Here is a 49,818-nt window from a genome sequence, read left to right as displayed (position 1 = left end):
CTCCAAGAGATTCTCGAGGCGGCCGAGGACGACTCCTCCAAGCTGGGCGAGATTGGCGTCAGGAACCCAGATGCCCTGGCAAACAGCCTGCATCGCATGTGGGGGCAGAGCGAATGAGCGCACCAGAGGCATGCGCCTCGCCCTCCGCTGCCCGCGTGGGCGAGAGTGGCTCAAAGCCAGATGCGGTGGCGATCATCGTTGCGGGTGGCGCGGGCGAGCGCTTTGGAGACCCACGCGGCAAGCAGTTCGTGGACCTCTGCGGGCTGCCGCTCATGTGCTGGCCGCTTCTCGCCTTTGACCACGCGCCCTCGGTTGGCCACATCGTGGTGGTGTGTGCGCCGGACCGTGCGGATACGGTGCGCGACGAGGTCCTTTCTCGCGTGACGCTGCTCACGCCCGTCACGCTGGCGGCCTCTGGGGACACCCGCCAGCAGTCCGTTGCGCACGGGCTGGCGGCCATGCCGCGCGGCTACGGCTTTGTGGCCGTCCACGACGCGGCCCGCCCCCTTATCGAGGCCAAGGTCATCGAGGGCGTCATCGCGTGCGTGCGAGAGGACCCCAAGCTTGCGGGTGCTATCTGCGCCGCGCGCTCGGTGGACACCTTGAAGCTCGTCGAGGACGGCATTGTCATCGCCACGCCGGACCGCTCCTTCTACTGGTCGGCCCAGACGCCGCAGGTCTTTCGCACCCGCGCGCTGACCTCGGCCTACAAGTCCGCCGCGTGGGAGGGCTACCAGGGCACCGACGACGCCTCTCTCGTCGAGCGCCACGGCGGAAAGGTCCGCTGCTTTGACTCTCCGCGCGACAACATCAAGGTCACCGTCCCCGAGGACTTGGCCATCGCTTGCACCGCGCTCGAGCAGCGGCTGCTCATGTAGGGGGTAGGGCATGTTGCGCATTGGGCATGGTTTTGACGTTCACGCCTTCACGGAGGGACGGCCGCTCATCCTAGGCGGCGTCAAACTGCCCAGCGAGCGTGGCCTTGCGGGCCACTCGGACGCAGACGTGCTGGCCCACGCCCTCATGGATGCCATCCTGGGTGCCATGCGCGCCGGCGACATCGGCCAGCTCTTCCCCGATACCGACCCCGCCTTCGAGGGCGCAGACTCCATGGCCCTGCTCTCACGCGTGGCGTCGCTTGCCCGCGAGCAGGGCTTCTCGCTTGTCGATGCAGACTGTACCGTAGCCGCCCAGGCACCAAGGCTCGCGCCCCACCGCGACCGGATGCGGCGGGCCATGGCCCAGGCCATGGGTGTGGACGTGTCACGGGTTGGCGTCAAGGCAACCACCACCGAGCACCTTGGCTTTGTGGGTCGAAAGGAGGGCATTGCCGCCTGGGCCGTGGTCCTTCTCGACAAGGCCGATGCCCCATGGGCCTGCGGCGGGTAGGGCCTCCGAAGCCCCACGCGACGCCCAAAGCCTGTGTCTAGGAGCCTTCCCAAGGATTGCCTTGCGGGGTGCTGCTACAATGCCTGTACCTCTGTGCACACACCCCAAGGAGCAAGCCATGCTGATCTACAACACTCAGACGCACCGAAAGCAGGGGCTCGAGCCCATCGAGCCGGGCAAGATTCGCATGTACGTCTGTGGCCCCACGGTCTACGACCAGATCCACATCGGCAATGCGCGCACGTTCCTCTCGTTTGACGTGATTCGCCGCTACCTCGTGTACAGGGGCTACGAGGTCACCTTTGCCCAGAACCTCACCGATGTGGACGACAAGATCATCAGTCGCGCCAACGAGCAGGGTCGCAGCGCCGCCGACGTCGCCGAGGAGTTCTCGGGCGCTTTTGTCGAGCAGATGCACCGCTTTGGGATTCTCGACCCCGACATCCGCCCGCGTGCCACGCACGAGATTCAGGCCATGCAGGCCATGATCGAGTCCCTCATCGAGCAGGGCAACGCCTACGTGGCCGACAACGGCGACGTGTACTTCTCGGTGCGCTCGGACAACGCCTACGGCATCCTCTCCGGCCGCGACCTTGACCAGATGCGCGCCGGCGAGCGCGTGGAGGTCAACGACCAGAAGCGCGATCCCTTCGACTTTGCCCTCTGGAAGGCCGCCAAGCCCGGCGAACCCAGCTGGCCAAGCCCCTGGGGCGACGGCCGTCCCGGCTGGCACACCGAGTGCTGCGCCATGATCCATCGCTACCTGGGCACCCCCATCGACATCCACGGCGGTGGAGCAGATCTGGTCTTCCCGCACCACGAGAACGAGACCGCCCAGGCGATGTGCGCCTGGCACGAGCCGCTGGCCAATCTCTGGATGCACACGGGGATGCTGCGCGTGAACGGCGAGAAGATGTCCAAGAGCCTGGGCAACTTCTACACGCTCAAGGAGGTCCTCGACAGGTATCCCGCCGACGCGGTGCGCCTGCTCATGCTGCAGACCCACTACCGCGCTCCGCTCGACTTCTCCTTCGACCGCCTCGAGGGCGCCGTGGGCACCCTCGAACGCCTGCGCACGTGCGAGAAGAACCTACTCTGGGCCTCCAAGAACGGCTCGGGCGGCGAGGGATGCGACGACGAGCTCCTCTCGGCCGTCCGCGAGGCGCACGAGGAGTTCACGCGCCAGATGGACGACGACTTCAACACCGCCGGTGGCCTGGCGGCGATCTTCTCGCTTGTGACCTCGGCAAACACCTACCTTGCCGACGCCGGCACCGCTGCTGGCGGCGAAGCCGCGAGCGCCGCGGCCAACGTCCTTGCCGAGCTTGCGGGCGTCCTTGGCATCACGCTTGCGGCAGAGGAGGACGAGCTTCCCGCTGAGCTTGTGGGCCTTGCCGAGCAGTACGCCGGCTATCGGGGAAGCTCTGCCACCGAGGCCGCCGATGCGCTTATCGCCGCACGTCAGGCAGCCCGCAAGGCGAAGGACTGGGGTAGCGCGGACGGCATCCGCGATGCCATCGCAGGCTTGGGCCTGGTTCTCGAGGACACCGCCGCAGGCTCTCGCCTGCGCAGGGCGTAGGTGATGAGAATGGCACGAGGTGATGCGCGAAGGGGCTCGTCCCGCAGGGGGGCGGGTTCGGCGCAGGCCGGTCGTGGCGGCCAGCACCACGGCCGCAGCCAGCGCTCGGGCTCGCGCCCGGGAAACGGGGCGCCGAGGGGGCGCCAGGGCAGGGGCGGACGCGACCAACGCGACCGGCACGGCCGACGCGACCAGGGTCGCTCTGCGGTGCCTGGCTCAGATGTCATCGAGGGGCGCCGCGCCGTCGCCGAGGCGCTCGACGCGGGGATTCCCATATGCACTGCCTTCGTGCAGGACGGAGCTGGCTCGCCCGATGGCACCGACAAGACGCTTGGCTCTCTGGTGCGCAGGCTCGTCGACGCGGGCGTGGAGTGCGAGTCCGTACCGCGCTCGCGCCTTGACCGGCTCTCGAGCCACGGCGCCCACCAGGGCATCGTCGTGAGGACCAAGCCCTTCTCATACGCAACGATCGAGGACGTCATCGCTGCGGCGGGGGAGGGGGACGCCCTGGTGGTTGTGCTCGACCATGTGACCGACGAGGGCAACTTTGGCGCCATCGTACGCTCTGCGGAGGTCGTGGGCGCTGCCGGCGTGGTTGTGGCAAACGCGCGCGCCGCCACCGTTGGGCCCGGTGCCTACAAGACCTCTGCCGGCGCCGTGCTGCACCTTCCCATCGCGCAGGTTCCCAACCTGGCCCGTGCGATCGACCAGCTCAAGGATGCTGGGTTCTGGGCCTGCGCCGCAACCGAGCACGCCGAGCAGAGCGTGTGGCACGCGCCCGTCTATGGGCGGCTTGCGCTGGTCATGGGCTCTGAGGGGGTGGGCATCTCTCGCCTCGTGCTTGACCACTGCGACTTTGGTGCCAGGCTTCCGCAGCGCGGTCGTGTCGAGTCGCTCAACGTTGCCCAGGCCACGACGGTCATGTGCTACGAGTGGCTCCGCCGCGTGAGCGAGGGGGCGCAGGCGGATGCCTAGTCGCGCCAGTCTCGCGCTGCTCGTGGTCGACGGCTACAACGTGGTTCACGGGACCCCTCGCTATGCCGCGCTCATTGACGAGCATGCGGGTGCCGGTGCCTTGGCCGACGTGGCGCACCTCTCGCGCGACCCCTACGGTCATGACCCCTTCGACCGCGCCCGCGAGGCGCTCGTCTCGGACGTGGCGGCGTATGCGCAGGGCAGCTACGAGCCGGTTGTGGTCTTCGATGCGGCGGGCAACCTCTCGGGCGAGCGACCCAACTGGAGCACGGCTGGGGTTCGCGTGGTCTTCTCGCGCACGGGCGAGTCCGCCGATACGGTCATAGAGCGCCTGGTCACGGAGGCGCGCCATGCCGGGAGGGTCGTCTTGCTCGTGACATCGGACAACGCCATCCGCTATACCGTGGGCGGCATCCCGGTGACCACGGTCTCAAGCGCGCTTCTCGCGCAGAACATGAGCATCGTGAGCGCGGGGGTGGAGGAGGCCCGCGAGCGCGGGTCCCATACGCACCTGAGCCTGGAGGACAGGCTCGACCCCGAGACCCGGGCGAAGCTCGACAGGCTGCGCGGCCGTAGGTAGCTGGCCGCACGACCGATTCTGGTGCCGCACGTGCCAGATTCGCGCAAACACGCTATCATGTCCTCACCGCCGGTATGGCTCAATGGCAGAGCAACGGTTTTGTAAACCGTGGGTTGTGGGTTCGACTCCCTCTACCGGCTCCAGGATGAGACGCCAGGTCATAGCCACTGCGGCTGTGACCTGGTTTCGTCTTTCGTGGCAAACGGCTTGACTGGCAAGTCTCTGCCATCGTGCGTACGCATGACGGCTGGTTGCAGACGACTCCCCTTCCTTGGAGGGCCCCTCGGGCAGGAAAGCTTGGTTGTGCGTACGCATGACCGGTGCATTTTGACAAGGCCGCAGCATCTGCCCAGTTGGCCGAGAAGGCCATGGCAGCAGGTGGGAATCGTGCGTACGCACGATGGGGACATATTGCCAGGCCCGTGGATCCAACAGGGGAAACGCTACCCCCTTGGCAGAGAACCTCGGTCATGCGTACGCACAATGGCACAAATCCGCCAGGGCATCGGGCTGACACGGCAAGAGGCGCCTGCCATCCGCGCCTCATCCGGATCCTCGGGCAGGCCCTGGCTCATCAGAGATGCCTCTTTTTGGACTGCGGCGCCCGCTGGTGCGCGCATCCGGGCCCGGACGTGTGCAATGCGGCCCGCATCCGGCAAGCGGTACATGCACTACCTGCGGGTTTCCCTGAATTGTGCGGGAATCGTGGGATAGATACACCCGGCACCGGGGTATGCGTTGACAGGATTTTTTCCTCGTCGTATTATTCACTCCGCTGCACGGGGTTCGCCCCGTGTGGTGCTTGAAAACGGAATGGGGATGTGGCACAGCGGCAACTGCGGCGGACTGTAAATCCGCTCCCTCTGGGTTCCTTGGTTCGAGTCCAAGCATCCCCACCATGCCCGTGTAGCTCAGTCGGTAGAGCACTTCGTTGGTAACGAAGAGGTCACCGGTTCAAATCCGGTCGCGGGCTCCATTCTTCAAGCGCTCGGCTCCATGCCGGTGTAGCTCAGCTGGTTAGAGCACGCGGCTCATACCCGCGATGTCACTGGTTCGAATCCAGTCACCGGTACCAGGCTTTTCTGCGGCGCTGCGGCGCCGCTGAGCATAAATGGACGTATTTCTGTACCATGGAATGGCCGGAGAGGTTCGTTCCAAAAGGAGGATTGGCAATGGCCAAGGAGAAGTTCGATCGTTCTAAGCCGCACGTAAACATTGGTACCATTGGTCACGTCGACCACGGCAAGACTACGCTGACCGCGGCCATCACCAAGGTTCTCTCCGAGACCGAGGGCTGCAAGGCCGAGTTCACCGCCTTCGAGAACATCGACAAGGCCCCCGAGGAGCGTCAGCGCGGCATCACCATCTCCGTCGCTCACGTCGAGTATGAGACCTGGGAGCGCCACTACGCTCACGTTGACTGCCCGGGCCACGCTGACTACGTCAAGAACATGATTTCAGGCGCTGCCCAGATGGATGGCGCCATCCTCGTTATCGCTGCTACCGACGGCCCCATGGCTCAGACCCGCGAGCACATCCTGCTCGCCCGTCAGGTTGGCGTCAAGTACATCATCGTCTTCCTGAACAAGTGCGACATGGTCGATGACGAGGAGCTCATCGACCTGGTCGAGATGGAGACCCGCGACCTGCTCTCCGAGTACGGCTTCGACGGTGACAATACCCCAATCATCCGTGGCTCCGCCCTCGGTGCCCTCAACGGCGAGCAGAAGTGGGTCGACTCCATCGTCGAGCTCATGCACACCGTTGACTCCTACATCCCGACGCCTGCTCGTGACAACGAGAAGCCGTTCCTGATGGCCGTCGAGGACGTCATGACCATCTCCGGCCGCGGCACCGTTGCCACCGGCCGTGTCGAGCGCGGTGAACTCAAGCTCAACGAGCCCGTCGAGATCGTCGGCATCAAGCCGACCCAGTCCTCCGTTGCGACCGGCATCGAGATGTTCCGCAAGACGCTGGACTTCTGCGAGGCTGGCGATAACGTGGGAATCCTGCTCCGCGGCATCAAGCGCGAGGACATTGAGCGCGGCCAGGTTCTCTGCAAGCCCGGCTCGGTTACCCCTCACACCAAGTTCACTGGCGAGATTTACGTTCTCACCAAGGAGGAGGGCGGCCGTCACACCCCGTTCTTCTCTGGCTACCGTCCGCAGTTCTACTTCCGCACCACGGACGTGACCGGCGACATCGCCGAGCTCACCGACAAGGACGGCAACAAGGTCGAGATGGCCATGCCAGGTGACCACGTCACCATCTCCTGCGAGCTCATTCACCCCATCGCCATGGAGGAGGGCCTCCGCTTCGCTATCCGCGAGGGTGGCCACACCGTCGGCGATGGCCGTGTCGCCACGATCGTCGAGTAGCTTCTCCCAGAAGTGACCCCAAGGCCCGGCATCCGTATGGGTGTCGGGCCGTTCTGTTGAGAACGGGACTCGTCTGATACCTTATGGCGGATTCCTCTCAGCCCTCTCGGCCCCCTGGCGTTTCCATCGCATGGATGTTGTATGAGCAATGGCCTGCAAGGCGTTTTGGGTTGACAGGATACGTAAGTTGATGATAACGTACTCCACCGCGCCATCTTCGAGGATGGCCTCGAAGTGACATGGTGTCTCAGGAGGATTCATGCGCACACTTGTTACACTTGCATGCACCGAATGCAAGCGCCGCAACTACACCACGACCAAGAACAAGGCGAACACGCCTGACCGACTTGAGATGAAGAAGTATTGTCCGTGGTGCCGTAAGCACACGCTTCACCGCGAGACCCGCTAAACTGGGTGGGCCCACACACGCCAGTAGTTCAATTGGTAGAGCATCGGTCTCCAAAACCGAGTGTTGAGGGTTCGAGTCCTTCCTGGCGTGCCAGAATTTCCCACCGGCTTTCCCTTCGGGGTTAGCCGGTTTCCATGTAAGGCAAGCCTTTAGGAGTTGTGAGGATGGCGAACAAAGACAGGAACAAGAGGAGCGCCCGCAAGGCACGTGCCCAGAAGCGTGCTGAGCGCGAGGCCGCCCAGGCTGCCTCTGCTGCCTCCAACCCCAAGCAGACAGGGGGCCCGGCAAAGCGGGCCGCTGTCGTTGCCAAGGCTTCCGAGAAGCAGGACAAGCCTGCCAAGGCGAGCAACAAGAAGCCAGGGCTTGGCACGCGCATCAAGAACTATCTCGGTGCCGTACGCACCGAGATGAGGCGCGTGGTGTGGCCCTCGAGGGAAGAGCTGCGCAACTACTCCGTTGCCGTTATCGTCTCCCTCGTGGTCTTCGGCGTTGTGCTCTGGCTTGTCGACACCGGAATCGTGGCCGCGCTCGTCGGCTATACGAGTTTGGGGGAATAAGGCCATGGCTAAGCGCTGGTACGTTATCCACACGTATTCCGGATACGAGAACAAGGTCAAGACCGATCTCGAACACCGCATCGAGACCTATGGCATTGGTGACCAGGTCGTGGACATCCAGATCCCAACGGAGGAAGTCACCGAGGTCAAGGACGGCGGCAAGCGCGAGACCAAGGAGGCCAAGGTCTTCCCGGGCTATGTCCTCGTCCGCATGGAGGTCGACGACAACACCTGGGCGGTCGTGCGCAACACGCCCGGAGTTACGGGCTTTGTCGGTCTCGACGGCAAGCCTACGCCCCTGCGTCGCGATGAGTTCGACAAGATCATGAGGCGTAGCGGCGTCCGCGCGAGCGCTTCCGCTTCGGCGCCCAAGCGCACCTCGACCAACCTCGAGCCCGGCATGTCGGTGCGCGTGCTCTCTGGGCCGCTGGCAGACTTCGACGGGCAGGTCTCCGAGGTCAACGTCGAGTCTGGCAAGGTCAAGGTCATGCTCATGATCTTTGGTCGCGAGACCCCCGTCGAGCTCACACTCGATCAGATTTCGGTTATCAGCTAGGAACTTCTGGCAGGCCCTGTATCGGTGAGGATGGCTTCTCGGGCGCCTGCGTGAAGACAGATTGCAAGCACGCTCTCCAGGAGGATTCATCATGGCCAAGAAGAAGGTCACCCACTTCATCAAGCTCCAGATTCCGGCTGGTGCCGCCAACCCTGCGCCTCCCGTTGGCCCAGCCCTCAGTGCCGCCCAGGTCAACATCATGCAGTTCTGCCAGGCCTTCAACGCTGCCACCAAGGACAAGTCCGGCGACATCATCCCTGTCGAGATTACCGTCTACGAGGATCGCACGTTTGACTTCGTGACCAAGACCCCGCCTGCGGCTCATCTCATCAAGAAGGAGCTTGGCCTCAAGAGCGGCTCCGGCGTACCCCAGCGCGACAAGGTTGGCCAGCTCACCCAGGAGCAGCTCACCAAGATCGCCCAGATCAAGATGCCGGACCTCAACGCCAACGACCTCGAGGCCGCCAAGAAGATCGTCGCCGGCACCGCTCGCTCCATGGGCGTCACCATCGCCGAGGACTAACCCTACCACCTTTGGCACTACGCGCCCTGTAGGGGGCGCCTCTCAGGACGTGGCGCACCCGCGCCGACTATGTGGGAGGGCATGCGCCCGTTGACCACAGGAGGTATCACATGCCTAAGCACGGAAAGAACTACAAGGCCGCTGCCGCCAAAGTCGAGGCCGGCAAGGTCTACTCGCCCAAGGAGGCCATGACGCTTGCCAAGGAGCTCTCCTCCGCCAAGTTCGACGAGACCGTCGAGGTCGCCGTTCGCCTGGGCGTCGACACCCGAAAGGCCGACCAGAACATCCGCGGCTCCATCTCGCTGCCCAACGGAACCGGCAAGACCGTCCGCGTGGCCGTCTTCGCCGAGGGCGCCAAGGCCGCCGAGGCCGAGGCCGCTGGTGCCGACATCGTCGGCTCCGACGACCTCATCGAGGAGATCCAGAAGGGCAACATCAACTTCGATGCCGTTATCGCCACGCCCAACCTCATGGGCAAGGTCGGTCGCCTCGGCCGCATCCTCGGACCCCGTGGCCTCATGCCCAACCCCAAGCTTGGCACCGTGACCATGGACGTCGAGAAGATGGTCAAGGAACTCAAGGCTGGCCGCGTCGAGTACCGCGCCGACCGCTACGGCATCTGCCACGTCCCCATGGGCAAGGCGTCCTTCGACGTCAAGGCCCTTGTCGAGAACTACGGTGCCCTCATCACCGAGCTCGTTCGCGTTAAGCCGTCGAGCGCCAAGGGCAAGTACGTCAAGTCCATCACAATCTCCACCACCATGGGCCCTGGCATCAAGGTCGACACCACCAAGACGCGCGACTTCATGGAGGACTAGGCCTCGCGCGCATCCCGGAGTCATCGCCCCGCTCACCTGAGCGGGGCTTTTTGTGAGAACGCCGTGTCGTGAGCGTTTCCCTTGACGGGGCATGCCCCGCGTGCCAGAATACCCACTGCAGGTTTTTGCCTGCACCCATACATCGCACGTCCCGCTGCCAAAGACAGCCGGTGCCTACGGGCTCAAAGGGGAAACCCGCCTGCCGAGGTGGTCTCAGCTACGAATCCATGAGGCCCCGTTTGGCTGCGCCAAGCGGGGCCCTCTCATGCGGAGGGCCCGCCGCGTCGGCGGATCGTGCCCGGATACGTGTGAGAAGGAGGTGTTCACATGCCAGCACAGTCCAACATAGACATGCTCGAGAGGGTCAAGGGCTCCATCGAGGCTTCCAAGGGCCTTTTTGTCATCGACTACCGTGGTCTCACCGTCAAGGAGGCCCAGGAGCTCCGTCGCGCCCTGAGCGAGGCCGGCGCGCACATGAAGGTCTACAAGAACAACATCGTGCGCATCGCCCTCAGGGACGTCGAGATGCCCGACATTGACGATGTGCTCAAAGGCACCTGCGCCTACGTCTTCTACGAGAAGGACCCTGTCGAGGCCGCCAAGGTCTTGAAGCAGGAGGCCGACAAGCTCAAGAAGATGCAGATCCTGGGTGGCATCGTAGACAGCAAGGCCGTCTCGTCCGAGGAGGCCCTCGCGTACGCCGAGCTCCCGTCCCGCGACGAGCTTCTCGCCAAGCTCGTGTATGTCATCGGCAGCCCGCTCTCGGGTATTGCGCAGGTGTGCGCCGGTCCCGCCAGGGGCCTCGTCACCGCGCTCCAGGCGGTCTCCGAGAAGCAGGCCGCATAGCGCCTGTCCGCACCATCGGCACTTCCAGTACGACAAGACAATCCCGAGGGCACATAAGGTGCCCCGACATGAAGGAGAATTAGCATGGCTGCTACCAAGGAAGAGATCATCGAGGCCATCAAGGAGATGCCCGCCCTCGAGCTTTCCGAGCTCGTCCACGAGCTGGAGGACGTCTTCGGCGTGTCCGCCGCTGCCCCCGTTGCCGTTGCTGCCGCCCCTGCGGCTGGCGCTGCTGCTGCCGAGGAGGAGGAAAAGACCAACTTCGACGTCGAGCTGACCTCCTTCGGCTCCAACAAGATCGCCGTCATCAAGGTCGTCCGCGCCCTCACCAGCCTCGGCCTGAAGGAGGCCAAGGACAAGGTGGAGGCTGCCCCCGCCGTCCTTCTCGAGGGTGCCAAGAAGGAGGACGCCGAGGACGCCAAGAAGCAGCTCGAGGAGGCCGGCGCCACCGTCACCCTGAAGTAGCTTCGGGTCTCACGGACGCATCTCGTGCTCCATCGGGGGTCGGACCACGCGGTCCGGCCCCCTTCTTGTGGGCCGCCTCTCTTGGGGGTGGGCCCGGACATGGACATGGCGGGATTGGGCCATCGTGCGTACGCACAAGTGGGATTATTTGCCACGGGGAGTGCGTTTTCCCTGGTTAAGCTTGAACGTCTGGCAAATGTTGCTGGTTGTGCGTACGCACAAGGGCCGCTTGCTGCCAAGGCCTTCTCGCCCAACTGGGCAAACGCTGGAACCGCGTCAGAAAACCTACATCGTGCGTACGCACGACCGCGGATTATTGCCAGCCCGGTCACGTGGAGAGGCGAGAATGTCAGAAAACCTACGTTGTGCGTACGCACAAGGGCCGCTTGCTGCCAAGGCCTTCTCGCCCAACTGGGCAAACGCCGGGGTCATGTCAGAAAACCTACATCGTGCGTACGCACGACCGCGGATTATTGCCGGCCCGACCACGTGGAGAGGCGAGAACGTCAGATTTCCCAAGTCGTGCGTACGCACGACAAGGAATTCTCGCCCAACCGCGTTATGGATTGACGCGACTACCGGGGGCAACACGAGCAGCCATCGCATCCAGGGCTTCCCCACACGGTTCCTCCACACACGTCTCGTGGATTTTGCAGGAAACGCGTGAAAAACAAGAGAATCTAATAGAAAATGCAGGGCAAGTCAAGACTTTTCATTGACGAGAGACGTGCGCTTGGCTAGATTACTAGTTTGCGACAATTGCCGCCTTCCACCCTTTTGAAGGAGGAAAAGCCTGGTGTCTACCGCAAAGACTTCTCTTACTAAACCGCAAGTCACCCGTACGCGCAAGAGCTTTAGCAAAATCCCGTCTGCGATGGAGCTGCCCAACCTCATCTCCGTCCAGAGGGATTCGTTCAAGCACTTCATGACCGACGGTATCGCCGAGTCCTTTGCAGAGTTCTCTCCCATCGAAAACGCTGCGAGGACCATGCAGGTGGCCTTTGGTGAGCATCAGTTTGGCGACCCGTCCCACAGCCTGTCCGAGTGTCGCGCCAAGGACCTGTCCTACCAGGCACCCCTCTTCGTGGACGTGCGCTTCATCAACAAGGAGACCGGCGAGATCAAGGAGCAGCTCGTCTTCATGGGCGACTTCCCGCTCATGACCGACCGCGGCACCTTCATCATCAACGGCTCTGAGCGCGTTGTGGTCTCGCAGCTGGTCCGCTCGCCTGGCGTCTACTTTGCCGCCGAGATGGACTCTGGTGTCCTTGTCCACCGCGTCCAGTTCATCCCTGCGCGTGGCGCGTGGCTCGAGTTCGAGGTCGACAAGCGCGGTCACCTCGTGGCCTCCATCGACCGCAAGCGCCGCCAGAGCGCAACGTCGTTCCTGCGTGCCCTGGGCATCGCCGAGACGGACGACGAGATCCTCTCGCTTCTCGGTGACTCCGAGGTCGTGCGCTCGACCATCGAGCGCGACGTCGCCACCACCCGCGAGGACGCCCTCCTCGAGATCTACCGTCGCCAGCGCCCCGGCGAGCCCCCTACCGTGGACTCTGCCCGCTCGCTGCTCGACGGCCTCTACTTCAACCCGCAGCGCTACGACCTTGCCCGCGTTGGTCGCTACAAGGTCAACAAGAAGCTCGAGCTCGACGTTGACGCCAGCGAGCGCGTGATCACCAGCGAGGACATCGTGGCGGCCCTGCGCTACCTCCTGGCCCTCCACGCCGGCGACGACACGAAGCACACCGATGACATCGACCACTTTGGCAACCGTCGCGTGCGCACCGTGGGCGAGCTTGTCCAGAACCAGTTCCGCATTGGCATGAGCCGTATGGAGCGCGTTGTGCGTGAGCGCATGGCCTCCCAGGACGCCGATGACATCACGCCGCAGTCGCTCATCAACATTCGCCCGATCGTGGCCGCCATCAAGGAGTTCTACGGCTCCTCTCAGCTGTCGCAGTTCATGGACCAGTCCAACCCGCTTGCAGGCCTCACGCACAAGCGTCGTCTCTCGGCGCTTGGCCCTGGCGGCCTTGCTGGCCACAAGTCTGGCTCCAGCCGCCGCACCAACGTGCCTACGGCCGTCCGCGACGTTCACAACTCGCACTACTCCCGCATGTGTCCCATCGAGACACCCGAAGGCCCCAACATCGGCCTCATCGGTTCGCTGGCGGTCTATGCGCACGTGAACGACTACGGCTTCATCGAGTCGCCGTACCGCAAGGTCGTCGACGGCAAGGTCACCGACGAGATCGTGTGGATGACCGCCGACGAGGAGGAGAACCACAACATCGCGCCGGCCAACACCCCAGTTGACCCCAAGACGGGCCGTTTCGTGGTTGTCGACTCCAAGGGCAACATCACGGACCCCGATCGCATCATCGCCCGTACGCGCGACTTCGATGGCTCCTTCGGTGCCCCTGCGCAGGTCGAGGTTTCGAGCGTCGACTACATGGACGTCTCGCCTCGCCAGATGCTCTCCGTCGCCGCGAACCTCATCCCGTTCCTCGAGCACGACGATGCCAAGCGTACCCTCATGGGCGCAAACATGCAGCGTCAGGCCGTGCCCCTGATCCGTTCGTACGCCCCGTACGTGGGCACGGGCATGGAGGCTCGTGCAGCCCTGGACTCCGGCGAGGTCGTCCGCGCGGTCCACGCAGGCGTTGTCGACAAGGTCGACGCGGCCCACGTGACCGTCTACTCCGACGAGTACGGTGCCGAGGACTACGAGCTGCCCAAGTACCAGCGGTCCAATCAGAGCACCTGCATCAACCACCGTCCAATCGTGCACGTGGGCGATCGCGTCGAGGCTGGCCAGCCCCTGTCTGACGGCACCTCGATCGACCACTCCGAGCTTGCCCTCGGCGTCAACCTCACCGTGGCCTACATGCCGTGGGAGGGCTACAACTACGAGGACGGCATCATCGTCTCCGACCGCGTGGTGCAGAACGACCTGCTCACCTCGGTCAACATCTCCCGTCACGAGATCGACGCCCGCGACACCAAGCTCGGTCCCGAGGAGATCACCCGCGAGATCCCCAACCAGTCCGAGGAGATGCTCGCCAACCTCGACAATGACGGCATCATCCGCATCGGTGCCGAGGTTGGCCCTGGCGACATCCTGGTAGGCAAGGTCACGCCCAAGGGCGAGACGGCACTCACCGCCGAGGAGCGCCTGCTCCGTGCCATCTTTGGTGCCAAGGCCCACGACGTGCGCGACACCTCGCTCAAGATGCCCCATGGCGCCTACGGCCGCGTCGTCGACGTTGTGCGCTTTAGCCGCGAGGCCGGAGACGACCTCCAGCCCGGCGTGAACGAGCTCGTACGCGTCTTTGTCGCCCAGCGCCGCAAGATCCAGCAGGGCGATAAGATCTCTGGCCGTCACGGCAACAAGGGCGTTGTGTGCAAGGTGCTGCCCGTCGAGGATATGCCCTACATGGCCGATGGCACCCCCATCGACGTCCTCCTCGATCCGCTGGGTGTCCCGTCCCGCATGAACGTGGGGCAGCTGCTCGAGTGCCACCTTGGCTGGGGCGCCACCCACGGCTGGGATGACACCACGGCAGACTCCAAGACCTACGTGCCCGGCCCCATCCCCGTGGCTACGCCCGTCTTTGACGGCGCGACCGACAAGGAGGTCTCCGAGATCATCCGCCGCACCAACGTGAACCTCATGAACAAGGCCATGCTGGAGTACGGCAAGCACATGGACGCCGACTTCGTGCCACAGCTCAACGACCGTGGCAAGACCACGCTCTACGACGGCCGCACGGGCGAGGCGTTCAAGAACCCCATCACTGTGGGCACCTCTTACATCCTGAAGCTCGGCCACATGGTCGACGACAAGATCCATGCACGTTCGACCGGCCCCTACAGCCTCGTCACGCAGCAGCCCCTGGGCGGCAAGGCCCAGTTCGGCGGCCAGCGCTTCGGCGAGATGGAGGTTTGGGCCCTCTATGCCTACGGTGCGGCCAACGTCCTGCAGGAGATCCTCACGGTCAAGTCCGACGATACCAACGGCCGCGTCAAGACCTACGAGGCCATCGTCAAGGGTGAGAACGTGCCGTCCGCAGGCATCCCTGAGTCCTTCAAGGTCCTCGTCAAGGAGATGCGCTCGCTTGCGCTCGACATCGAGCCCATCTCCTACAGGAGGAAGGCCGAGCCCAAGGCCGAGGAGAGGCCCGCAGCAAAGGAGAACCCCGTCGACGTCTTCGCCAACATCAACACCACCGATGACCTCGTCAATGGCCTTGCCCGCGACCTCGGCGAGTCCGACGACCTCGTCGGCGACGCCAACAGCGATAAGGAGTAGCGACTGTGGCAGAATTCGATACCACCGACTTCGACGCTATCAAGATCTCGCTTGCCTCTGCAGATCAGATTCGCAGCTGGTCGCACGGCGAGGTCAAGAAGCCCGAGACCATCAACTACCGCACGCTCAAGCCCGAGAAGGATGGCCTGTTCTGCGAGAAGATCTTCGGTCCCGTGAAGGACTGGGAGTGCGCCTGCGGCAAGTACAAGGGCATCCGCTTCAAGGGCATCGTCTGCGAGCGCTGCGGTGTCGAGGTGACCACCGCCAAGGTGCGCCGCGAGCGTATGGGCCACATCGAGCTTGCTGCGCCCGTGAGCCACATCTGGTACTTCAAGAGCCCTGCGAGCTTCCCCATGTCCCGCCTGCTCGACATGAAGAGCAAGGATCTGGAGAAGGTCCTCTACTTCGCGAGCTACGTGATCACCGACGTCGACACCGAGGCCCGCGAGGCCGATGCCGACGACCTCAGGGAGGAGCTGGCTGCAGACCTCGAGGAGCTCGACGCCGAGCGTGACGACCAGATCGGGCGCCTGAAGGAGCAGGGCCAGGCCTCCGGTGACGAGTTCGACGACGTCGAGCCCATCTCCGCGGACGAGGTCCGCGCCGGCATCGCCGACCTCGAGGAGGAGTACGAGGAGGAGAAAGCGCTCCGCCGCGAGGCCTACGAGCAGTTCACGCAGCTCGAGAAGCGCCAGCTCATCTCCGACGAGGCGCTCTTCTCCGAGCTCAAGCGCCACTACGGCATCTACTTCAAGGGTGGCATGGGCGCCGAGGCCGTCCGCGAGCTGCTTCGCGGCATCGACCTCGAGAAGGAGGCCAAGGAGCTCCGTGCCATCATCGCCTCCGACGAGTCCCAGAAGCAGAAGCGCGAGAAGGCGATCAAGCGCCTCGAGATCGTTGACGCCTTCCTTAAGGGCGGCAACGACCCCTCCAACATGGTCCTCGACGTCATCCCCGTGATTCCACCCGACCTGCGCCCCATGGTGCAGCTCGACGGCGGCCGCTTTGCTGCGTCCGACCTGAACGACCTCTACCGTCGCGTGATCAACCGCAACAACCGCCTCAAGCGCCTGCTCGACCTCGACGCTCCCGCGATCATCGTGAACAACGAGAAGCGCATGCTCCAGGAGTCCGTCGACGCCCTCTTCGACAACGGCCGTCGCGGCCGCCCCGTCACCGGTCGTGGCGGACGCCCGCTCAAGTCGCTTGCCGAGGCCCTGAAGGGCAAGCAGGGTCGCTTCCGCCAGAACCTCCTGGGCAAGCGTGTCGACTACTCTGGCCGTTCGGTCATCGTCGTCGACCCGCACCTGAAGCTGCACCAGTGCGGCCTGCCCTCGGCCATGGCGCTCGAGCTCTTCAAGCCCTTCGTGATGCGCCGCCTGGTCGAGCTTGGCAAGGTCGAGAACATCAAGGGTGCCAAGCGCGCCATCGACCGCGGCATGCCTGCCGTCTGGGACGTGCTCGACGAGGTCATCCAGGATCGTCTCGTGCTTCTCAACCGTGCCCCCACGCTGCACCGCCTGTCCATCCAGGCATTCGAGTCCGTCCTTGTCGAGGGCAAGGCAATCCACCTGCACCCGCTGGTGTGCGCTCCCTTCAACGCCGACTTTGACGGCGACCAGATGTCGGTCCACGTGCCCCTCTCCACACAGGCGCAGACCGAGGCCCGCGTGCTCATGCTCTCCACCAACAACCTGAGAAAGCCCGCCTCTGGCGAGGTCGTCACCGTGCCGTCGCAGGACATGGTCTTTGGCACCTACTTCCTCACCACTGCCAAGGACGGTGCCGAGGGCGAGGGCCGCGTCTTCGCTGGCTTCGACGACGCCATTCTCGCCTTCTGCAATCACAACAACCTGGACATCCAGGCCAGCATCAAGGTTCGCGTGAGGGCCCAGGACGCCAACGTGGTCGAGAACGGCCGCAGGATCTTCCGCACCTATGACAGGTGGAACAGCCCCGTGGACTACGACGTCACCGACCGTTCGATGCGCATCGAGACCACCATTGGCCGCGTCCTCTTTAACACGCGCTGCCTGCCTGCGGATTACCCCTTCATCAACTACAAGATGAGCAAGGGTGACATCGAGAACCTCGTGAACGACGCTTGCGACCGTTACAGCACGGCCGATGTCGAGCCCATCCTTGACGCCATCAAGGAGACCGGCTTCCACTACGCCACCATGGCCGGCCTTACCGTCTCGGTGTGGGATGCCGTCATTCCTCCCGAGAAGCAGGAGATGCTTGACGAGGCCCAGGGAAAGGTCGACGAGATCAACGAGTACTACGAGGACGGCTTCCTCTCCGAGAGGGAGCGCCACGTCGAGGTCGTTAACGCGTGGACCGAGTGCACCAACGAGCTTGGCTCCAAGATGCTCGAGGGCTTCGCCGAGGACAACCCCATCTACATGATGGCCGACTCCGGTGCCCGTGGTTCCAAGACGCAGCTTCGTCAGCTCGCCGGCATGCGAGGCCTCATGGCCGATATGTCCGGTGACACCATCGACCTGCCCATCAAGGCAAACTTCCGCGAGGGTCTGCTCCCGCTCGAGTACTTCATCTCAACCTATGGCGCCCGTAAGGGCCTCGTGGACACGGCTTCCCACACGTCCGACTCCGGCTACCTCACGCGCCGCCTGGTCGACGTGGCCCAGGACGTCATTGTCCGCGAGGAGGACTGTGGCACCGACGAGGCCGTCACCTACCCGCTGACCAAGCCGGGCGAGAACGACGTGGACGGTGACCTGATCGGCCGCTGTGCGCTCAACGACATTGTCGACCCCGCCACCGGTGAGGTCCTCATCCCGCGTGACGGCTACATCGAGTCCAAGGATGACCTCAAGATGCTCGTTGCCCACGGGCTCAAGAAGGTCCAGCTGAGGGCGCTGCTCACCTGCAAGTCCAAGTACGGCGTCTGCCAGAAGTGCTACGGCTGGGACCTCTCGACCCGTCGTCCCGTCAACATCGGCACCGCCGTCGGCATCATTGCCGCGCAGTCCATCGGCGAGCCGGGCACCCAGCTTACGATGCGTACGATCCACTCCGGTGGCGTCGCTGGCGCTGACGACATCACGCAGGGCCTCCCCACGGTCGCCCGCATGTTCGACGTCGTCGGCAACGTCAACGAGAAGATCCTCGGCCGCGAGGCAGATCTCGCTCCCATCTCCGGCACCCTGCTCATCACGCCTGAGCAGACCGAGTACCTCATCCGCATCGTCGACTCCGATGACAACTCCCGCATCCTCGAGGAGTGGCGCATTCCCGCGTCCGCACGCTTCATGCCGGGCATGGAGGACGGTGCCGAGGTTCGTGCCGGCGACCAGATCACCCGCGGCTTCGTGAACTTCCGCAAGCTGCGCAAGCTCACCGACATCGAGTCGACGATGCACACCTTCGTCGCCTCCGTCAAGGATGTCTACACCTCCCAGGGCGTTGACCTCAACGACAAGCACATCGAGGTCATCGCTCGCCAGATGCTGCGTCGTGTCCAGGTGACCAACCCCGGTGACTCCCAGTACCTGCTTGGCCAGTACGTTGACCGCTACGTCTTTGCTGACACGGTGCGCAACGTTGCCCTGGCTGGTGGCACTCCGCCCGAGGCGGAGCCCGTCATCCTCGGCACGCTCAAGGTTGCGAGCTCCATCGACTCCTGGCTCTCCAGCGCGTCGTTCATCCGCACCGCTGGCGTGCTCACCGACTCCTCCATTGCCGGCGACATGGACCACCTGCTTGACCTCAAGTCCAACGTCATCGTGGGCAAGCAGATCCCTGCCGGTACCGGTCTTTCCGCATACCGGGGCGTCGAGCTCACCTACCACGGCACCAAGATCGACGGTCCCACCTCCCCGCAGGCGCAGAGCCTGCCCGAGTGGGCGCCCGACGAGCTCAAGGACATCGAGGAGAAGCTTCCCAAGCAGCTTGACTGGGTGGGTGACGACTACGGCTACGGTGGGGTCTACTCGAAGAACGGCCGCACGCTCTCCAGCGAGGACGCAAAGCTCTACCTCTTCGACGACCTTGGCGTCTCGCAGCGCTGGACCAACAAGTTCAGCGAGGTGGGCATCGAGACCGTGGGTGACCTTATCGGCAAGACCGAGGACGACCTGCTGCGCATTGACGGCATTGGCGCCAAGGCAATCGAGGAGCTCCGCGACGGCCTCGAGGCGCGCAACCTGCTCTACATCCTCGAGCCGGATGATGACGAGGCGGATTCCGAGGACCTCTCGCAGCTCCTCAACATGGTCTTCTCGCCCGATTCCGACCCCGACATCATGCTGGGCACCGCGGCTCCCGCCAAGCACCACTACGACGACGAGCTTATCGGCGGCTCCTCCGACGCGCAGGCCAACGACTCCGATGTCATCAACGAGGACCTGGGCTCTCTCGACGACCTGCTCTCCCAGGTAGTCAAGCAGGAAAGCTCCTCTGACGACAGCGACGAGGACGACGAGTAGCTCACGCACGGACTCATGCAGCGCGCGGGCGCTCCGACGGAACTGCTGGGCCCCGGCTTTGCGCCGGGGCCCTTTCTCGTAGGCACTGGTCGGTGCGGGCGGCAGGTGGGTGCCCGAGCGGGTACCATGACCTGGATGGAATGTTGGCTCTATTCTCGCCGCCTTGACGATGGGGAGGACCTATGGATCAGACGTGCTCGAGGGACCTTCTCGACGAGTACCTCTCTAACGATGACGTGGTCTATGACGCCACGCAAATTTTTGATGCGCTTTCGGACCTGACCCGCTTTCGCATCCTGGGCGCGCTTTCGCTTGGCGAGAAGAGCGTCTCTGACCTTGAGGAGATATGTGCCGTTTCGCAGTCGGCAATCTCGCACCAGCTGCGGCTGCTGCGCGATCGCGGCCTGGTGACTGCCCGCCGCGTCGGGCACCGGGTGATCTACTCGCTTGCCGACGAGCACGTGACAGCGCTCATCTCGGTTGGCCTTCAACACGCGGCGGAGCCCGTGCGGGCGAGCGAGGAGTAGGGCATCGGCGCCCGTGCCGCTATGGCGCCGGTGACAAGCCGTCCGTCGCGGCCGCCGGTGACAAACCGCGGGGAATCGCCGTTTAGCCTGGCCTAACCGTTCGGGATTTGCGGCCACCGCCGCCAATGGCGGCCGCAGAGGCCTTCTTGCGGTAGGAGAGTGAAAAAACTCGCCCTACGGCGTCAGGGGCTGGTGGCCGGGCGATTCCACCGTAAGTCGCGCCCCAAAGACCCACGGGTCGATCGCGCGTGGGTTGACCCCTCCCAGTCGCCATGGTATTGTGTATATGAACACGTGCTCATGTGTTCACTATAATTGGTAATGGGCCGCAGGCGAGAGGCGAAGGCCGATGCGAGAAGGCCGCTGCACGCCGATAGGTGCGTGCCGGCCTGCAAGCGGTGGGTGCCTCGGTCTCGCAGAACAATGGGCCAGGACCGGACGACGGAGGGTCTCATGTCTTGCTCATGCTGCCATCACCACGACGATGACGACGAGAAGAAGGCGCCCCGCACACTGGGTGAAGCAGAGGCCGAGAGGGAAGGGGCGGCCGAAGCGGATGACGGGGACGAAGGCGACGAGGACCCGGCGGCCCTCAAGCGTCACATCATCGTTGCCGCAGGCCTTCTCCTCGCTGCGCTCGTCATCCAGCACGCGACCAATCCCCCGCTTTGGGCGCAGCTCCTGCTCTATCTGCCATCCTACGTGGTTGCGGGAGGCAGCGTGGTTGCAGAGGCAGCGGAATCCATCGCCCATGGGCACCCCTTTGACGAGGACTTCCTGATGTCGGTCGCCACGATTGGCGCCCTGCTCATCGGCTTTGTCCCAGGCGGAGAGCCCCAGTTTGCCGAGGCCGTCTTCGTCATGCTCTTCTTCCAGGTGGGCGAGCTCTTTGAGGGCATCGCCGAGGGCAACTCCCAGCGCTCGATCAAGGAGCTCCTGGACATCCGTCCGGATGTCGCAAACGTGGAGCGTGGCGGGGAAGTGGCGGTGGTCGACCCGGCAACCGTGCAGACGGGGGAGACCATCCTCGTGCGCCCCGGCGAGAAGGTCCCCCTCGACGGCACTGTCATCGAGGGCAGCTCGACTCTCGACACGCGCGCCATCACCGGCGAGTCTGTCCCACGCTCTGTCGCTGTTGGCGAGGACGCGTTCTCTGGCTGCGTGAACCTCTCGGGAGTCCTTCGCCTGCGCGTGACCAAGCCTTTTAGCGAGTCCATGGCCAGCAAGATCATCGACCTGGTCAAGAATGCGGGAGCCAACAAGTCACACTCCGAGAAGTTCATCAAGCGTTTTGCCCGGGCCTATACACCCATCGTGGTCTACCTGGCGATTGCCGTGGCCGTTGTTCCCCCTCTCGTCTCGGGCGACTTCGCGGGCAGCTTTGCCACATGGCTCTTGCGCGCACTCACCTTCCTAATCGTCTCGTGCCCCTGCGCGCTGGTCCTCGCGGTGCCCCTCACGTTCTTTGGGGGCATCGGTGGCGCCTCCAAGCAGGGCATCCTGGTGAAGGGCTCCAACTACCTCGAGACCTTGGCCAAAGTCCAGACCGTGGTCTTCGACAAGACCGGCACCCTTACCAAGGGCGTCTTCAAGGTCACCACGGTCCACCCGTCCCGCCTGAGCGAGGAGCAGGTCCTCCACCTTGCTGCCCATGTCGAGCGCAACTCGACCCACCCCATCGCCTCGGCGCTCCGTGACGCCTATCCGAGCGACCACGATGGCTGCACCGTGACAGACGTCACCGAGGAGGCCGGACGCGGCGTGCTCGCAACCGTGAACGGGCATCGCGTGGCCGTTGGCAACAATCGCCTGATGGACGAGGTGGATGCCGCATGGGAGGGGTGCCACGCCGCTGGCGGCACCGTCGTGCACGTGGCCATAGACGGCGAGTACGTCGGCCATGTCCACATCTCCGACGAGGTCAAGGACGACGCGCGGGAGGCGGTCGCAAGCATCAAGGCCGAGGGGGTCGGCCGCTGCGTGATGCTCACAGGGGACCGCGAGGATGCCGCTGCCGCGGTTGCCCGCGGGCTCGCGCTCGACGAGTACTACGCCGAGCTTCTCCCGGCTGGCAAGGTCGAGCAGGTCGAGCGCCTTCTTGGGGAGCGCGAGGGCAAGGCGACCCTCGCCTTTGTGGGAGACGGCATCAACGATGCGCCGGTCCTCGCCCGGGCCGACGTGGGCATCGCCATGGGCGCCATGGGGTCTGACGCCGCAATCGAGGCGGCCGACGTCGTCCTCATGGACGACAGGCCCTCGAAGATCGCCGTGGCCATCCGCATCGCTCGCCGCACGCTTCGCATTGCGCACGAGAACATCGTCTTTGCCATTGCGGTCAAGGTCGCCATTCTCTGCCTGGCGGTGGTGGGGCTCGCGCCCATGTGGCTCGCCGTCTTTGGCGACGTGGGGGTCATGGTGCTCTGCGTCCTCAACGCAATGCGCGCGCTGCGGTAGTCGGGGCAGGCCCGCGCGGCATGCCGCTTGCCTTTCTCTCTCGGCCGCGCCAGGGGATTCGGTGGACGGCGGTCAGGCGGCCTGTCGCGAACGATAGAATCTAGTGCATGCATGCCGGGGACCTCCCGGTGCGGGCTGACAAGGAGGAGCGCAATGAAGCTGCTGCGCGCAATGCGAGAGCCACTGAAGTACGTCCAGGGGAAGGGCGCCCTGCTCAAGTTCAAAGACGAGATGGGCTACATGGGCAAGCGCTGGCTCTTCGTCTGTTCGAGGAGCGGCTACAGGGCCTGTCATGACCAGATCGAGCAGAGCTTTGGTGACGCGGACGACTTCCGTCGCTACGAGGTCTTCGGCGGCATCTCGAGCAAGGGCGAGATAGCCAAGATGCAGGCCATAGTCGAGCAGGACGGCATCGATGCCGTTGTCGCCGTCGGCGGCGGTTCCGCTGTCGATACGGCCAAGGCAACGGCGTTCTACACCGGCAAGCATGTGGTTATCATCCCGACCGTCGCCGCAACCGACGCGCCCTGCACGGGCCTCTCGGTCATCTACAACGACGACGGCAGCTTCGACAAGTACCTCTTCTACCCCACGAACCCCGATGCGGTCATGGTCGACTCCCAGGTCATAGCGGACGCTCCCGTCCGCTTCCTCGTGGCGGGCATGGGCGACGCCCTTGGCACGTACTTCGAGGGTCGCGCCTCGCTGCGCACCGAGTCGCCTAGCCTGGAGGGCACGGGCATCACGCGCGCCGGCATGGTGCTGGCCAAGCTTTGCTACCAGACGCTTCGCGACTATGGCACCCAGGCGCTTGCCGCATGCGAGAAGCACGTGGTGACGCCTGCCCTCGACGCAATCATCGAGGCGAACGTCTACCTGTCCGGCGTTGGCGCGGACAACGTCAACTGCGCGGCGGCCCACTCGTTCTACAACGGGCTCACCTCTCTCGGCGGCCATAGCGCGCCACACGGCAGCTGCGTCGCGTTCGGAACGCTGGTGCAGCTTACGCTTGAGGGGGCCACTGAGGAGGAGTTCCTCGACGTGCAGGAGTTCTGCCTCGAAGTGGGGCTTCCCGTCACGCTCTTTGAGCTTGGCATCACGACGGATGACGAGATCCGCACCATCGCAAAGAATGCCTGCGTCCCGGGCGAGACGATCCACAACCTCGCCGGCGACGTCACCCCGGATGAGCTCTATGCGGCCATCGTGGCGACCGACGCCATCGGTCGCTCGGCTCTGGGCTTGGACGACGAGGACGAAGGGTAGCCCTTCTCGCGAGCCCTGTGGGGTGCGACAGGCAAAGCCAAACGGCGGGAGCGTTGCGAAGGCGGCGCCCCCGCCGTTCTTTGTTTGCGCCCTTTGCGTGTGCGTCACATGGAGAAGAGATACGCCCGGTACCGTGGCTTTTTGACAACTGCGGTGAGCGCGCGTAACGTATCTCCTCGCGCCAATCCAGGGGTGACGGTGCTGCGCTGCCCTTAAGATTCGTGTACACGCACGTAGATAGGTATAGAAGGAGAGAACTTTGCCTACCATCAACCAGCTCGTCCGCAACGGCCGCGTGAGCGCCAAGGCCAAGTCCAAGAACGCCGCGCTCCAGCACAACCCCCAGAAGCGCGGAGTCTGCACCCGCGTCTTCACCACTACGCCCAAGAAGCCCAACTCCGCCCTCCGCAAGGTCGCCCGCGTGCGCCTCGTGAACGGCATCGAGGTCACCGCCTACATCCCTGGCGAGGGCCACAACCTCCAGGAGCACTCCATCGTGCTCGTCCGTGGCGGCCGCGTGCGTGACCTCCCCGGTGTTCGCTACAAGATCGTCCGTGGCGCCTATGACTGCGCTGCCGTCCAGAACCGCAAGAAGGCCCGTTCCCGCTACGGTGCCAAGCGCGGCAAGTAAGCCACCACAAGCAACGCAAGCAAACCGTTCTAGGGAGATACAAACATGCCGCGTCGTGCAGCAGCAGTGCGTCGTGAGGTCCAGCCTGACGCCGTCTACAACAACCGTCTCGTGACCCAGCTCATCAACAAGGTCCTTCTCGATGGCAAGAGGGCCACCGCCGAGCGTATCGTCTACAGCGCCTTCAACATGGTTGCCGAGAAGACCGGCGAGGACCCCCTCTCCGTCTTCAAGAAGGCCATGGACAACATCCGTCCCACGCTTGAGGTCAAGCCCAAGCGTGTCGGTGGCGCCACCTACCAGGTGCCCATGGAGGTCAACTCCCGTCGCGCAACCACCCTGGCCATCCGCTGGCTCGTGAACTTCTCGCGCGCACGCAAGGAGAAGACCATGGCCGAGCGCCTCTCCAACGAGATCATGGACGCCGCCAACGGCGTGGGCGCCTCCGTCAAGCGCCGCGAGGACCTCTACAAGATGGCCGAGGCCAACCGCGCGTTCTCTCACTACCGCTTCTAGTCCGGGGGCAGCAGCATATGGCAAAGATGAAGTACAGGCTCGAAGACCTGCGAAACATCGGCATCATGGCCCACATCGATGCCGGCAAGACCACTACCACCGAGCGCATCCTCTACTACACCGGCAAGACCCACAAGATCGGCGAGGTCCACGACGGTGCAGCCACGATGGACTGGATGCCGCAGGAGCAAGAGCGTGGCGTGACCATCACCTCTGCGGCCACCACGTGCTTCTGGAAGGACCACGTCATCCAGATCATCGATACCCCGGGCCACGTGGACTTCACGGCCGAGGTCGAGCGCTGCCTGCGCGTCCTCGACGGTGCCGTCGCCGTGTTCGACGCCGTTGCCGGCGTCCAGCCCCAGTCCGAGACCGTGTGGCGTCAGGCGGCCAAGTACAACGTCCCCCGCATCGCCTTCATCAACAAGTTCGACCGCGTTGGCGCCGACTTCTTCCACGCCATCGACACCATGAAGGAGCGCCTCTCCGCCCCCGCCGTGGCCGCACAGATCCCCATGGGCTCCGAGTCCAACTTCTGGGGTCTTGTCGACCTGGTCACGATGACAGCGTGGGACTTCAAGGAGGACGCCAAGGGCATGATCTATCCGGAGCCCATGGACGCCATCCCTGACGAGTTCGTTGACCTTGCCCAGGAGAAGCGCGAGGAGCTGCTCGACGCTGCGTCGAACTTCTCCGACGAGCTCATGGAGGCCGTCCTTGAGGAAGGGGACGTCCCTGTCGACCTTCTCAAGGCTGCAATCCGCAAGGGCGTCATCGCCAACGAGCTCAACCCCGTCTTCGTGGGCTCTGCCTACAAGAACAAGGGCATCCAGGAGCTCCTCGACGCCGTCGTGGACTACCTGCCCAGCCCGCTGGACGTTCCCGAGATTGATGGCAAGAACCTCAAGGGCGAGCCCGAGGCCCGCCACGCGGACCCCAAGGAGCCCTTCTCGGCCCTCGCCTTCAAGATCATGACCGACCCATACGTGGGCAAGCTCACCTACATCCGCGTGTACTCTGGCCAGGCGGAGGCAGGCTCCTACGTCTACAACTCCGTCAAGGACTCCAAGGAGCGCCTTGGCCGCATCCTCGAGATGAACGCCAACGACCGCGTCGACCGCGAGGAGTGCTCCGCCGGCGACATCGTCGCGTGCGTCGGCCTCAAGAACACCCAGACCGGTGACACCCTCTGCGACGAGCGCAAGCCCGTCATCCTCGAGTCCATCAAGTTCGCCGACCCCGTCATCGACGTTGCCGTCGAGCCCAAGACCAAGGCCGAGCAGGAGAAGATGTCCGTTGGCCTCGCCAAGCTGGCCGAGGAGGACCCGACCTTCCGGGTCCACACCGACCAGGAGACCGGCCAGACCATCATCGCCGGCATGGGCGAGCTGCACCTCGAGATCATCGTCGACCGCCTGCGCCGCGAGTTCAAGGTCGACTGCAACGTGGGCAAGCCCCAGGTTGCCTACCGTGAGACCGCCGGTCACGCCGTGAGCCACGCTGAGGGCAAGTTTGTCCGCCAGTCCGGTGGCCGCGGCCAGTATGGTCACGCGGTCATCGACATGGAGCCCAACGAGGAGGGCAAGGGCTACGAGTTCGTCAACGCCATCGTCGGCGGCGTCGTGCCCAAGGAGTACATCCCCTCGATCGACAAGGGCATCCAGGAGGCCCTGGATAGCGGCGTCATCGCCGGCTACCCTGTGGTCGACATCAAGGTGACCCTCGTCGATGGCTCCTACCACGAGGTCGACTCCTCCGAGGCCGCCTTCAAGATCGCCGGCTCCATGGCGATCAAGGACGCCCTCAGGAAGTCCGACCCCGTCCTTCTCGAGCCCATCGAGGAGGTCGAGGTTGAGACCCCCGAGCAGTACATGGGCGATGTCATGGGCAACCTGTCCTCCCGCCGCGGCAAGATCGAGGGCATGGATGACCGCAAGGACACCAAGGTCATTCGCGCCAAGGTGCCCCTGGGCGAGATGTTTGGCTACGCTACCGACCTCCGCTCTCAGACGCAGGGTCGCGCGAGCTACACCATGCAGTTCAGCGCTTACGAGCCCGTTCCGAAGGCCGTTCGCGACGAGATCGTCGCCAAGGCCGGCGGCACCGCTTCCTAGTTAACGACCACGAGCGATAGCTCACTTACGGAGGTTTACAGTGTCAAGCCAGAAGATCAGGATCCGCCTCAAGGGCTACGATCACGAGGTCGTCGACCAGTCCGCCAAGCTCATCGTGGACACCGCGCAGAAGACCGGCGCCCGCGTGGCCGGCCCCATCCCCCTGCCCACCGAGCGCAACCTCTATACGGTCATCCGCTCGCCCCACAAGGACAAGGACTCCCGCGAGCAGTTCGAGATGCTCACCCACAAGCGCCTCATCGACATCCTCGACCCCAGCAGCTCCACCGTCGACTCGCTCATGCGCCTCGACCTTCCTGCGGGCGTTGACATCGAGATCAAGCTCTAGCCCTACGGCTTTATCGCAGGCGATGGCCCCGTCTCCGGCTGGAGGCGGGGCACTTTCTCAACCCGTGATCTCTCGACGGTTGGGTGGGGCTGGCCGTCCGGGACTTGCGGGGCGGGCGCCAACCCGCGGAATCCCGGCGGTTGGGCACGGCTAAGCGTCCGCGATTTCCGTTGCCGCAGGTTAAGCGGCGAGAAGTCACGAGAGGGGCCGGCCGCACGGGTGGCCCCGGCAGAAACCCTCGGTCGTGCGTACGCACGAACCGGGGTTGCTGCCAGATCCGGCCTTCGGGAGCGCCCCGCTGGCGCAAAGCCGGCATCGTGCGTACGCACGAGCCGCACTCGCTGCCACGGGCCTCCCGCCCAACTGGGCAAGCGCCGCCCGCCTGTCAAAGCCAACGGGTCGTGCGTACGCACCACCCGGATCTCCCGCCAGCAGGGGCGGGCCTGCGGCGCGGCTGCGGCCTCGCGTTCCCGCCCCCCTGCCGGGGGCCCTGTCGCTATCATCTTGCTTATCCGAGACCCCATCGGTCAATCTTGACAGGTAGGCTCTTTGGTTGGTCATATCGATTCGTACCGTTCACATAGACTAGCCCACAGCGCGTCGTGGACGTTCCCTTGGAGTTAGAATAATCCTACTTCTGTCGGAGGGAGATGGGTACATGGCCTGCAGATGCGCTGATATCGCAAAGATCCAGACAGATCAACGGCTGCTGTCAACAGCACGGGGAAAGTTGAGCAGGCTTGACTCAGTTGCGAGTGATATAGAGTCGGCAACAGAGAGCCTTGCTAGTGCGATTGCAAGCGCTGCCGGGGTCTCTATGGGTAGTGTAACGGCGGATCTCTACTCGTCGGATGTGCGCGATGAGCGCAGTCAGCTTGCAACGGCGATTGGCAATGCCCAGGAAGGGCTCGCCTACATGCTTGCTGCCTATAGAGCCGAGGACGAGGACTACCATCTGGAGCAAGAGAAGAAACTGCGCCAACCCCTTGAATAGACGCTGTTGTGAAAGGATATGGGAGGTACTTCGCATGTCCGATACGATCGTCGTCAATCATGCTGCACTGGGCGGTGTTTCAGGCTCATTGAGCTCCCTTTCTAGCGAGATGGACGGACAGGCCGAAAGTCTGGAAGCAGCGTCTGACGCCCTGCTCAGTGCCTGGGAAGGAGACGGCCGCGATGCCTTCTCCACCGTTGCCGATTCGATTCTCTCATTCGTGCGTGAGGTGAGCGTGATCCTTGAGGCCGAGGGCAAATCTGTCTCCGCGTCAGATGAGATGTATAGCGACGTCGATAACGAGGCGGCATCGTCCATATCGTCGGGTGATTAGGAGTCCGAGCATGTCCATTAAGCTGACGATAAGTGCATGCTCTGATGCGGCCAGCGAGTACTCCTCTGTGGCGGAGGCCATTACCGAACAGACGTCCAGTCTGAACACGACACGGGATTCTGTGGCGGGGGCATGGCAGGGATCTGCCGCAGAGTCGTGGGCGGAACGCATGGAAATTGTCTCGTCCCAAATCGAGCAACCTGTTGCGGAGGATATTTCCTCTGTCGCCTCCCTGCTCTCGGATGTTGCCACTGAGGCCAGGACGCTACGCTGCCAGGCAGAAGCCCTTCCGTGCATTTTGGGTGGGCAGGGCGATTCGGGCGGTGCATGCCTCGAGTTGGATGACGAGGCATCTGGACAGATCAGGAGTTCGGCATTTTCCCTCGAGGATGCATTGGAAAATGTGTCTGTGGCAGTCGAGGATATCAGTGGCACACTCTCCCAGCTCAGGATGTGCTCGATAAGCGTTTCTGATGAAGCCTCGGCCTCGGCGGCTGTCTCGAAATCAAGGGTCGAGTCGCTTCTGAGCGCGTGGGACGAATATCAGGGCGGAGTCTCATCCCTTGTGGATATGATTAACTCGCGCTTGGCATCGCTCGGTTCCAATTCCACCCAGATGAGCCAAAATGCTGCCGCGAGGGGCGTCTATGCGTACATCCGCTCGTCCGGTGTGGCTGACGTGCTGAGTGGCCTGGCAACAAGTTCTTGTGCATATGGTGGCGACCCCATCAACATGTCGACGGGAAACTACATCCTCCAATCGTCAGACATCTCCTTGGGCATAGGGTCGCGAGTGTCGATCGAGCGCACTTACAACTCTCTGCCGGCAGCGAGGGGCCTGTTCGGCCGAGGTTGGTCAAGCATCCTAGATGAGAGCCTGTGCGACATCGGCGGTCGGCTCGAGCACGTCTGTCCTGACGGTCGGAGGCGCACCTTCATGCCGTCTGGGCAGGATGGCACCTGGCGAACAATCGACGAGGTGGAGGAGACGATTACCAGAGACGAGCGAGGGTATCTCCTCGAGGGTAGGGATGGCACCGCGCGCCTCTTTGATAGAGACGGGAGGTTGACGGGGCTCAGTGACGCCATGGGCCACCTCGCCACAATCAGACGCGACGATCACGGGATACCGGTTCGAATTGAGGCGGGTGACGACAGGCATTTGGACGTCCTCTGCCACGAGGGCCGCGTTGCCTCCATCACAGACCATACTGGCAGACAGGTGAGGTACTCGTATGGCGAAGGGGGCCTCCTGTTGGATGTCACCAGGCCAGATAGGACAACGTGGTCATATGGGTATGACGTGAAAGGCAGGTTGTGCCGCATAGCTGACCCGCTCGGCAACGCATATCTGGAGCAGTCATATGACGAGGCAGGGCGAGTCGTGCGTCAGCGGATGGCTGGTGGCGCGCAGGAGCGCCTCTCGTACCTTGATGGGCTCACGATTCATGACTCTCCCCGTACTGGTCGCGTGTCCTATACCCACGACGAGGCGGGGAGGGCCACAAAGATAGAGTGTGGGTCAGCGGCGGATACGTACACCTACTCCGCTAGGGGCCTGTGGAGCGAACACATCGACCGTGCGGGCGTCTGTGCTTTGTATGACTACGACCAGAGAGGTGACCTTACAGAGACCCTACTCCCTAGCGGACGCAGGGTTGTCATCGAACGCGATGCACGCAGGGTCACCGGTGTCACTGTGGCTGGCAGGAGGGTCCTCTCTCTCGCCTACGACGAGGCGGGCCTCCCCTCCAGCATTTCGGATGGCGAGGGCAACACGTTCCGAGTCTCCTGGGGTAAGGATGGACGCACATTCACCGTACGTCGCCCGGATGGCGCGATGTTGCAAGCCACACTCAACGCAGCCCGTGAGCTTATCGCTGTAGGGGTCCCTGGAGGCCAGACGACTGAGATCAAGAGAGACAGGCTCGGCAACGTCATCGCTGTGCGCTCAGAGGGTGGCGAGGACACGTATACCTACGACACGGCCGGTAGGCTGACCTCCGAGCATGTCGAAGGCGCTCCTGCTGCGAATTACGCCTACGACGCCGCTGGCCGGCTTTCGGAGGTTAGTCGGGGTCCCCATGCCCTGCGCCTCGTGCGGGATGCTGCCGGCAGGGTGACCAGGGCGGAGCTCGACGACGGCCAGTGGGCAAGCGCCGCCTACGACGAGGCGGGGCGCATGACGTCTGCCGAGGACTCCCATGGCCGCACGCTGGTGTGCGCGTACGATGAGGCGGGTCGCCTGCGCCGCGCCACCGACGCGGCGGGCTCCTGGGTCGAATGGTCCTACGACAAGGCGGGCAGGCCGGTGCGCTCGCTTGCTTCCTCTGGTGCGGAGTCGGCGGTCGCGTACGGCTTCGATGGCCGTGTGAGGTCCGTCTCCGACAACCGCACGGGCGGATTTAGCATCGTCCGCGACGCGCTCGGGAGGGCCACCGCCTCCTTCGACGACGAGGGCCTCCTGTTCGAGGCCAGGCGCGATACCCGAGGTGCCATTACCTCCACCAAGAACGCCGTGGGAGAGACGGCGCACTTCGAGCGGGACTGGGCGGGCAGGGTCGTGCGCGTGGCGGCGGACGGCGTGAGCGCCTCCGTCTCGCGCGACGCAGACGGGCGCGTGAGCGGCGTCGACGTTACGGGCGGGCCCGGAGGCCCCTCTCTGCTCAAGGAGCGCTATTCCTACACCAGGGGCGGTCGTGTGAGTTCCGTCGAGGGGCCCCTCGGGAGGGAGTCCTTCAGGTGGGCGCGGGACGGGAGCCTGCGCTCGCGCGAGGACGCCCTGGGCATCACCACGTTGCAGACGAGCATGGACGGCCGGAGCATGCGCGTCGCCAGGCCGGACGGGAGCGTCTGGGAGGCCTCATTGTCTCGCGACCTGAGGCTCGCCACGGTGAGCGACGGCGGCGCGTCGGTGGCGGTCAGCTTCGACGAGCTGGGGCGCCCCGCGCACGCCGACATGGGCGGCGGTGCGGCCGTGGACTACGAGTACGACAGGGCGGGGAGGCTGCTCTCGGTGGCCCACTCCGAGGCTCCCAAGGTCGTCTACACCTACGACGGGGCCAACAGGGTCTCGGCCATCACGCAGGGCGACATGGGCGTCCGCTACGCCTACGACGACGCCGGGAGGGTCGTGCGCAGGGGCTTCTCGGACGGCACGAGCGTCTCCTACGCCTACGACGGGCGGGGCAGGCTGGCCACGCTCGCGGCGAGGGGCGCCGACGGGCACGACGCCCTGTCCGAGGGCTACGCCTACGACCGCCTCGGCAGGAGGGTGGCGCGGACGGTCACCCGCGACGGCGCGACGAGCGAGCTCGCCTACTCGTACGACGGGGCGGGCAGGCTCCTCTCCGTGTCGGAGGACGGCAGGGAGCGGGACGCCTGGGACTACGACGCCCTGGGCAACGTGCTCCGCGCGAGCACGCCGCGCGGCACCACCACCTACGCCTACGACGCTGCCGGCAGGATGGTGCGCTCTGAGGGCCCTGAGGGCTCCAGGCGCTACGAGTGGGACGCGCGCTCGCGCCTCTCGCGCGTGACCGACGGCGAGGGCACCCCCGTCCTCGAGCTCTCCTGGGACGCGGCCGACAGGCTCGTCTCGTCCACGGGCGGGCGCGGCACCACCACCTACGGCTACGACGCGCTCGGCAACCGCGTCTCCCAGGAGGGGCCCGACGGCAGCCTCCGCTGGGCGGTAGACCCCCTCCGCTTGACGCGCAACACCCTGGCCTGGGGGCGCGGGGGCGACCTGCGGCCCGCCCTCGCGGACGGGGCGATGCCCCTGTGGTCGAGCGGAACCTGCCTCGTGAGCGACGCCAACGGCACGCCGCTGGCGACCACGTCGGACCTCGCCGCTGCGCTCCTGGAGGACCCCTTCGGGCGGGGCAGCTGGGACGGCCTCGCCTTCGGCTACGCGGGGTACGCGCCCGACCCCGCGACGGGGCTGCTCCACGCGCGCCTGCGCGACTACGACCCCTCCGCGCGCAGGTTCTGCTCGCCCGACCCGAGGCGGGGCCATGCGACCTCGCCTCGCACCCTCAACCGCTGGGCGTGCTGCTTCGGCGACCCCGTGAACCTCGTGGACGTCGACGGCGGCTGGCCGGACGTGGGCGGCTGGTTCAGTGACAGGATGGATGACATTGAAACATTCTGGGATAAACAGATAGTTGGCATCGATCGCACGTTGTATGGGGAGAACGTTGAGATCAACGGCATGGAGGTTGGTGGAGATGTCTACCAGCATACGAGTGGGGGCATATTTGTTGTACAACGAGACGAAGATAATACAGTTGTTGGAATTAATCTGAATACTCCGTCGATTAGCATACCTGGCACAGAAATAAATATATCCGCGACATTGTCTCTTAACTGGACAGAGCAGTGGGGCGTGTCAGCCTCAGTTAATTACGCGAATGATACTGACACTGTCTCTTCGTATGGTTTGGAAGTCTCCTCTTCTGGTATCGGGGTTAAATATGAAACGAGCACAGAGCTTCCGAATGTCGTTGGCACAACGATTGGAACGAGAGCTAGCGTTGGTATGGGTTTCAGCTGGCCGCAAATTGGATTGGGCGTTGTCCTGGTCGGCGCGTCATTATTAGTGGTAGTTGCGTATGGCGATAACAGTTTTGGCGCTGTGGGGGTTGACGAGGTTCCCGCATCGGCTGCTTGGCTTTATACTCTCCAGCAACTTCTGTCAGCTCCATCATTTACCCCTGTTTGTACGAATAGGTAGAAAGTCATGTCCGGGCAGGGCGGCAACGCACAGAGAAGCGCGGCCGTTGGCCCGGTGGACACTTACCTGTTGATGTTAGGGACTGAGTCCGAGTGGAGGATTCTGTGGGCGAGCATGGTCGCACGAGCGATGGAGCCAAAAGTGCGTCGGCCGGGGCAAAAAGCCCCCGGCCCCGGCGGGGGCGGCTGCGCACGGCCCTCCCCGTCGTCGCCCTCGTCGCCCTCGCCTTTCCCGCCCTGCTGGTGGGCGGCTGCGTGTACTCGTGCGCCTTCGTACCACGCTCCCCGGCCGACCTGCCCCAGTCGGTGGGCGTGTCGCACACGGTGAGGGTCGGGTCGTCGGCCGTGTCGTCCAACGCGCAGTGGCGCGACACGGTCGCCGAGGCGGAGTCCGCCCGCTCGAAGGGCAGCCCCGCAATCGAGGTGGTCGAGGACTTCCCCGATGCGGGCGAGGCGCTCGTGGTGCAGCCCACGGGCTCGCCGAGCTGCCCGGCCGTCCGCATGGTCACGTACGCCTCCGAGGGCGGGCGCTACGCCGTCACCGGCTACTGGGGCGCGAGCACGGCGAGGCCCGGGGCCAGGGACATCCCGATCGTGCCCCTGTACGACTACACGACGGCCGAGGTCGTGGCGGAGTCCCTGGTGAGCTGCCTCGCCGCCGGGTCGCCCTGCGCGTTCGGCGTGTCGGTCGACCCGGCCGTGCGCGACCTCACCGTCGGGGGCGCCTCCCCCACGTGGGTGCGCGAGGTCGGCTACGACGGCGGGACCTGCTACGTCTGGTGCTACGAGGGCATGGACGTGCCGGCGCTCTTCTCCGCCGCCGGCGTGGACCCCTCCGGCTTCACGCTCCGCCAGGTCATAGACGGCCTGGGCGTGCGCGTGGGCGACGAGGCGCCGTACTGACATGTAGATTCGACTGTCAAGGGGCAGGGTGGTCCCAGCCCGCCCATCCGTGGGCGTGCCCGTCTCGACGCACGACTGCAAGTCTGACATGCGCGTGTTGGCTCACGCATTCCGATGTTCCGGCTGGGGTTGCCCGCGTGTCTAGCAGCACGCGTGGCCGCATGGGCTGCGCATAGTACAGTCGCGGCTCCCCCATATCGCAGGCGATGGCCCCGTCTCCGGCTGGAGGCGGGGCACTTTCTCAACCCGTGATCTCTCGACGGTTGGGTGGGGCTGGCCGTCCGGGACTTGCGGGGCGGGCGCCAACCCGCGGAATCCCGGCGGTTGGGCACGGCTAAGCGTCCGCGATTTCCGTTGCCGCAGGTTAAGCGGCGAGAAGTCACGAGAGGGGCCGGCCGCACGGGTGGCCCCGGCAGAAACCCTCGGTCGTGCGTACGCACGAACCGGGGTTGCTGCCAGATCCGGCCTTCGGGAGCGCCCCGCTGGCGCAAAGCCGGCATCGTGCGTACGCACGAGCCGCACTCGCTGCCACGGGCCTCCCGCCCAACTGGGCAAGCGCCGCCCGCCTGTCAAAGCCAACGGGTCGTGCGTACGCACCACCCGGATCTCCCGCCAGCAGGGGCGGGCCTGCGGCGCGGCTGCGGCCTCGCGTTCCCGCCCCCCTGCCGGGGGTCCTGTCGCTATCATCTTGCTTATCCGAGACCCCATCGGTCAATCTTGACGCGATTGGGGGTCGCCCCCTTTGGGGACTGAGCCAGAGCCGAGGATGCCATGGTCGACTGTGACCGCACGAACGACACAGCGGGAGGAACGACGGCCGGGGCAAAAAGCCCCCGGCCCCGGCGGGGGCGGCTGCGCACGGCCCTCCTCGTTGTCGCCCTCGTCGCCCTCGCCTTTCCCGCCCTGCTGGTGGGAGGCTGCGTGTACTCGTGCGCCTTCGTCCCGGACTCCCCGGCCGACATGCCCATTTCCATGGGCGCGAGGACTGAGGTGACGTTCGGGGCCGCCACGACTGTGCCGGACGATACGGAATGGTACGACACGGTCGCCGAGGCGGAGTCCGCAGACACGGAGGGCGGCCCCGCAATCGAGGTGGTCGAGGACTTCCCCGATCTGGGCGAGGCGCTCGTGGTGCAGCCCACGGGCTCGCCGAGCTGCCCGGCCGTCCGCATGGTCACGTACGCCTCCGAGGGCGGGCGCTACGCCGTCACCGGCTACTGGGGCGCGAGCACGGCGAGGCCCGGCGAGAGGTCGATCCTGATCGAGCCCCTGTACGACTACACGACGGCCGAGGTCGTGGCGGAGTCCCTGGTGAGCTGCCTCGCCGCCGGGTCGCCCTGCGCGTTCGGCGTGTCGGTCGACCCGGCCGTGCGCGACCTCACCGTCGGGGGCGCCTCCCCCACGTGGGTGCGCGAGGTCGGCTACGACGGCGGGACCTGCTACGTCTGGTGCTACGAGGGCATGGACGTGCCGGCGCTCTTCTCCGCCGCCGGCGTGGACCCCTCCGGCTTCACGCTCCGCCAGGTCATAGACGGCCTGGGCGTGCGCGTGGGCGACGAGGCGCCGTACTAGCAAGACCCTGCACTGGGCTCTAGGGGCTTGGCCTGTCGTCTCCCCCTGGCGGGAGGCGTTTCCCGGCGCAGGATGGCGGGCTCTTGGGCGAGCGTGTGTGACGGTTGGGAGGGCCAATGACAAAGACGAGCGAGCTCGTGTGGTACAGGGTGGCCAGGGTCGCCTGTCTCGTCGTGGCGGCGGCCGTCGATGCGGCCATCGTCGTCTTGAGCCCCTCCGCCGGCCTGGGGCCGAGCCTGGCGGTCCTGGCCGCCACCGCGCTCGCGCTGCTGGCCCCCACCCTGGTCCAGCTGCGCGTCGTCGCCTCCGCGGAGCGCCTCCTGGACGAGCGGTGCGACCCCGCCTCCCTGGCGCGGCGGGGGGACGCCATGGGGCTGTCCGCCCCCATCCCGCGCAGCGGGCTGTACCGCGCGGAGGCCGTCCTGCCGCACCGCTACGGGATCGCGCTGGCCGACGTGGGCAGGCCGCGGGACGCCGCCGTGGTCCGCCGGCGCATCGAGGACGGCCTCGGCATGCGCCGGCGCCCCGCCCGCAGCATGGACTGCGCGGTGATGGCCATGCTCCTCGCGGACCTCTGCGCGCGGCTGGGAGACGCCGGGGCGGTCCGAGCATATGCCGCGCAGTTCCTCGAGGGCCTCGCGCACGTGCCGCAGTCCGCCCGCGGCCGCGTCGACGAGAGCCTGGAGGCCGTGGGAGGCGTGACCGTGCGCTCGTCCGCGGCGCTGTACTTCTCCCTGTCTGCTCGTGATGACGCCCTGGCGTCGTTCGGCGAGGCGGACGTCGCGAGGCTTGAGGGCACGGGTGTCGGCCGCCGCCTGGCTGCCGAGGCGCGCATGGCCCTGGCGAAGGCCGCCGCGGCCCAAGGCGAGCGGGACCGGGAGCGGATGCTGCTCGGGCAGGTCGCGGCCGCGGCCCCCAGGATGCGCGTGGGGAAGCTGGCCGCGCGCATCCTGGGAAGCTTTGAGGGTGGAAGCGTCGAAACCGATGGCTCGGGGTACGCTTTGGGGTACGGGTCGCTGTGCCTGGATGCCGCGGTCGACGCGCACGCGGCTGTCATGAAGGACTATGGGGGAGCGCGGTCGGCGCGTCCCTAGGCGTGTGGGTGCCATTTGCGCCGTGTGGGTGCGATTCGCTGCATGTGGGCGTCTTTCTCCCGGACCGGCCTCCCGCGACCTGCGGCTCCGTGGGCCGGCTGCGGGAGAATGGCACCCACACGCGGGGATTGGCACCCACACGGGTGGGGAACCGCGCCCACGGCGGGATCCTGCCCAGCTGGGGCCTCCGGCCTGGCGTGACCGGGCGGCACGTCAGGCACGCCAGGCTATGCCCGTCCCGCCGAGGTCGCGGGCTCCCGGGCCTCGGCGGGGTGCGCCGCGAGCCAAGCCGCGGCGTCGCGCGCGGCCCGAATGCCCCCTCCCCGGGCCGCCACGGAGGCGAAGCGCTCGCGCGCGAGCGCCAGGTCGCCCTGGGCCGCGGCGAGGCGGGCGGCTTCGACGTCGGGCGACAGCCTCTGGATCGGCGTGATCGCAGCTTCCCGCATCGTGCCGATCGCCTCGTTGCAGCGCTCCCAGTCGCCGGCCTCGAGCGCGAGGCCGAAGTCTATGCCCGCGAGCACCAGCGCGCCCGCCTTGGCCATCGCCCTGCTGGTCTGGAGGAGCGCCTCCACCTGCCCGCGCATGCGGGCGAGCTCCTCGTAGTCACCGCTGTGACGGGCGGCGTTGGCGCGCACGTTGCAGCACAGGACCCTCTGTGCCGTGCGCGGCCTGAGGTCCCGCTCGGCGTGATCGACCCATTGGAGGGCGACGTCGTCGCGGCCGAGCTGCTGGGAGCATTGGGCATAGATTATGGCGTAGGTGGCCTGCGCCCACTTCCTGCCCTTGCGCCTCTCCATGACGATGGAGATGGCGTCGAGCATCTTCTGGGGGTCGGTGTGGAGTATCCCGTAGAACCCGCTGATGTCGCGGATGAGCAGGAGCGCGAACAAGGCGATGGCCCCGGGGTGCTCGATGTCCGGGCCCGCCCAGGCACGGCATGAGAACGCCAGCACGAGCACCGCCACCACGTACGCGGCCACGGTGAGCCTGCGCCGGCCCAGGAACCTTCCCGCCGCCTGCCGCGCGGTCAGGCCGGCGTACCTCGACTCCCCGGAGGGGACCATGAGCCTGGTGAGCCAACCTGAAGCCACGTGGCCTCGCCTCCCCGGGGCCGCCCTGCGGCGGCCTTCGCTCGTCTCCTCCCGCCCGTATGGTACCACGGACGCACCGTGGCGCTTCCCCACTGTTCGACCGCGAGCAAACGGTGAAGCCGTCCGACTGTCCAACAAAGGTGTTGCATGGCTGGGCAGTAGATTTTGGACAGTATCGTTGCAGGTGGCGTCCCGCACCAGCCCGAAGGTCCGGAACGATCCGGGAGGCTCGCGATGATGGCGGACGAAGGCCTGGCGAGGGCCATCGAGGGCATGCCCGTGGTCCGTTGCCGAGATGCCGGAGCCCCCGCCGTCCTCTAGGCCGCGCTGCGTGACCGACCGGGGCATGTACCGGGGGCCCTCCAGTTTCGCGCGCCGGCCACGCCCAGTGCCTGCCCCGGCTCGCCGCACGTCCGCCACGTCTGCACGGGACCCTACGAGACGAACGACGAGAGGGCGGAGGGATTCCCGGCTCCTCCCGGCGTTCCTGAGCACTACAATGGTGACGGGGCACGCGGTGCCTGCGGGGCCTGTCTCCCGTGTCGCGCGTGAGCGGCGCCCTGACTCTGAGCGGCTGGCGTACCGGAGGGCCAAGGGAGTGCATGACGATGAGGGTGACGATAGAGGCCACGGCTTCGGCCCTGGAGGGGGAGTCAGAGTCCCTGTCGGGCAAGGTCGATGCCGCGGAGGAGCAGATCTCGAGGATGTCCAACGCCCTGCAGTCGCCGGAGCTCGCCGGCGAGGGGTACGCGGCGATCCGGAGCGTCGCCCAGGACCTCGCGGTGCCCGCCGCGAAGGCATACTACGTCGCGTTCGACGCCATGAACTCAGCGTGCACGGCCGACGCGCAGGAAATCAGGGGGCTTCCCCAGTCGTCCAGCGGCGTCTGCGACACGGACGAGCTCCAGAAGAAGATAGAGGCCGTCCAGAGCGACATAGAGGAGACCCAGAGGCGGATCGCCCAGAGTCGCGCCAACGCGGGCGGCACGTCCGCGCGCGGGTCCTCCGGCAGCTCGTCCAGCAGCGCGAGCACGTCCCAGGACACCACTGCATACGTCAACGCGCAGGTCGACGAGGCCCTGCTGGAGAGCGACGAGGCGGAGAAGCAGGGCTACGAGGACGACCTCAAGAAGGCACAGGAGTACGACGAGAACAGCGCCTCCACGTACTCCTCCGCCCAGGACGCCGTCTCCACCATGAAGTCCGCAGCCGACTCGGTGTCGTCCTACCTCGCCGGCAACGGCTACGGGGACACCTCCTGGGCCGCGGGAGTGGACGACGCCTACTCCACGGTGTTCGAGCGCAGGGTCGAGGAGTGCGAGCGGAGTATCTACCACGACGGCGGCATCGACAGGGGTGAGCTCTCCAAGCTCCTCGGAGGGGACGACCTCACCCCGTCCGAGGCGGAGGCCCTCGCGCGTGTGGGACGAGTACTCGGCTGAGGACGGGGCCGCCGAGGCGTTTGCCGAGGCGGGATCGAAGGATGGCCAGATGACTGGCGCATATGCGGCATTTGTGACCCAGGAGCTGGCCGATGTCTACAACACCAACATGCAGGGTGCCGACCCGAACGATCAGGCGTCCGAGGAGAAGAAGAAGCAGACGCTCCAGGCGATGGACGATGCTGTCAATAAGCTGTTCCCATCTATAGGCGCCACGGCGGCATCATATAAGGTCTCCGTGCTGCTGCCCAACGGCGTACTGTATACGAAGGAACACTCAGTTAGTGGAGACGTTGGTGGACCAGAGGGGCTTGCCGCTGAAATTAAGAAAGACTCGCATGGGAGGCCGGTAGCCGGCTCACTTAGCTTTGATCTGACAGGGGCTGAAGGCGCCGGAATATACACTGGATATGATGGTGAACACATGTGGACCGGCCTTGAAATAAAGGGGGATCTTGATGAGGATGTCAAGGGCACAACACGGCTCCTTTCATCGGCTGATGTTGCAGAGAACTATTATGCAATAAGGGCAGAGGCTACGGTTTCAAAGGATACTGGCTCCACTTCTGCCTCTGTGACCGATAAAGAGACACTGGAATGGGGGGTCAAGCAGCCCGAGACGGGCGTGCAGCTCGACGGGGTGCTCATGCCGTCCGCCTCGGGGTCCCCTGCGCCGTCCACGCATACAAACGCGGTGCAACTGCCCGACGCGCAGACGGTCGGCGAGGGCGTGGCGGCTGCGGCAGGCACAGGCGTTGTGGCCTACGTGGCATTCAAGGTGGTGAAGGCCCTGCTCGGTTTTGCGGTCGCCGGCCCTCCCGGTGCGGTTGCCGGTGCCGCCTCGCCATAGCCGTCGCCGCCTAGGATTCGATGGCTCTGTGTGAGCGGAGTGCCGATAGAGAGTTAGGTGGAAACAGCATGGGGGAGTTCATGAGGAGGCACAGGCGCGACGCGCTGGTCGCCCTGGTCGCCCTCGCCGTGGCGCTCGGGGCCAGGGTCGCGCTCGACCGGGCCGGCACGGCCGGGACGCCGCGCCCGGCGCGGGGGGCGAGGAGGCCGCCATCGTCCCGGAGTCGGAGCGCGTCGCGCCGGAGGGCACCGGACGGGTGGTGTATCCGCGGATCATCTCCGGGCCCGACGCCCGTGCGGCGGCACGCTACGCCCGCGGCCTCCTCGACGCCTCGCCGAGGGCCTGCGAGGCGGCCTACGCCAACGAGGACGGCACGGTGGACGTCTGGCAGACGCGGGGACAGGCCGAGGACATCTCTCGCAGGGCAGGGGACGAGCTCGAGTCGCTCCGTGCTGACCTCGCCGGGAAGGGCATCGGCCTGGAGGTGTCGGGCGACCACCGCTCGGTCACCTTCACGGCGGGCGACGGCGCCGCGGCGCAGGACCTCGCGCTCGGGATCGGGCCGGTCGTGAACGCGGTGGCGACCCTGCAGGTGGAGGAGACCGGCGGCGAGGGCTTCGCGCTCTCCGTGGACGTGGTGGACGGGACCACGGGCGAGGTGATGGGACACGCGGACCAGGACACGTACCTGGGCTGGGACGCGGACCTCTCGTGGCTCGGGGGAGGCGGGGCGTCGTGAGCCGGCTGGTTCGGCTCGGCGGCGCGGCGATCGCCGGTCCCGGCGACGCGACCGTCCGCCCGCCCCCCGCCGGCGCCGGCGAGGGGGTGGCCATGGAGGGAGGGGGCTGGTCGGTGATGGCCCTCCTCTCGACGGCCCGCGCGACTCCGCCCGGGCTCCTCGCTTGCGTCGAGGCGGGCATGGGCTCGCAGGGGGCCGAGGTCGAGTGGGGGCAGGCGCTCGGCCCGGACGCCGACGGCATGTCGGGCGTCTCCGCGGAGTGCTCGCTGCCCGGCGGCGCGCGCGGCATAGCGCAGGTGGCACCGGTCCCAAAGGGGCTCCTGGTCCTCTTCGGCAGGATGGGGGCCGGCTCCGGCGACGGTGCCGTCCGCGCCGTGAGGTCGGTGCTCGAGTCCGTGCCCCCGGGGGTGCGCCGTGGGTAGGCGCGCGTCGGCGTCCCTGTGCAGGGCGCTGGGGAGGATGGCCTCCGCGGCCGTCGCCGCGTGGGTGCTGTCGGGGCTCCTGCGGGCGCACGGCACCGTGGAGGGCGCGATCGTCCTCGCGGCGGTCGCCCTGTCGGCCCTGTCGCTCCCCGTGGAGGCGCTCGCCGCGTCCGGCTGGGGGCGCGACAGGGTCGCCGCATGGGAGCGCCCCGGCGGCGAGCGCCACGAGCCGGCCCCGTCCTCCCCGGTCGCCTACACGAGCGAGAGCGGGATCCTCTCCTCGACCACGAGGGTGAGGGTCTCCATCGGCCCGCGCCTGCCCGGCGAGACCCGGAGGGAGCTCGACCTGGGCACCCTCGACGGGGCCGACCCCTCCGCCGTGTCCGCGTCCCTGCGCGGGCTCCGGGAGTCCGGCGAGTGGACACGCAGGCTGGGGGCCGGGGAGACGGAGCTCGAGATCGCGTGCTCCGTCCCGCCGGTCCGCCGGGCGCGCGAGCGCGGCGGGAGGTGGGCGCGGGGAGGGTGACGCATGGGCGGCCCCGACGCCGCCGCATGGGTTGGGAGACACGACACGGGAGGAGCGGCCGACGATGCCAATGACGATGAGCGACGGGGATCCCGGCGGGGTCGGGGGCGGGAAGATAAGGACCCTGAGCGGCGCGGCGAACCAGGAGGCATGGGAGCTGCGCAGGGGCCTCGACGACTACTGCACGTACGAGAGCAGGGCCATCTCGGGGACGAGCAGCGCCCAGGGCGCGGAGCCGCACGACGACGCCTCCGTGGGCATAGCGACGAGCCTGAACGCGTGGAAGGGGCTGGTGTGCGATCTCTCGGAGGCCATAGCCGAGGCCGATGACGCGCTGGGGAGGGCCGACGCCTCGTCGGCGGTGAGCTGGGGCCTCATCGGGGGGAGGCGCGGATGAGGGAGCGGCGTGGTGCGGACGGCGGGAGGACGGCCGTCCGCGAGGTCGAGCGCCGGATGGACGACCTCGTCGAGGAGCGCAGGCGTACCCGCATGGCCCGGCTGCGGGTCGAGGAGGAGGTCGAGCTGCATCGCGCCCGGGCGCTCGAGTACCTCTCCCTCAACCCGGGGAACCGCCGCATGGAGGAGTCGCTCGGCCTGCTCGCCATGGCGGAGAGCGACGCGGGCGCGGCGTACGACGCCCTGGAGGCCGGCCAGGCCCGCGAGGCGTCGCGCCTGGAGGAGGCCCTCGCGGACGCCAGGAGGCGCATGGCGCTCCCCGGTGACCGGCACGGCGGGGCTGCGACCCCGTGAGCCGCGCCGGCGGGATCCTCGCGTGGGCCGGGCCCCTCCCTACAGGGGGGCCGCGGGTTCTCGGCGTGCGGCCTGGCCGCGGCGCAGGCGGAGGAGGATGACAGCGGCTGCGGGAGAGACTGGGGCTACCTCTCCCCGGACGGCTCCTGGCTGCTCGCCCCCGTGTGGGGAGAGGTCAGCTCCGGGTACTACAACGCCCCCCTCCACCTGGGGGACGCGTTCTTCGCCCGGGACGCCGGCTCCGGCCTGTGGGGCGTGGCGGCGCCCGACGGCACCCGGCTCGCGGAGTCCGCCTACTCCTTCGCCATCTGGATGCCCGCCGCCGACGTCTTCCTGGTGACGGTGCCGGAGGAGGGGTAGGGGGCCTGATGGGACGCGACCTGACGAGTGGGCGGCTCCCGGTCTCCGCGGTGCCGATGGGTCCCGTGACGGGCGCCGTGTCGCGCGGGACGGGCGGCACTCCGGGAGCGTAAGGTCTCTTGGGCGTGGTCGACTTCGGGCATGTGCCAGGGGAGGAGTACTGGAGAAGCTTCGAGAGGTACAGATCCGGGGAGTGGTCGCTCGGGCAGCTCAGGGAGCACGAGTTCAATTCGGACAACTTCCAGCTGGAGGCACCGAGCGCCAACAGGAGCCACCGGTACGAGGCCAAGGGGTGATGACATGGGGCCAGTTGATCAGTTTGATTCCGCCAAGTATGACTCTTACGACGACTTCCTGGTGGCATATGGCGGCGACCCCAACGCCGTGCCTGTCGTTCCGAGCGTGAACCTGCTCGGGATGGCGGTGTCCCGGGGCGCCCAGGACGAGCGGGAGCGCAGGCGCATCGTCGAGCGGCTCCTGGCCGACGGCGGCGACCCCAACTTCGCCACGCGCAACGGCGAGGACGCCTATATGCTGTGTCTCAAGCAGGGGGCCCACAACTGGACGGCGGAGGGTCTGGCGTGGCTCACCGGCAGGCTCCTCGCGGCGGGCCTCGACGTCGGCCGCCGCGACGCTTGGGGCAACGATGCCCTCATGCTCTCGGTATGCAACGCCAAGAAGACGAGCGAGGAGCTGGCGCCCGTGTGGCGCGCCCTGCTCGCGGCCGGCGCCGACCCCACGGTGCCGGGCCCGCAGGGCAAGACCTCGCTCGACTGGGCACGGGAGTTCGGATGGAGACATGGATTCCTCGACGTGGCAGGGGAGTATGGCTATGGCGAATAGGGACGCCGCCTACGGCGGGTTCGTCGTGTCGAACAGGGTGCTGGAGGGCGCGCCCATAGGCTACGCGTGGCGCGAGCGGAGCCGTATCCCCCAGCTCAACGGCTGGACGGTCTACTCCGTCGCGGACGATGACGACTACGTCTCCGAGCCCGCGAACTTCCAGGTCGTCTCAGCGTCCTCCCTGCTCGCGTGCTCGCCGCTCGCCGGGGCGCTGCTCGAGGTCTTCGACGCGCCCTACGGCACGGACCTCGCCTGGGTCTACGAGGAGGGGGTCCTCACGGGCTTCTGGGACGTGGCCCGCGACCGCGCGACGACCGTCCCCGAGATCCTCGGCGGGGAGTAGGCTGGCCTGGGCGGCGCCTGTCCCGCCGCCCGCATCCGCCCCGGGCGGAGGCGTGTGTGGGTGCGAATCGGCCCGTGTGCGCCTTTCTCCCGGGACGGGCCCGCAAAGCCGCAGGTCATGAGAGCCCGGTTCGGGAGAAGGGCACCCACAGCCAGCGAAAGGCGCCCACGGCGCTCGGCGGGCCCGATGGCATTCGGGAACGGATGGGGCGACAGCGGGGACCTGCAGAAGATGGCGGGCGCGCTTGAGCAAGCGTCGATGCCGGCGGTGGAGAACACTTCCGGTGTGATGGCTGCTCCAGACGGCGTCCGTGGCCATTCGCTCCAGAGCTGCGGCTGGAGTGGGCTCGCCGGTCAGCTTACAACATCGGCCCCGACGGATGGGCCGAAGGCAATGGAGTTTGTCGACAGGCCCGAGGCTGGCCCTTGCCTGCCATCGTGAGGTTCGGACGCCCTCGTCGGGCCTGGGACCGCCGGGGATCCCAGGCGCCGCTGCTATGCTGTTGGTGGACAGCGTCAGGCTGGCCGGTGCCCACCAGGTGCCGCGTCCGGCGTACGTAGCATTGACTAGGGAGTGGACGGATGTTCGAGAGGTTTGCTGAGCTCTATGAAACTTCCCCCGTCGCCGATGGGGGTGGTGGTGGCATGCCGGCCGCCTTCTGTCGCAGCTACGGGGGAAGGTCCTACGGCGACGGCCTCCTGACCGTCTTCACCCCCGAGGAGGCGTCCTACTTCGTCGAGGACGTCGTCACGGCCTACCCGGGCTATGCGGGGGTTGTCACTCCCGTCTGCTTCGACTGGCTTGGTGACATCTTCGTCGTCCGCAAGGGCGTGGGGGACGTGCTGCTTTTGGAGCTGGGCACGGGCGACGCGCTCGTCGTCGCCAAGACGTTCCCGGAGTTCGTCGACAGGACGCTCGTCGACGAGGCGGATGCCTCCCTGGCCGCAGGCTTCTACGAGACGTGGCGCGCCAGCGGGGGGAGCGCGCCCAGAGGGCTGTCCTGCGTGGGCTACAAGGTGCCGCTGTTCCTGGGTGGCAAGAACGACGTCGACAACCTCGAGTCCTCCGACCTCGACGTGTACTGGACGGTCATCGGGCAGGTGCTCGTCCGTGCCCGCGAGGGACGATGACCCCCGCGGAGCGGGCTCGGGGCGCGGCCCCGCTGCTCGGCGCTATCTCCAAGAGGCACCCTGTGTGGCCAGTCCTCAAGGACGCCCGGGGGCTCTCCAGGCACCTCAGCCTCTCCAGCGTGGCCGACCTCTCGCACGTGGAGCGGCTTGTCGCCGTCGCCTACCTCCTTGGGGATCGGGATGGCGCAATCGAGTCGGCCCGCCTGCTCGACGACTGCGAATTCGAGGGCAACTGGGACCTGTGGAGCTGCGTGCAGGTCGTCCGAACCGTCGCCGCACGAGCCCTCCGCGAGCGGGGGGACGCCGCCGATGCCGACGCGATGGTCTCGTCCGTGCTGAGGGAGGATGAGCGGTTCCTCGCGGCGGATCAGGTCGCTTTAGCCTCTCACCATGACCTCAATGCTTTCTATGCGGAATGCTACGGCGGCCTGCGTGAGGCATGCACGTGGAGGCTGACCTCTTGGTCGTGGATGGTGCGCTGCTCGGAGATTCCGTGGTGCCCGGGCAGGGACAACCTTTCCGTCGAGGTGCGTCTCATGGCGCCCCAGCTCGTTGATGATATCAACCTCGCCGGAAGGCGTGGGAGGGCTCGTCGTGGGGAGGGGGTGCCGGTTGGGGAGGAGCCCCACGATCAGTTCAACGCGGCCCTACGTGGCACCCTCGAGGGCTTCAGGGCCCTCTACGACGGTGATCCTAACGCGCGCACGCCACTGCTCGGCCGCACCCTGCTGTCTCTCGCCCTGTCGGGTAGGCGCGATGAGGAGGAGAGACTTCGCATAACCCGTTTCCTCGTCGGCGAGGGCGCTGACGTCTCCGCACCGATAGGGGGCTACGGGCTGACCCCTCTTGGCGTGGGACTCAGGACGGGCCTCTGGCGCTCCGGCGAGTTCCTCGCGGAGGTGGTGCGGCTCCTCACGGGGGCGGGCGCCGATCCTAACGTCTCCGGACGCGGCAGCTCGCCGATGGCGGCTGTCCTCGAGACCAGGGGGATGACCGCCGATGTTGCCTGGCCCGCCTGCGAGGCCCTCTTGGATGCCGGGGCCGACTGGAGGGTTGGCCGCGTCGCGCCCGGAGGCGGACGCATGCTTGGCTGTCCGGAGATTGCCGACGGCCTGCTCCCAGGCCTCGGTGACAGGCTGAGGGGATGGCATCCTCGGACTTCTCCCTAGCAACCTCGCGGACTTCGAGGGGGCGGGCGCCGATAGTGTCAAGTCCTGTTGAGGCGAGGCGCCCGACCTGCCTGGGGGCGCCGGCACCGGACTCGAGGGCCGGCACGTCAGGGTGAGCTCGGGGGACGTTGCGCCGGACGCCGCTGCCGGAAGGTCGCTTGAGGTTTCCGGTGGGGAAAGCCGAGCTCAGGTGACTATAAACCATGAAAGAGGGGAGACATACGCACAGGAGCACTTCGCGGAGTTCAAGCGACAACACCCCAACGTTATATGGGAGGTCTCCTTCAGGATGGACTCGGCCAGTGGAGACGGATCAACCATGCTGTTGCGGTTCGATGGGGTGGCGGAGGAGGACGGTAGGCCGGTTCTGGTGGAGTACAAGTCTTCCGAAAATGCACCATTCACGCGAAATCAACAACGTGCCTACCATGTTGGGCTCGATCCCGAACCCGGCAAAGAATGGGACACCCCGGCGGGCTGGAGATCAGCCCAGGCGATAGAATAAAAATAGGCCCTTTGACACTTCTGGTGGGTAGCACGCCGAGATCCCCGGCCCGCCGGCTCCCCCGAACGGTACGATTGCCGCATCTGACGGCAGGCGTGGATCGGGACTTCGCATGGACGCACAGGCAGGGATGCTCGCGCAGCCCTTCGAGGGGTCGATGGGCCTCGGCCCCGAGTGGAGGGTCGAGGACGTCTGGTCCGAGGGGCGCGACGGCGCCCCGGACGAGCTGCACGTGAGGGTCGGGAGGGTCCCGGGGCAGGCCGCGAGGTGCCCGGTCTGCGGCAGTCCGTGCGGCGTCTGCGACACGCGCGAGCGGACGTGGCGCCACCCCGGCATCTGGCAGCGCGAGACGATCGTGCGCTGCGCGGTGCCCAGGGCCGGCTGCGACAAGGACGGCAGGAGGACGGTCCTCATGCCGTGGGAGGCCCGCCCGAACTCGCGCCTCGCCGCGCCCTTCGGGGCGCAGGCCCTCGCGGTGGCCCTCTCGGGCATGGCCGTCACCGCCATATCCAAGCAGCTGCGCGTCTCCGACCGCAGGGCCTGGTACATGCCCGACCGCGCCGTCGGCGGGGCCAGGGAGGGGGCGGACCATTCCGACGTCACCCGCGTCGGGACCGACGACACCGCCAGGAGGCGCGGCCAGGACCACATATCGACCATGGCCGGCCTCGACGGCAGGCGCGTCGTCGCCGTCACGGAGGGCAGGGGCAAGAAGGCGATCTCGGGGCCCTGCGACCAGCCCGAGGGGCACGGCGGCGACAGGACGGGGGCCGCGGGGGCCGCCCGCGGCATGTCCGAGGCGTACTCCCTCGGCGTCGCCGCCGAGATGCCGATCGCCGCCCAGACCGTCGGCAGGTTCCACGTGACGCGGCTCCTCTCCAGGAAGGTGGACCTGGTCAGGTGCCGCGGGAGGGGGGAGCCCGCCGGCAGGCGGGCCATGCCCTCGGGCACGAAGCACGTCTGGCTGAGGCGCGAGGGGAACCTCACGGAGAGGCAGGGGGCGACGGGGGAGGCGCTCGACCCCAGGTCCAGCCACCCCCACACCGCGAGGGCCTGCCAGATGGAGGATGCCATGCGCGACGCCTGCGGGCTCCCCGACAGGGAGTCGGCGGCGGCCGCGCTCGACAGGCCCTGCTCCTGGATGATGCATTCGAACGTGCCCGAGACGAGGGTCGTGGCCGGCACGCTCCGCAGGGAGCGCGAGGGCATCCCCGACTGGTGGAGGTCGAGGGCCACCAACGCGGTCCTCGAGGGGCTGAACTCGGTCATCCAGTCGATAAAGCGCGCCGCCAGGGGCTTCAGGAACATGTCCTGCTTCGAGACCATGGTCTTCCCCGGGCTGGGGAAGCTGGACTTCTCGGCCCAGACGTCACTGGCGTCTGCTACCCACTAGAAATGCGGAAGAACCGAAAAATACCGGTCTTTGGTTTTTCGATGCCCGATATGGTGCTATGAGGCCCCTCGGCCGCGCTTCCTGCCGGCAGAGGGGCCTTTCCCCTCGCCGCGCAGCATGGGGAGCGTGCAGGAGGAGATCGCCCTCACGTCGCCCTCCGTCAGGTCGAAGCGCAGCAGCGGGAGCCCCGTCCTCTGCGCGAGCTCCTCGATGATGGGGCTGCGCCTCGAGATGTTGGCGTATCTCCTGTCCGAGGTGCGGCACACGTCGAGGCCCCGGCAGAGGCCCATGATGTCCTCCGATGAGAAGCGGTCCCCCAGGACCCTGGCCTGCGGGAGCCTCATGAGCAGGACCGCGACGTGGCACACGAGGAAGTGGCCCGATGCCGCGCTCTGCCCCTGGAGGTAGACGGGCCTGGCGTCTGTTAGCGCTAACTTGAAAGCTGCCAGTTAGGCCAATGGGAACCACCGGTTCGGACCATGTATCTCAGCCAATCGCGCAAACGCAGTTTCACCAATTACGCCAACCGCCTAGATTCGGGCCGTAGGCACGCATCCGGGAGGCTGGCATGGACGGGAACATGATCGGAGGGCCCGACATGGACAAGGAAGCCGGCATCAAGCCGAACTTCTCGGACACAGCGAGGAGGCACGGCGTCGACAGGCACACGGTCGCGAAGCACTGGGCTGCCGACGGGAGCGCGCCGGAGGACGGGCGCGCGGGCAGGCGGAGCGGGTTCGACGGCGTGAGGGGGCTGATCGAGGAGAAGGCGGCGCTGCCCGGGGTGACGGCCAGGGGAATCCACGAGCTGCCGCTCGACCGCAGGGGCGAGGGCGAGCCCAGGCTGCCCGGCCACAGCGGCTCCGCCCACCACCCCAGGACGCGCGGGATAGTCCCCGGCAGGGCCCCCGCCGAGCCCCACCCCAGGT

At 66.2% G+C, this 49,818-nt stretch carries 47 protein-coding genes and 5 tRNA genes; 49 read left to right on the top strand and 3 right to left on the bottom strand.

The features are described from left to right. The first annotated feature begins 113 nt into the window (after positions 1 to 113). The 21 genes from ispD (at position 114) to E0E00_RS00300 (ending at position 20,365) form a co-directional block, all read left to right on the top strand. Positions 114 to 878, top strand: a complete 765-nt coding sequence (gene ispD / locus E0E00_RS00400; protein ID WP_130810377.1) for a 2-C-methyl-D-erythritol 4-phosphate cytidylyltransferase — start codon at positions 114 to 116, stop codon at positions 876 to 878. A 10-nt stretch (positions 879 to 888) separates the two neighbouring features. Next, on the top strand, positions 889 to 1,389 hold the full coding sequence (ispF, locus tag E0E00_RS00395) for a 2-C-methyl-D-erythritol 2,4-cyclodiphosphate synthase (protein WP_130810375.1): 501 nt from the start codon (positions 889 to 891) through the stop codon (positions 1,387 to 1,389). Between the two features lie 118 nt (positions 1,390 to 1,507). Continuing rightward, the gene (gene cysS, locus E0E00_RS00390) at positions 1,508 to 2,968 is read left to right on the top strand and encodes a cysteine--tRNA ligase (RefSeq protein ID WP_130810373.1); all 1,461 of its coding nucleotides are present in this window, start codon (positions 1,508 to 1,510) and stop codon (positions 2,966 to 2,968) included. A 9-nt stretch (positions 2,969 to 2,977) separates the two neighbouring features. After that, a complete protein-coding gene (gene rlmB, locus E0E00_RS00385) occupies positions 2,978 to 3,943 on the top strand; it encodes a 23S rRNA (guanosine(2251)-2'-O)-methyltransferase RlmB (protein WP_130810371.1) in 966 nt (321 codons plus the stop codon). Further along, positions 3,936 to 4,523, top strand: coding sequence for an NYN domain-containing protein (locus E0E00_RS00380; RefSeq protein ID WP_130810369.1), 588 nt, complete (start codon positions 3,936 to 3,938; stop codon positions 4,521 to 4,523). The genes rlmB and E0E00_RS00380 overlap by 8 nt, the downstream gene beginning before the upstream one ends. 68 nt (positions 4,524 to 4,591) lie before the next feature. Further along, positions 4,592 to 4,666: transfer RNA gene (locus tag E0E00_RS00375), tRNA-Thr, on the top strand. A gap of 672 nt (positions 4,667 to 5,338) precedes the next feature. Beyond that, positions 5,339 to 5,422: transfer RNA gene (locus E0E00_RS00370), tRNA-Tyr, on the top strand. A gap of 1 nt (position 5,423) precedes the next feature. Then, positions 5,424 to 5,499: transfer RNA gene (locus E0E00_RS00365), tRNA-Thr, on the top strand. Between the two features lie 22 nt (positions 5,500 to 5,521). Continuing rightward, a tRNA-Met gene (locus tag E0E00_RS00360) sits at positions 5,522 to 5,598 on the top strand. A gap of 97 nt (positions 5,599 to 5,695) precedes the next feature. After that, positions 5,696 to 6,901 carry an elongation factor Tu gene (gene tuf / locus E0E00_RS00355; protein WP_165443470.1) on the top strand — a complete coding sequence of 402 codons (1,206 nt, stop codon included), beginning with the start codon at positions 5,696 to 5,698 and terminating at the stop codon, positions 6,899 to 6,901. Positions 6,902 to 7,160: 259 nt separating this feature from the next. Continuing rightward, the gene (rpmG, locus tag E0E00_RS00350) at positions 7,161 to 7,310 is read left to right on the top strand and encodes a 50S ribosomal protein L33 (RefSeq protein WP_032110555.1); all 150 of its coding nucleotides are present in this window, start codon (positions 7,161 to 7,163) and stop codon (positions 7,308 to 7,310) included. A 17-nt stretch (positions 7,311 to 7,327) separates the two neighbouring features. Then, positions 7,328 to 7,403, top strand: a tRNA-Trp gene (locus E0E00_RS00345). Between the two features lie 71 nt (positions 7,404 to 7,474). Continuing rightward, positions 7,475 to 7,867, top strand: a complete 393-nt coding sequence (secE, locus tag E0E00_RS00340) for a preprotein translocase subunit SecE (RefSeq protein WP_130810365.1) — start codon at positions 7,475 to 7,477, stop codon at positions 7,865 to 7,867. Between the two features lie 4 nt (positions 7,868 to 7,871). Next, entirely contained in the window at positions 7,872 to 8,423 is a 552-nt protein-coding gene (gene nusG / locus E0E00_RS00335) for a transcription termination/antitermination protein NusG (RefSeq protein ID WP_130810362.1), read from the top strand. Between the two features lie 91 nt (positions 8,424 to 8,514). Beyond that, the gene (gene rplK, locus E0E00_RS00330; RefSeq protein ID WP_130810360.1) at positions 8,515 to 8,946 is read left to right on the top strand and encodes a 50S ribosomal protein L11; all 432 of its coding nucleotides are present in this window, start codon (positions 8,515 to 8,517) and stop codon (positions 8,944 to 8,946) included. 110 nt (positions 8,947 to 9,056) lie between these two features. Beyond that, complete coding sequence (gene rplA, locus E0E00_RS00325) at positions 9,057 to 9,764, top strand: 50S ribosomal protein L1 (RefSeq protein WP_130810358.1); 708 nt, start codon at positions 9,057 to 9,059, stop codon at positions 9,762 to 9,764. Positions 9,765 to 10,091: 327 nt separating this feature from the next. After that, complete coding sequence (rplJ, locus tag E0E00_RS00320) at positions 10,092 to 10,610, top strand: 50S ribosomal protein L10 (protein WP_130810356.1); 519 nt, start codon at positions 10,092 to 10,094, stop codon at positions 10,608 to 10,610. 84 nt (positions 10,611 to 10,694) lie between these two features. Next, positions 10,695 to 11,075 (top strand): 50S ribosomal protein L7/L12, encoded by a 381-nt coding sequence (gene rplL / locus E0E00_RS00315; RefSeq protein WP_130810354.1) that lies wholly within the window; start codon positions 10,695 to 10,697, stop codon positions 11,073 to 11,075. Positions 11,076 to 11,871: 796 nt separating this feature from the next. Then, positions 11,872 to 15,387, top strand: a complete 3,516-nt coding sequence (locus tag E0E00_RS00310) for a DNA-directed RNA polymerase subunit beta (protein WP_130810352.1) — start codon at positions 11,872 to 11,874, stop codon at positions 15,385 to 15,387. A gap of 5 nt (positions 15,388 to 15,392) precedes the next feature. Then, complete coding sequence (locus E0E00_RS00305; protein WP_130810350.1) at positions 15,393 to 19,838, top strand: DNA-directed RNA polymerase subunit beta'; 4,446 nt, start codon at positions 15,393 to 15,395, stop codon at positions 19,836 to 19,838. Positions 19,839 to 20,020: 182 nt separating this feature from the next. Next, positions 20,021 to 20,365 (top strand): helix-turn-helix transcriptional regulator, encoded by a 345-nt coding sequence (locus tag E0E00_RS00300; protein WP_130810348.1) that lies wholly within the window; start codon positions 20,021 to 20,023, stop codon positions 20,363 to 20,365. Positions 20,366 to 20,827: 462 nt separating this feature from the next. On the opposite strand, the gene E0E00_RS14815 is transcribed toward E0E00_RS00300, so the two are convergent. Further along, positions 20,828 to 21,118 (bottom strand): hypothetical protein, encoded by a 291-nt coding sequence (locus E0E00_RS14815; RefSeq protein ID WP_242622069.1) that lies wholly within the window; start codon positions 21,116 to 21,118, stop codon positions 20,828 to 20,830. Here E0E00_RS14815 and E0E00_RS00295 point away from each other — a divergent pair. The 12 genes from E0E00_RS00295 to E0E00_RS00245 all read left to right on the top strand — a co-directional run bounded on the left by E0E00_RS00295 (position 21,008) and on the right by E0E00_RS00245 (position 37,326). Then, entirely contained in the window at positions 21,008 to 22,819 is a 1,812-nt protein-coding gene (locus E0E00_RS00295; RefSeq protein WP_371683372.1) for a heavy metal translocating P-type ATPase, read from the top strand. The two genes, E0E00_RS14815 and E0E00_RS00295, sit on opposite strands and share 111 nt — an antisense overlap. Before the next feature lie 153 nt (positions 22,820 to 22,972). Then, the gene (locus E0E00_RS00290) at positions 22,973 to 24,085 is read left to right on the top strand and encodes a glycerol dehydrogenase (RefSeq protein WP_130810344.1); all 1,113 of its coding nucleotides are present in this window, start codon (positions 22,973 to 22,975) and stop codon (positions 24,083 to 24,085) included. 259 nt (positions 24,086 to 24,344) lie between these two features. Beyond that, positions 24,345 to 24,716, top strand: a complete 372-nt coding sequence (rpsL, locus tag E0E00_RS00285; RefSeq protein ID WP_130810342.1) for a 30S ribosomal protein S12 — start codon at positions 24,345 to 24,347, stop codon at positions 24,714 to 24,716. A 45-nt stretch (positions 24,717 to 24,761) separates the two neighbouring features. Further along, on the top strand, positions 24,762 to 25,232 hold the full coding sequence (gene rpsG, locus E0E00_RS00280; protein ID WP_130810339.1) for a 30S ribosomal protein S7: 471 nt from the start codon (positions 24,762 to 24,764) through the stop codon (positions 25,230 to 25,232). Positions 25,233 to 25,249: 17 nt separating this feature from the next. Next, on the top strand, positions 25,250 to 27,346 hold the full coding sequence (gene fusA / locus E0E00_RS00275) for an elongation factor G (protein WP_130810337.1): 2,097 nt from the start codon (positions 25,250 to 25,252) through the stop codon (positions 27,344 to 27,346). A 40-nt stretch (positions 27,347 to 27,386) separates the two neighbouring features. Continuing rightward, positions 27,387 to 27,695, top strand: coding sequence for a 30S ribosomal protein S10 (rpsJ, locus tag E0E00_RS00270; RefSeq protein ID WP_130810335.1), 309 nt, complete (start codon positions 27,387 to 27,389; stop codon positions 27,693 to 27,695). An 817-nt stretch (positions 27,696 to 28,512) separates the two neighbouring features. Then, positions 28,513 to 28,689 carry a hypothetical protein gene (locus E0E00_RS14200; protein ID WP_165443469.1) on the top strand — a complete coding sequence of 59 codons (177 nt, stop codon included), beginning with the start codon at positions 28,513 to 28,515 and terminating at the stop codon, positions 28,687 to 28,689. A gap of 34 nt (positions 28,690 to 28,723) precedes the next feature. Beyond that, positions 28,724 to 29,023, top strand: a complete 300-nt coding sequence (locus E0E00_RS14195) for a WXG100 family type VII secretion target (protein WP_165443468.1) — start codon at positions 28,724 to 28,726, stop codon at positions 29,021 to 29,023. A gap of 409 nt (positions 29,024 to 29,432) precedes the next feature. Next, positions 29,433 to 33,758, top strand: a complete 4,326-nt coding sequence (locus tag E0E00_RS00260; protein ID WP_165443467.1) for a DUF6531 domain-containing protein — start codon at positions 29,433 to 29,435, stop codon at positions 33,756 to 33,758. Between the two features lie 104 nt (positions 33,759 to 33,862). Continuing rightward, the gene (locus E0E00_RS00255) at positions 33,863 to 34,660 is read left to right on the top strand and encodes a hypothetical protein (RefSeq protein WP_130810329.1); all 798 of its coding nucleotides are present in this window, start codon (positions 33,863 to 33,865) and stop codon (positions 34,658 to 34,660) included. A 921-nt stretch (positions 34,661 to 35,581) separates the two neighbouring features. Continuing rightward, complete coding sequence (locus E0E00_RS00250) at positions 35,582 to 36,232, top strand: hypothetical protein (RefSeq protein ID WP_242622067.1); 651 nt, start codon at positions 35,582 to 35,584, stop codon at positions 36,230 to 36,232. Between the two features lie 116 nt (positions 36,233 to 36,348). Then, a complete protein-coding gene (locus E0E00_RS00245) occupies positions 36,349 to 37,326 on the top strand; it encodes a hypothetical protein (protein WP_130810325.1) in 978 nt (325 codons plus the stop codon). A 227-nt stretch (positions 37,327 to 37,553) separates the two neighbouring features. On the opposite strand, the gene E0E00_RS00240 is transcribed toward E0E00_RS00245, so the two are convergent. After that, positions 37,554 to 38,417: a hypothetical protein gene (locus E0E00_RS00240; protein ID WP_130810323.1), complete on the bottom strand. Its 864-nt coding sequence runs from the start codon at positions 38,415 to 38,417 to the stop codon at positions 37,554 to 37,556. A gap of 602 nt (positions 38,418 to 39,019) precedes the next feature. Between E0E00_RS00240 and E0E00_RS00235 the strand changes: the two genes are divergently transcribed. The 16 genes from E0E00_RS00235 to E0E00_RS00160 all read left to right on the top strand — a co-directional run bounded on the left by E0E00_RS00235 (position 39,020) and on the right by E0E00_RS00160 (position 48,889). After that, entirely contained in the window at positions 39,020 to 39,859 is an 840-nt protein-coding gene (locus E0E00_RS00235; protein ID WP_130810322.1) for a hypothetical protein, read from the top strand. Next, positions 39,837 to 40,709 (top strand): hypothetical protein, encoded by an 873-nt coding sequence (locus E0E00_RS00230; RefSeq protein WP_130810321.1) that lies wholly within the window; start codon positions 39,837 to 39,839, stop codon positions 40,707 to 40,709. Before E0E00_RS00235 ends, E0E00_RS00230 begins: the two co-directional genes overlap by 23 nt. A gap of 259 nt (positions 40,710 to 40,968) precedes the next feature. Beyond that, on the top strand, positions 40,969 to 41,448 hold the full coding sequence (locus E0E00_RS00225) for a hypothetical protein (RefSeq protein WP_130810319.1): 480 nt from the start codon (positions 40,969 to 40,971) through the stop codon (positions 41,446 to 41,448). A gap of 92 nt (positions 41,449 to 41,540) precedes the next feature. Beyond that, the gene (locus E0E00_RS00220; protein ID WP_130810317.1) at positions 41,541 to 41,870 is read left to right on the top strand and encodes a hypothetical protein; all 330 of its coding nucleotides are present in this window, start codon (positions 41,541 to 41,543) and stop codon (positions 41,868 to 41,870) included. Next, a complete protein-coding gene (locus E0E00_RS00215; RefSeq protein ID WP_165443465.1) occupies positions 41,863 to 42,396 on the top strand; it encodes a hypothetical protein in 534 nt (177 codons plus the stop codon). Before E0E00_RS00220 ends, E0E00_RS00215 begins: the two co-directional genes overlap by 8 nt. Before the next feature lie 64 nt (positions 42,397 to 42,460). Beyond that, complete coding sequence (locus E0E00_RS00210; RefSeq protein WP_130810313.1) at positions 42,461 to 42,793, top strand: hypothetical protein; 333 nt, start codon at positions 42,461 to 42,463, stop codon at positions 42,791 to 42,793. Beyond that, positions 42,790 to 43,146: a hypothetical protein gene (locus E0E00_RS00205; RefSeq protein WP_130810311.1), complete on the top strand. Its 357-nt coding sequence runs from the start codon at positions 42,790 to 42,792 to the stop codon at positions 43,144 to 43,146. The genes E0E00_RS00210 and E0E00_RS00205 overlap by 4 nt, the downstream gene beginning before the upstream one ends. Positions 43,147 to 43,308: 162 nt before the next feature. Continuing rightward, positions 43,309 to 43,506, top strand: a complete 198-nt coding sequence (locus tag E0E00_RS00200) for a hypothetical protein (protein ID WP_130810309.1) — start codon at positions 43,309 to 43,311, stop codon at positions 43,504 to 43,506. A 125-nt stretch (positions 43,507 to 43,631) separates the two neighbouring features. Then, positions 43,632 to 43,802 carry a GH-E family nuclease gene (locus tag E0E00_RS00195; RefSeq protein ID WP_242622144.1) on the top strand — a complete coding sequence of 57 codons (171 nt, stop codon included), beginning with the start codon at positions 43,632 to 43,634 and terminating at the stop codon, positions 43,800 to 43,802. Between the two features lie 4 nt (positions 43,803 to 43,806). Then, a complete protein-coding gene (locus tag E0E00_RS00190; protein WP_130810306.1) occupies positions 43,807 to 44,349 on the top strand; it encodes an ankyrin repeat domain-containing protein in 543 nt (180 codons plus the stop codon). Then, entirely contained in the window at positions 44,339 to 44,692 is a 354-nt protein-coding gene (locus E0E00_RS00185; RefSeq protein ID WP_165443464.1) for a DUF2185 domain-containing protein, read from the top strand. The genes E0E00_RS00190 and E0E00_RS00185 overlap by 11 nt, the downstream gene beginning before the upstream one ends. Positions 44,693 to 44,878: 186 nt before the next feature. Further along, positions 44,879 to 45,133 carry a hypothetical protein gene (locus E0E00_RS00180; protein WP_130810305.1) on the top strand — a complete coding sequence of 85 codons (255 nt, stop codon included), beginning with the start codon at positions 44,879 to 44,881 and terminating at the stop codon, positions 45,131 to 45,133. 140 nt (positions 45,134 to 45,273) lie between these two features. After that, positions 45,274 to 45,822 carry a T6SS immunity protein Tdi1 domain-containing protein gene (locus E0E00_RS00175; RefSeq protein ID WP_130810303.1) on the top strand — a complete coding sequence of 183 codons (549 nt, stop codon included), beginning with the start codon at positions 45,274 to 45,276 and terminating at the stop codon, positions 45,820 to 45,822. After that, positions 45,819 to 46,991, top strand: a complete 1,173-nt coding sequence (locus tag E0E00_RS00170; RefSeq protein WP_371683357.1) for a DUF6707 family protein — start codon at positions 45,819 to 45,821, stop codon at positions 46,989 to 46,991. The genes E0E00_RS00175 and E0E00_RS00170 overlap by 4 nt, the downstream gene beginning before the upstream one ends. 190 nt (positions 46,992 to 47,181) lie before the next feature. Next, positions 47,182 to 47,496 carry a hypothetical protein gene (locus tag E0E00_RS14540; RefSeq protein ID WP_130810299.1) on the top strand — a complete coding sequence of 105 codons (315 nt, stop codon included), beginning with the start codon at positions 47,182 to 47,184 and terminating at the stop codon, positions 47,494 to 47,496. A 112-nt stretch (positions 47,497 to 47,608) separates the two neighbouring features. Continuing rightward, positions 47,609 to 48,889 carry an ISL3 family transposase gene (locus tag E0E00_RS00160; RefSeq protein ID WP_130810297.1) on the top strand — a complete coding sequence of 427 codons (1,281 nt, stop codon included), beginning with the start codon at positions 47,609 to 47,611 and terminating at the stop codon, positions 48,887 to 48,889. 56 nt (positions 48,890 to 48,945) lie between these two features. Here E0E00_RS00160 and E0E00_RS00155 read toward each other — a convergent pair whose 3' ends face one another. Continuing rightward, a complete protein-coding gene (locus tag E0E00_RS00155) occupies positions 48,946 to 49,233 on the bottom strand; it encodes a hypothetical protein (RefSeq protein ID WP_130810295.1) in 288 nt (95 codons plus the stop codon). Positions 49,234 to 49,818 lie beyond the last annotated feature (585 nt).

It is taken from the genome of Olsenella sp. Marseille-P4559 (assembly GCF_900605015.1).
GTDB lineage: Bacteria > Actinomycetota > Coriobacteriia > Coriobacteriales > Atopobiaceae > Tractidigestivibacter.
Note: the sequence above shows the minus strand (reverse complement) of the source record. Positions and strands in the feature narration are given on the sequence as shown.

Bases quoted from the DNA above. Each gene is read 5' to 3' on its own strand.
- ispD (WP_130810377.1), top strand. From the start codon at position 114: ATGAGCGCACCAGAGGCATGCGCCTCGCCCTCCGCTGCCCGCGTGGGC.
- ispF (WP_130810375.1), top strand. From the start codon at position 889: ATGTTGCGCATTGGGCATGGTTTTGACGTTCACGCCTTCACGGAGGGA.
- cysS (WP_130810373.1), top strand. From the start codon at position 1,508: ATGCTGATCTACAACACTCAGACGCACCGAAAGCAGGGGCTCGAGCCC.
- rlmB (WP_130810371.1), top strand. From the start codon at position 2,978: ATGGCACGAGGTGATGCGCGAAGGGGCTCGTCCCGCAGGGGGGCGGGT.
- E0E00_RS00380 (WP_130810369.1), top strand. From the start codon at position 3,936: ATGCCTAGTCGCGCCAGTCTCGCGCTGCTCGTGGTCGACGGCTACAAC.
- tuf (WP_165443470.1), top strand. From the start codon at position 5,696: ATGGCCAAGGAGAAGTTCGATCGTTCTAAGCCGCACGTAAACATTGGT.
- rpmG (WP_032110555.1), top strand. From the start codon at position 7,161: ATGCGCACACTTGTTACACTTGCATGCACCGAATGCAAGCGCCGCAAC.
- secE (WP_130810365.1), top strand. From the start codon at position 7,475: ATGGCGAACAAAGACAGGAACAAGAGGAGCGCCCGCAAGGCACGTGCC.
- nusG (WP_130810362.1), top strand. From the start codon at position 7,872: ATGGCTAAGCGCTGGTACGTTATCCACACGTATTCCGGATACGAGAAC.
- rplK (WP_130810360.1), top strand. From the start codon at position 8,515: ATGGCCAAGAAGAAGGTCACCCACTTCATCAAGCTCCAGATTCCGGCT.
- rplA (WP_130810358.1), top strand. From the start codon at position 9,057: ATGCCTAAGCACGGAAAGAACTACAAGGCCGCTGCCGCCAAAGTCGAG.
- rplJ (WP_130810356.1), top strand. From the start codon at position 10,092: ATGCCAGCACAGTCCAACATAGACATGCTCGAGAGGGTCAAGGGCTCC.
- rplL (WP_130810354.1), top strand. From the start codon at position 10,695: ATGGCTGCTACCAAGGAAGAGATCATCGAGGCCATCAAGGAGATGCCC.
- E0E00_RS00300 (WP_130810348.1), top strand. From the start codon at position 20,021: ATGGATCAGACGTGCTCGAGGGACCTTCTCGACGAGTACCTCTCTAAC.
- E0E00_RS14815 (WP_242622069.1), bottom strand. From the start codon at position 21,118: ATGGGCGATGGATTCCGCTGCCTCTGCAACCACGCTGCCTCCCGCAAC.
- E0E00_RS00290 (WP_130810344.1), top strand. From the start codon at position 22,973: ATGAAGCTGCTGCGCGCAATGCGAGAGCCACTGAAGTACGTCCAGGGG.
- rpsG (WP_130810339.1), top strand. From the start codon at position 24,762: ATGCCGCGTCGTGCAGCAGCAGTGCGTCGTGAGGTCCAGCCTGACGCC.
- fusA (WP_130810337.1), top strand. From the start codon at position 25,250: ATGGCAAAGATGAAGTACAGGCTCGAAGACCTGCGAAACATCGGCATC.
- E0E00_RS14200 (WP_165443469.1), top strand. From the start codon at position 28,513: ATGGGTAGTGTAACGGCGGATCTCTACTCGTCGGATGTGCGCGATGAG.
- E0E00_RS14195 (WP_165443468.1), top strand. From the start codon at position 28,724: ATGTCCGATACGATCGTCGTCAATCATGCTGCACTGGGCGGTGTTTCA.
- E0E00_RS00245 (WP_130810325.1), top strand. From the start codon at position 36,349: ATGACAAAGACGAGCGAGCTCGTGTGGTACAGGGTGGCCAGGGTCGCC.
- E0E00_RS00235 (WP_130810322.1), top strand. From the start codon at position 39,020: ATGACGATGAGGGTGACGATAGAGGCCACGGCTTCGGCCCTGGAGGGG.
- E0E00_RS00220 (WP_130810317.1), top strand. From the start codon at position 41,541: ATGGAGGGAGGGGGCTGGTCGGTGATGGCCCTCCTCTCGACGGCCCGC.
- E0E00_RS00210 (WP_130810313.1), top strand. From the start codon at position 42,461: ATGCCAATGACGATGAGCGACGGGGATCCCGGCGGGGTCGGGGGCGGG.
- E0E00_RS00205 (WP_130810311.1), top strand. From the start codon at position 42,790: ATGAGGGAGCGGCGTGGTGCGGACGGCGGGAGGACGGCCGTCCGCGAG.
- E0E00_RS00190 (WP_130810306.1), top strand. From the start codon at position 43,807: ATGGGGCCAGTTGATCAGTTTGATTCCGCCAAGTATGACTCTTACGAC.
- E0E00_RS00185 (WP_165443464.1), top strand. From the start codon at position 44,339: ATGGCGAATAGGGACGCCGCCTACGGCGGGTTCGTCGTGTCGAACAGG.
- E0E00_RS00180 (WP_130810305.1), top strand. From the start codon at position 44,879: ATGGCATTCGGGAACGGATGGGGCGACAGCGGGGACCTGCAGAAGATG.
- E0E00_RS00175 (WP_130810303.1), top strand. From the start codon at position 45,274: ATGTTCGAGAGGTTTGCTGAGCTCTATGAAACTTCCCCCGTCGCCGAT.
- E0E00_RS00170 (WP_371683357.1), top strand. From the start codon at position 45,819: ATGACCCCCGCGGAGCGGGCTCGGGGCGCGGCCCCGCTGCTCGGCGCT.
- E0E00_RS00160 (WP_130810297.1), top strand. From the start codon at position 47,609: ATGGACGCACAGGCAGGGATGCTCGCGCAGCCCTTCGAGGGGTCGATG.
- E0E00_RS00155 (WP_130810295.1), bottom strand. From the start codon at position 49,233: ATGAGGCTCCCGCAGGCCAGGGTCCTGGGGGACCGCTTCTCATCGGAG.